The sequence below is a fragment of the Pseudoalteromonas luteoviolacea S2607 genome (assembly GCF_001625575.1).
Classification (GTDB): Bacteria; Pseudomonadota; Gammaproteobacteria; order Enterobacterales; family Alteromonadaceae; genus Pseudoalteromonas; species Pseudoalteromonas luteoviolacea_E.
This window is the reverse complement of the sequence record NZ_AUXV01000030.1, coordinates 1-57,671: the sequence shown is the minus strand read 5'-3', so window position 1 is coordinate 57,671 and position 57,671 is coordinate 1. Positions and strand designations below refer to the sequence as shown.

The following is a 57,671-nucleotide window of genomic DNA, read 5'->3' as shown; positions in this document are numbered from 1 at the left end:
ACGTATCGTGCCTTCAATTCCAAAAATACCGGAAGAGTGGCTGAGTTGGTAAGTTGAATGCCCTGAATAAATGAAAGAGAACTTTGCGGTATTTGGCCTTTGCTTGTTTAACATCATTGGCAACTTGTGAGATGGCAGTGCTGAAAAGTTAGGCCTATTTAATTGCTTTTGAATAATTTAAAAAATAAAAAAGAGGTATTTAAATGAAATCCATGACCCTTGGTCATATCCTGTTGACGAGGTTTTCGTACAGGCAGAACCCTGAGGACCATGCTAAACAGACCGCGGATGTGTTTTTACGGCAAGATCCTCTCAATCCAGATGCGCTTGAGTTTCGATTTGCACTGTTTGAATGTGCATGTTTACCCAATGTCTTGGCACAGTCTAACCAAGACTTTGATTGGGTGTTGATCATAGACCCTGATCTGCCTAAAAAGTATCGAGATAGGTTAGAGGCCCTGATTGCTCAGCGAGAAAGGACATATTTACATGAGTTTGCCCGAGAGGATTTGGGGTGTCTCGAATGGTTGGAGAAATACCTGCCAAGTGACGTAGACTTAGCCTTGACGACGAATTTAGATGATGACGATATCATTACTGTAGATTATATAGAAAGACTTCAAACGCATGTTTATGGGCTTGGAGACGCAGTGCCGTCACTCAAATTCTTTGGCATAAAGTCGACTTACCAATGGGACCTTTTCTCATCAACCAAGCACCCTTTCGGCACTGTTGCACCTTGGCATCGGACCAATTATTTCAAGTCAACAGGGTTGTCTATGCTATGTAAGGTTGCTGCACATAAGCTAACCGTGTATTCACTGCCACATCACCATGGAGATATTTGGTACGCGCAAGGTACGGAGCAACAAATAGAAGAGAGGGCCAGAAAAGAATGGAGCTTATCAGCAAATGAGCCGTGTCGGCTGTTCCATGTCACACTTTCAAATTTTCAGGATAAATTGGACAATACACCGATTGCTGATGGGCATGATTGGAAAACTTTACCAGCTTCAAAGCTACATTATGACTTCAGTAAAGAAGGCGTATTCGCAGTCCATTTAAATCACTTTTCAAATGACCAAGCAACGCGCTTGTTTGAATACAAAAAGGGGACTGCTTCCGTCAATGAGACTCGGTTTTTCCCAGGGGATGTTCGTATCGATTGGGGCGTTTTTCAAAAACACCGAAACTTGTTTGAGGTATCCTCTGAGCGCTACAAGAAGTTCTTGTTGGAAATCAGCTCTTACTCTAAGAAGTTAAATTTAAATTGGTGGCAAAATATCTTACTAATTGTCGGAATGAGAACGAAGCTCGCATGGTGGTTCTTTCGGAATTAAACAAAGAACTCGCGACTAATAGCCCAACATTCAGGACTGAACACTAACACATCATAATAACTATAAGTGAAAACAAAGGATACCCAATGGAAAAATGGAGAGAATTAAATATTGAACCAATAGAGCGTGTTGAATTAAGTCGAATCGACTTTTTGGAGCGATATCGCTTTAATAAGCCCGTTATTGCTAAGGCTGATACGAGCCGTAATCCCGGTTTTAAAAACTGGTCTCTGGAATACCTTGAAGAGAAGATTGGTGACGCGACAATAAAAGTCAGTGAGTACAGCGAGGAATCCAATAAACATCAAGATGCTCGTCCTAAACAGATGTCTTTTAGAGAGTTCTCTCAGAAGTTCAGAGATAAAGACATTGGTGCAAACTGGTATTGGTTCAATGTATCTGAAAGTGGAAACTTTTGGACTAATGAAAAGTTCAAAGAGAAGTTTAATGAAGAAATCAGTATTCTAGCTGAAGATTATGAAGCGCCGGCTTTTTTGCGCCAATCTGAGCTTATCAATGCACAAATAATTTTAGGCTCGGAAAGCAACGCAACACCTATGCATTACGACTATGCTGGTGAAGCTAAATCTCTGACGCAGGTTAAAGGCCGTAAGCATTGTCTGTTAGTTGCGCCGGATCAAGCGCACCTATTGAACCTGAATTCTATGTATGATTTCCAGGGGAGACCGAATTACTCTACTGTAGACATTCGTAACTTAGATCCAGAAAAGCATCCAGAGTTGCGCGAACTTCGTTTGTATGAAGCCGTTTTAGAAGAGGGGGAGGCATTATACTGGCCGAACTTTTGGCTACATGATATCAAAAATCTAGATAAGTTTACTCTTGCAATTTCCAGTTCCCTTGACGAACTACCTGGGAATGCGTTGATGCGTCGGTACTCTGCGGCGGCGACACTGTCTGGGCTTGTCAATCAGATGATTGAACAACAAGAAGGGATCAGCATGCAAGATTTGGTGCCCATTCTAATGGCTGCAAAAGGGCTTGAGGCGCGCCTGCTTAAACCTTTACCGAACGACAAAAGCAGCTTCTGGGATTGGAGGCCTGAGCTATCACAAAAAGTTGAACAGCTCCTTATTGCAGGCTAATGGTAGCTAATAGCAGTCAAGAACCATCAAGCAGTTGGTAACTTGCTTGATGGTTTAATCATTTAAGCAGTGCCAGAATACACCGTGAAGTGATGGGGAGAATGAACCATCCGAAAAACATCACTGCGATACGCTGCGTGGTTTGTCAGTTAAGCGCTCGAAACGACAAATTCCGATAACGGACGGTGATATTCCGATATCGGTTCTTTATCGCTATGTTGCGATTTGACGGATGAGTTATGGGTGTGTGGAAAAATAGCCTTGAGTGCAACTCACACGTAATTACACATTAATTAAAAATAATTAAAATAAAATAAAAACAATAGGTTAACTAGTTTTGTCCAAAGTAATTTCTTACCCTAATCACGGAGCATGAAAGCAGTATTATTCGATTATTTAAAGTTGGTATGATACTGGCTTAATAACCGTAAATTGATGGTAGGACTCGACTAAGCGACAACGCAGCAACAGGAAAATAGTATGAACCAAATCAGTTATCAACTTAAACAGGCCTGGGCAGGTTTATGTGTCAAAAAAGGCTTTCTTGTGACCATTGTCACAACTTTAGGTATTACCCTAGGAGCCTTATTGTGCATTCTGACTTTGGCTTATGTCATGATTCTCAAACCTTTACCTTACCCCGAACAAGAGGATTTATATCAAGTAAACTCTGCGGTTATTGATTCTGAGAGAGGACGATTAGGGGCCGCATTTGAGTATCCAATCTTAATTAAACTGTTTGATGATCAAACGGTGTTTTCCCAGTCTGCTTTGGTGCGCTATGAGAGTGGGGTGGTGAGCTCCTTACCTTCACAGCCGACAGTTAAAAGCACCTTTGTCACCCCAGGTTGGTTTGAGCTGTTAGATATAAATATGGCTATGGGGCGTACTTTTGAAGAAACAGAAAATAAAGATACTCATAACCCTGTTGCTATTCTGAGTTATCACAGTTGGCAGAATGACTTTGGTGGTGACAGCTCAATTTTAGAGCAAACACTGACACTGGGTGGCACGAACTTTCGTATTGTTGGTGTTGTGGCTGACTCTTTCATTGAGCCTGAATTAAATGGTAGTGGTGTAAAAACAGACATCTTTTTACCTTGGGACTTTAATGCATACGGTATGAACCCCAGAAGTAGAGAAGGTTATGGTAACTTTAGCTTTGATCAACGGTTTATTGGAAAACTTGACTCTACACTCAGCATTCCGCAAGTTGAAGAGACATTAACAACGCCACTTAACCTGCTTTGGAGAGAGAATGTTCACACTTTTGATGGCTTTGAAAACTGGACAATTCGTATGGAGTTGCAGCCATTTAAAGAGACCGTGTTGGGTGATAGTCAAAATACAGTTCTACTATTGCTTGCAGGTGTAGTTGGACTAATTCTGATCGCGTGTACAAACATTACTAACCTATTTATGTCGCGCACAGCTGATCAGCAAAGAGAGCTGGCCATTCAAGCAGCTGTAGGGGCAAATAAGCGCCATATATTTAGAACGCTTTTCGCACAATCAGGTTTAGTGGTATCTATGTCAATGGCTGTTGCATTGATTATTTCGACCGTCGGATTTTGGATCTTACAACAGTATCTCGCCTTGCGACTGCCGCGTGTCGAAGAGCTTGCAATTAATGGTGTGACATTGGGCGCAGCTTTGTTTATTACATTACTACTGGGCTTTACTTTTGCGCGCATCAGCGCAAGTATGATTAATTACCGTGCTTTGAACTCAACTTTACAATCTAGTGGTAAAGGGACTGGCATTCAGGTGTCACCCACCGTTAGACGATGGTTAATTATCTCGCAAGTATCGATTGTTACCATCCTAGTATTTGTAAATATTGGCTTGTTAAAAGATTCACTGAAGATAATCAATCAGCCTATAGGCTTTGAGACTGATAATCTTTCGGCTCTGACTTTAGAAATAAACTCTGCAGATAGCTTATCTGAAGAAGAGACCAAACAATTATTACGTGAGCTGCAAAATAAGTTAATTGCACTCCCTCAAGTAGAAGATGTGACACGTGGTACGGCACCGTTGGATACGGGAATTGCAATAATTCAGGGACCTGAGGCGACCCAAGAGCGTTCAAGCTTACCAACTCGGTTTGTTGATGAGAAATATTTCCAAGTGCTTGGTCAGCCGTTACTCGAAGGGGATTCTTTTAGTGAAGCAGATGTCAATGATCAGAATAACTTAATGATAGTCAATGACGTATATGCTGAAAGTTTAGTAACCCATGGCGGTATCGAAGAAGGGAGTGTCATTGGTACTACAATGCTCGTAGCGAGTAATCCGTATACAATCATCGGCATTGTGCAAGGCGTTAAAAAGCCAACAGAAAAAGAAGTACCGATGAAAGCGTATTTAATTGCTGAAGCCAACGATACTCAATTTGTCATTAAGTTAAAGCCAAATCAAACGTTAGATCGTGATTTGACGGTATCTATCGCTCAAGAAGTGAGCCGACAGTTTTTTGTATCTAAGTTAGAAACGTTGAATGATCAAAGTGATGAGTTGTTGTTTACTCAATATACAACCGCAATTACCAGTGCTGTATTGGCATTGCTGACCTTCTTCCTTGCTGCTATTGGTCTGTACGGTATTCTCAGTTATGCGACACAAATGCGCCGATTTGAATTGGGTACACGTTTAGCAATTGGTGCGAAGCGTTTTGACGTGGTTCGCCTGATTGTTAAAGATAATGCGATCTCCGTTGGTATCGGCTTTGTTATCAGTATCATCGCGCTATTAGGGTTGTTTATTGGCTACTCTGAGGCTCTGAATGATTATATTAACTCGCAACTTATCCCTGTGTTCTTCGTTACGCTTGCCCTGATCAGTGTTATGGTTTTATTTGCATGTTACTGGCCTGTGAGACCAATTATAAACTCTTCACCAATTCGTTCTCTAAGAAATAGTGATTAATCTATCGGTATATCCAGATACTTATTTTTAAAGCAGAGAGAGGAGTTTTATTGTGGATGTGGTTAAAAGTAAATCACATGACAAAATGTTGAAAAGTAAGTACCGTGTAGCTGCCATTTTGGCAGCTCTGGTAATCACTTTGATTATTTGGTCGTGGCAAAAAGCATCTTCGGTATCCGTTTTCCGTAACGACATATTGGTCGAGCGAGTTGAACAGGGGGACTTGGAAGTCATCACTGAGGGGTTTGGTGTTTTAAACTCAAATAAGCAGCAACTTTTAACAACCTTAACGCGCGCAACTGTTAAGGAAATCGTACTGAAACCAGGGGCTAATGTGACAGCGGAGAGTGTGATTGTTCGATTAGATAACCCTGAGCTTGTCCAAGAAGTTGAAAGTGCGGAACAAGAGCTAGTTCAGATCAAGGCGAATTTACGCCAACTAAAGCTGAATAATCAGCGTGAGATCCTAAATGAAACGGCTAACCTAGCGGAAATGACTGCACGCTATGAATCAGCAGTGCTTAACCGTGAAGCCGAGGAGAAGTTGATTGAAAAAGGGATTGTTTCGCAATTGACCTACAAAGAGTCGTTATTAGAAGAAGAGCAGCTGTCAAAACGTATTGACATACTTAAGCAACGAATAGCGCAATTAAAGTTGGTGCACAATGAATCTGTGAACATTCAGCAAGAGCGTTTAAAGCAGCAGCAAGGCCAATTAAATATTAGCCAAGCGCGATTAGACAGCCTAGAAGTCAAAGCTGGGTTTTCTGGAGTTTTACAACGACTGTCTGTGGAGTTGGGGCAGAGTCTCGCGCCGGGTCAAGAGATTGCGCTGATTGGCAGTGTTACGGATTTAATAGCATTAATACGTGTACCACAAAGCCAAGTTCAACAGGTTAGTGTGGGCCAACGTGCCATAATAAACACTCGCCGAGACAAAATTTCGGGTAAGGTAACTCGAATTGATCCGATAGTTCAGGACAACACAGTCGAAGTTGAAATTGCTTTACCAAAGGCTTTACCAGCCAGTGCTCGACCTCAATTAAATGTGGACGCAAGCATCATCGCAGATACATTGCAAAAGGTTTACTACATTAAACGACCAGCGAATGTAAAGCCTTATAGTGAAATAACGTTGTACCGCTTAGAGCCCGATTCATCGGCTGCGCATTTACGTACGTTGAAGTTGGGGCAACAAGCTGGCCGTTACATTGAAATTATTTCAGGCGCTGAACCAAACGATGCCTTTATCATTTCAGATTTATCCAATCTTAAAACGACTTCATCAGAACTGATAATTAAATCTTAAATTACATAACAAATTAGCAGCAGGAATACTGACATGAGCAAAATTAAAATTCAAATGAAAAACATCACTAAAGTTTTTGAAACTGAAGATATGGAAACCCATGCGTTAAAAAACGTGAACTTAACCATTTCGAGCGGAGACTATGTTTCAATATCTGGCCCATCTGGTTGTGGTAAATCAACACTATTGTCCCTTATGGGATTGCTAGATATGCCTAGTAGTGGGGAATATATAATTGAAGGTGTAGATGTTGCGAACCTCTCTTTAGATGAAGCTGCTGAGGTGAGAAATAGTAAGATCGGTTTTATTTTCCAGTCATTTAACCTGATTGATGAGATTTCTGTATTTGACAACGTGGCATTGCCATTGCGTTACAATAAAGAAGATGTGAGTGCATCTGAAATAGAAAGGCGTGTGAATAAGTGCCTTGAAATGGTAAGTATGACACACCGTAGTCAGCATAAACCGAATCAATTATCGGGTGGACAGCAGCAGAGAATCGCAATTGCTCGCGCGCTGGTATCTGAGCCGGCAATTCTGCTAGTTGATGAGGCGACGGGTAACCTAGACTCAAATACTGGTGACCAAATTATGGATATGTTGGATAAGTTGAATCAAAATGGTACAACCATTTGTATGGTGACACATGAGTCTCGCTATGCGGATAGGGCAACGACGCAGTTGAGGTTATTAGATGGTGAAATTTTAACCGTGCCACCTTCGAAACAATCGAGCAAAGCCCAAGAAGAAGCCGCAGTTAACTAGTAATGTCTATCTGGTGAAATACGTAGCTTGATTTGGATCACTATGTATTTTTATCTGGAGTTGCTTGTAGATGTTAGGGTAGTTTAAAAGGAGTGGAGATATTGAAACAGGTTGTCTTTTAGGGTACACAGCAACCTAGTTACGGTAAGCTCCACATTTTCATGCACTGTTAAACGGTTTTCTTTGTTTAGTCGGTATATCACTCCTCGTCCTCTAAGGCTATGATGGATAGTATTAGTACATGAGAATCGTTGCAGTCTCTCTACTAAGTATTCAGCTTGACTCAACAATTATACCTTGAAGTTCTGTCTTAAAGTGGTTTAGGACCTTGTCTCGCTCGATGTAGATCCCATCTGTTACATCCGCACGCCCCAAGCCGTAGCCTTTCTCAAACGCCCACAATATCAACTGTAAATTTTCAATATCATTGACCTGTTCATATTTCATAGACCATATCCTTGTGTTTTTTATTATTGGATAAACTGCATCTTAGCTTAGCTGTTATGAAATTATCAACATGATATTTATTATAGGATCATTGATATTGAAATAGAGATAAAAAAATGTATTAAAAATACAATTTTGGTTTCCAAACTCTTAATTATGTTTTTTCACATACAAAACAGATGGTTGTTTAAAAAGACACTGCAATAGCATAAGTAATATGTAGATTTTGTCATTCACTTTACTTTTAATACGATCACAACCGCGATATCTCAATAAGAAGTAGTGTTAAATATAGTTATGGTAATCATTAGGTTACACGGATAAATCTGTATCCGATAAGGGTTTTGTCACCTTCCCGTTAGAAATGGAACCATCGCAAATAGGTGAGAAAAGTGCTTGCCATTTTGTAGGTATACCTAATCAACGCAGACTGCCGGTTGCAAGGGCAGTGCAATCGTTACGGTCACGCCGCGCACTTCATTATTAACAAGCGAAATACTGCCTTGGTGTTGTTCAATAATATTTCTGCAAAAACTTAACCCTATGCCTTGGCCATCGTTCTTTGTGGTGAATAAGGGAACGAATAAATTATCGATATTGGTAAACCCGTGGCCAGTATCTGTGACTCTCAATACTGTCTTGTCTCCTTTTTTATCAATGCCTAAGGTTATGAGATCGGCGTCAGCTTCATGCGCATTCTTAATCAAATTAATCAATACTTGCTCTAAAAGAGCTTGATCTGCCCAAACCCATTGGGTTGTTACCGTTGTTTTAAGTCCGATATTGGGGAAAAGCTGCTGAAACCTCTCAGCCAAAAGGTTTGCAGAAATACTCTGATAATTTAGGCTGTTCTGCTTAGATAGCGAAGCGTATCGATTAATAAAATCCTGCAAATGTAGGCAGCGATCAGAGATCAATGCCAACGCCTGCTTATCTCTTTCAGAGTTGGCCCGCTCTCCCAGGTTTTCGGCTATGGTGGAAACCGGTGTTAATGAGTTACGGATCTCATGCCCCATTACGCTGATTATCTGCTTCCAGGCGTTAATTTGGCTACTACGGATAGCAGCTTTTATATCGGTGAAGACCAATAATTGGTGGGTAACATTGGCGTCGATAAAGCTACTTTGACTGATCTGCCATTGCCGTTCATCTTGTTGTAACTCCCAGCCGGTGTCACTTCCTATCAAACCCAGCAGTTGCGGTGAAGCATACTTGTATCTTTGCCAGGATTGGCCATCATAAAGCTCATTAAAGGCGCCATTTGCATAGGTTAATTGATTCTTGTGGTTAAACACCAACACAGGGGTATCTAATTGATCAATTAGGCGATAAACCAAAAAAGCATGCTGATCATAGCGCTGTTTTTTACTTGCGAGATCTTCACTGAACTCTCGCAACTGCTGATGAAATTTACCCACTACCCCCAAAGGAAATGTGGGTTTAGCATATTGCTTATAATCTTCCATTCGGACGGCATCTACATGTAACAAAGCACGGTTAAAGCTAGAAGTGATTTTATTTCTAAAAGCGATGACAGCCATGAAACAAGGTAGGGCAACCAGAGCGGCAACCAAAGCAATCTTTCCCTTTGATAAATTTAATTGCCATAGCAACAAAGACTGCATAAACAGCAATAAGATGACTGCGATGGAAAGCCAAAAGGTGATAAACCCTTCTATGGTATTACTTTTGAATATCTTCATACTTTTCTAAACGTCGGTATAAAGAAGACTTGGTTAGCCCTAATAGCTTTGCCGCTTGAGACATGTTGCTTGAAGTTCTTTCTAATGCCTGCTTAATAAGTTTTCTCTCTGCTTGCTCCAAAGTCATCATGGGCACATCACCATTTGAAGCCTGTGGCTGAAGTGGCAAGTCATGCTCTGTCAGTTCTGTGCTTTTCGCCAATAACACCGCGCGTTCCATAAGGTGGCTGAGTTCACGAATATTACCTGGCCAATGATATGTAGACAGTTTGTCTTGTGCTAGCGCACTGAGTGTAATGGGCGGTTTTTGGTATTTTTTAATAAACTTGTTAATAAAGAATTCTGCAAGCGGTATGATATCTAACTGTCGTTCGCGTAAGGAGGGGACTCGAAACTCAAGCGTGTTCAATCGATAGAATAAGTCTTCTCGAAATTTTTCTTCAGCAATTAACTTGGCCAAATTCCCATTGGTTGCGCAGATCACTCGTGTATTCATTTTTAAAGTCTGGCTCGAGCCAAGTACTTCAAACTCACCTGACTCTAAAACCCGTAGTAACTTAACTTGTTGTGATAAAGGCGTATTCGCTATTTCATCGAGAAATAAAGTGCCGCCATTTGCCAACTCAAGCCGACCAATTCGGTTACTTTTCGCATCAGTGAAAGCCCCTTTTTTATGGCCAAACATTTCGCTTTCAAATAAGTTTTCAGCTACTGCCCCCATGTTTACCGAAATTAAAGGCCCCGAATGATTACTAGACAAAGAGTGGATTTTTTCGGCGAGTAAGCTTTTGCCTGTGCCGTTTTCTCCTGTTAGTAGGATGTTTACGTCGGCTTTGGCAACATTCTCGATGTGCTCTAATAGCTCCAGCATACAAGAAGAGCGCCATTCGTAGCCGTGTTTAACTTCTCGTTCTAGCCTTTGTTGTAATTTCTGATTTTGAACTTGTAAGTTGGACAGCGCGAGTTGCTGTTTTATGATTTGTAGTAGCCGTTGGTTTTTCCAAGGTTTTTCTATAAATTCTGCCGCACCAAGCTGCATCGCTTTGACTGCCAGCGAGACATTAGCCCAAGCGGTCATTGCAACGACGGGAATATGAAACTCTGAGTCAGATAGCCAAGCCAAAAAGGCGATTCCCTCTTCACCGGATGTAATGTCCAGTGAGTAATTCATGTCCAATAAAATTACATCAATGTTTTGCTGTTTTATAATGTCTTTTGCTTGCTCTGGACTATTTGCTTCGACAGGAAAATAACCGTTATCTTCAAGTACAAAGCTGGTGCTTAGAAAAATATCATGCCTATCATCAACGATGAGGATATGGGGCTTGCTCATAGCGACTCTTATTATTTATCATGTTGACATACCACAAGCCACAGTACATCCAGTAAACTAAATTCCCATATTTTTGACTGAATGTAAATTGTAAAGATTCTGAAGCTTGATATAAGCAAAATGATACACGTGTTAAGTAAAGCGTCAAGGCGATTTTTAACCACCTGATTTTTTAGGAGGCAGCAATCAAACAGCCATAGATTACACTATCATTTTAGCAACAGGTGTTTAATGAACATGCGATGTGATTATTTAAATGCTTTTTGACTAGAAACTGTGCGATTAAGGCTCGTGGGCTAAAGCTCCAAACAATGTACAATTAAATGTATCGTAATCTAGCTCAGAAAGGTTGCACTTGGAAAACAACAATATATCATCGATAAACCACAAAGATAGTAAAGAAAAGTTGTTGGTTTAACTGAATTACGGATTTTGTTACAATGGCTTTTGCTTTTGAATTGTTAAAGTTATATTAATGAATAAAGTTAAATATGAGCAATTGCTGTTAAGTAGCTTAAATAATGAAGATGAATTGCATTCAGAATCATTTGAGTATCAATCTATTTTCTTAAGCTCTGTTCAACCTGATCCTACGAACGGTAGGTTCTTACCTTCAATATTAATTGACGACGAGCACGCTAAACTCTTTTGCGCACGTAAACTTACAAAGCATCAGTTAGTCCAGATCTACCATGGAGAAAATCATGTCTTGATTGGCAAGTCATGTATCGTTAACTGTTTGAAGTACGGCACTGAGCAGTGGAAAAAAGCAAACCAAACAATCGAGTCCATCATAGAGCTCGGGGATAATATTTCCGTTGCTGAGATGATACAGGCGCCGACAATTTACCCTGTTGAAAACAATAAGTATCAACTTTTAACCGGTCACAGACGTTTTTTCGCGCTAGTGTATGCTAATGGTTATGGTTCAACGGCACAATTTAAACTGTATGAAAGAAAGCCTTTGCTTTCGAAAGTTAAGCAGTTTCAAGAAAATGCCAGTAGAGAAGAGTTACCTCAGTACGGTAAGTTACAAGCTTTTTTGAATGCTCTGTCTGAGATAGAAGCTTTAAACGGCGCAAAACTAAGCTTAGGCCTCAAAAAGCTGACTGTAAAAGAGACAGCCACAGTACTTGGTATATCGATGGGAGCGTATGATAACTACAATGTACTGACTCGTTACCCTAGCGTATTGGAAGCCTACGAATCGGGGTTAAGCCTGCCCTTTTTACGTGTTAAGAAAATTGTCTTATCTACGGAAGTTGAGTACAAAAATAAAAATAATAAAACCGTACTCAATGTGACAGATAAAAAGGCGATTTCAGAGCTTATTTATTTACAGCTGACTGACAAAAAAGCTCAGGCTAAAAAAGTGCATATGGCACGCCCCATTAAGATTAAGCCGATCAATTCGCTTTCATCGTTGCGAGTATTGCTAACGAGTAACATAACTGAACTGGATACTGATGTAGATTGGACGCGAGTCGATTGGAATGATCAGGACTGCGTTTCAGATGCTTTAGCAAAGACGATTGACTTTTTAAACCATAAAGACAGTGATTAAAGCGCGACTTCGGGCGCGCAACACCTCGGTTTTTCGCCTGGTGTAGTTAACAGATAAGCCAATCTAAGAACACATCATACATAGTTGAATATGTAAGATAGATCCGTAGCACTTACTGTAAGTATATAAGTTGAAAATATTCAATAGATAGTCGTTCTTCCAAATACCATTTAATAATTTTGTGTGACGCTCAATGGTAAACAATTTAACTTTTTCAATATATCCGATAAGTTTTCTTCCGGGTCCAGTAGGTATTCAAATAACATGTCATAGTCATCAACAGCAAGCTCATTTTTGAGATACTCAAGCTTTGCCAACGTTTTTTTGTGTAAGGTAATTGTTGTCAGTTGGCCCAGCTGTCGTTGTTTATATTTTCTAAATCGTGCATCTAAACGAGTCCATCCATTAGCCGTTAATAAGTTCTTTAACAGTGCTTTTGACTCTTGAAAGCTCATACCTTGCAAATTAGGGAGCTCCCCTGTTTCCACCATAAAATCGCTAGGCCGCACCTTATCTAGAAACCCAGCACTCACATATGTTTGCCAGATTGAGTTTCTTATTTCTTCACCATCTCGTGACATGTCACACCTGCTTTGTATTTATTTATACTAGGCATTGTATTCGACCACCAGTAATGTGACAAGTCACAAAAGTGACTCTTTGCATATATTTTTCTACTTATTAAAATGCTACTTTGAAAAAGTAGAGATAAACAGCTAAAATTTTAATGTTTACCGCTGAAGACCCCTCTTTGGAATTTAAAAGTTTCTCAACGCGTATCAAAACGGCAAGGGCGTAGAGTAACGGTTAGTGCACTTGCGTTTTTATGAAAAAATAGAGGTTGTATATGAGAGGCCAATTAACCACCACAAAACATATTACGCGACAAGAAAAGGTGCGCAATAATCCTGCTATGCTGTATCTTTTGCACTTAGATTCAGAACGCAGTAGAAAAAGTATGAAATCGCTCTTAAAAAAAGTTGCAAATATGGTCGGACATAACGATATCGTTCAATGCCCCTGGCAAGAGCTCAGAAGAACACATATTCTCGCCATTAAAGAGCAATTAGTGCACTCAGGATTGGCACCCGCAACAGTTAATACTTACTTGTGTGCGCTAAGAGGAACCGCCAAAGAAGCATGGATCGCTGGATTAATGTCGTCAGACGATTATATGAAGATAAAGGATGTTAAATCAGTTCGTGGGTCACGCTTGGGCAAAGGCCGAGCATTAAATAAAGAAGAAGTCGTATCATTGCTCAGAGTGTGCCAACAGCAACACAATAATAAAGGCATGCGAGATCTCGCTATCATCAGCTTATTATACGGCTGTGGCTTGCGACGGGCAGAAGTCGTCTCCATCGAGATTCAAAACATTAACTGGCATGAACAGACGATAAAAATAACAGGAAAAGGTAATGTTGAAAGACTGACATACCTACCAGAAAGTACTTTATGCTATATAAAAAATTGGGTTGATTTGGTACGTAAAGATGACTCCGGACCGCTATTTACGAGAATAAGACGCTGGGATCATGTAACCAAAGAACGTCTTTCAGATCAGGCTATTTATGATATTTTACACAATAGACAAAACGAGGCAGGCATACAAAAATGCTCGCCACATGATATGCGAAGAACCTTTGGAACAAGCTTACTCGAGAAAGGTGTCGATATCATTACCGTTCGAGATGCGATGGGCCATGTCAGTGTAACGACAACACAGAAGTATGATAAACGCGGTAACCTTCGGTTGAGAAAAGCAAGCCAGCTGATGAATGACTAATAACCCCCATAAATTAGATAGGCAATTCTGGTTGTCACACTATTTCCTGAGCACTTTGCCACCTCATGTATGATGTGTTCTAAATGTAAACAGTCATTTGGGATCTACCCTACCTTTTCAGGAAGATGCTCGAGGTGCTTACGTAGGGCATTTCTTCGATATATCGGCATTAAGTTCAATACTTTAAGGATCCAAGTTGGTACTTTTGAAGCTTATCTACATTAAATATAATCTTTCGGCACAAACGTTCCTCACTTAACTCTAAAATAAACACGTTATTGTGGCAGCAATGAGATTTGATATTTCCCTAAACACAGGTTTGGTGCTCCTATTCAATCAGCCTCATGCCGATTTAGATAGCAAACACCTTAACAGCAGCTATACCTAATAAACCACGAATTGATACATGACTTAAAGTAGTAAGTTCAAGTCACAATCTCAGTATCGATTGCAAGGCATTGTTTTAAGCTTATTCACCTTTGCAAGTTTGAGTGATGCGCATATATCGACATCACTCTACACTAGCTGTGATTTTCAGAGATTCAGCATCTCAAAAAACTCTCTCCCTTCCCCTTATTCATATTTTTTGACCAATAGTGAATATGGTTGCAGTTTAAAAAGCAGCACTAACCGAGCATTTTTTCAACTTTTACAAACAGCTCTTTAAAAGAGTCTTCAGTCAGCTCTTCAAACGTATCAAAAGCTAAAGTGACTTTACCCTTTGCATTTCGAGTCACCGTACAAGTCGTTCGCTCTCCCACATTAATGGCCTCTTTTAATGGTGAAGAGTCAACTTGCGTTGAACGTTTAACACATTCGATCAAGTCATTTAGCAACTCTATAGGTGTAAATTGACTCAGGCCTCCCTTCACATTTTGCAGCCTTTTATGGATGACTTTTCGCTCACTAGGGTTAGTAAGGAGGTCAACTAACTTATTTACTTTTGACACCGGCAGCTCAGTTGGATCCGGAAAGGCTTCGGCCATAATCGGCTCATCAAAAAGTGAGGACGCTTTCAGGTATTTAGATAAAGTTCCTTTAGGTAAATTTAACAACTTAGCTAAATTTTCCATAGTCGAAAAAATGCCTGATTGATTCAATTTTTTATAACTGAGGGCTTTTTCCATTGGAGTGATATCCGCTCGGTGTTCATTTTCAATATGCATAAATATGGCAGCCTGCATATCATCACACTCAATGATCTTAAGTTTTAAAGGAATGTTTAGCTGATCACAGGCAAAACGTCTGCGCATCCCATAAATCAGTTCATATTTATATCCGTCTTCATCATTGAGCTTTCGAGCTAATGCAGGCTCTAGCTGTCCTTCAGACTTAATAGACTGAATTAGATCCGCACACCGCTCAGCATTGTACCAATGTGCATTTCTATTGTGTAAGGACCACCCTCGACACTCGTTTGCGGCGACTTCAATAATTGCAACTCGACTCGTTTTTACTAAGCCTGTAGAACCACTACCTAGCGCAAGTTCAGCAACAGGGACTTTACTATTTGTTTGTTTCCTCTGTGCTTGGCTGTCCGTATTTGACTTAGCCTGAGCCATGACACTCATTAAATTTGGTTTTTTCTTTGCCATTTCATTCACTTTAACTCTAGTTTACCCTCCTATAGCCCTTATATAATAGGGGGTAAGCAAGGTTTCCAATAGAAACTTTCGCTATGATTAAATCATTATAATGTAATTTAGTCTTTGTAGTGACTGTTAAAAATGCCACTAACCAAAGAAAAAAAACCCCATTAATTTCAACACTTTATAAAGGTTTCCAATGGAAACTTTCTTAAATTAATACACCTAACTCAATTAACTTGTCTTCTTTTGATGGCCAGGTCTTGAGGATCTCTAGTTCAACTTCCTTAAAAGCCAATGCCATATTGTCGATAATACGTCGATTGGGTTTACTTTGCTCATAAGGTGTTTCAAAGCGCGCTGCGGATTTAGCAATTTCGCTAGAACTTAAAAATGGTGTAGTCAACATTCGATCGCCAAAGCTCCCCTTTAATACTTCTAAAAAGTCTTTTTGATTATGTTCTCTTCTATCATACTGAGACGCAACCACCTTGATAAACTTGTAGGCTTTATCAGGATCTAGTTTAGAAATGTAATCTTTGACCATGCGAAAGAACTGTGTCGTGCTGGAGAAGTCATACATTTTACAAGCACAAGGAACAAGCAATGCATCAGCTGCCAAAAGTACATTAACAGAGATAATACCGAGTGAAGGTGGAGAGTCGACTAGAATAACATCGTAGTTATCTCTAATTGAATCGATACCATAACGAAGTGTTTTAAAGAAATCGATTCTTTCTTCAACCGATGCCATTTCAGAGATATGGGATGCGGCACCGAGCTCAGCGTGATAAAGTTCTAAGCAGGCTGGAATGATATGCACGTTAGGAATATGAGTTGTGTGTACAGCATAATCCAGAGCATCCTTTTCACCATTAAAATAAGGTAATACGGTATTATCAGCATTAAAATCCATATCAGGTATAAAGCCAAACATGGACGTTAATGTTGCTTGCGAGTCCATATCCACGACCAGTACTTTGTATCCCTCTAACGCTAAATATTGAGATAAATTGACTGTCGACGTAGTTTTTGCGCATCCCCCTTTAAAGTTCGCAATTGCGAGTACCAACGCTTCATCCCCTTCCTCTCTGCCTGGTAACGTTGAGAAATGATCCCGTAATGTATTAATTTGCTCTAAACTGTACCCGACTCTATGATTCGAATTCGGCTCTCTTGCAGGAGCTGAAATTACCCCATCATTTTCAGCTCGTTGAATTGTAGTCCGACTCTTATTCACCATTTTTTCTGTTTCAGCGGTACTAAATAGTCTTAATTTTTTAAACTCTTCAGGCTTATGTGATTCAGTGTGAGTAAGCCGAATAAACTCCTCTGAAATACTTATCAGATCGTCAAGTTGTTCTATAGCATTGTTTGTCATAAAGCAGCCTTTAAACTAAAGATTTATGATTGGATTTGCGTTACCTATAAGCTATCATAGAATAGAACGAGTTTTAATGGCTTTTAATCAAAAAGTCGTTCATGTTTTGGATAAACAATAAAAATCGAAAAGGCGCTACTTATGAATTCAGAACCCGCTCGACCTATGTTGGATTGGCTCACATCACATCCTGTATGGCAGTCGTTTAGTGAAAACTACGAACAAGAAATCAAACTAAATGAATTACAGGCAGAGCGTATCAGCACTTTCATTCGAAAGCTTGAGAGTGCAAATATAGAACAAGCTACTATTTTAGCAGGCTTGCCACAGTATTATAAAAACACATTAGAAATTACTGAGCCTTCCGAAAAGGTAACCCCAATCACAGAGCAGGCAGTGGAAACTGGAGTCGATAAGCACCAGACAATTCAATTTATTTATTCCCCATTGGCACAAATGTTTTTACCTCACTCAGAAACGGGTGAACTACTGTTCAGTCGCAGTAATGGTATGGCAGAAATTCACTGGGTATCAAAAAATGGGATCCCATATGGCGTCGCGCCTCGTTTACTATTTTTCTATATATTCTCAATGGCTAAAAAATATAAAATCAAAGAAGTGCCTTTGGGTAAATCAATGTCAGCATTAATGCGAGATATTGGCGTTACGCCGGTATCTGGAAAAAAAGGGAATGTCGCCCGTTACACGGAGCAACTAAAACGCTTAAGCACGAGTTTTATTACTTTGGAATATCAACAAAGCGCTGACAATGATATGCAGCACTTAAAGATACAGAATTGTAAAATTTTCAAGGAAACAAACCTTTGGTTTGACCCAGAGTACAAAAAAAGTGCCAGCGCTTCCGTTATCCTAGATGACGAGTTTTACGAATCATTGATGAAAAGCGCCGTCCCTTTAGAGTTAAATGCAATTAGAGCATTGAAGGATTCTGCCTTGGCCTTAGATATATATACATTTCTTACCTACCGCTCAAATAAGTCGACACGACGTCCAATCCCTTGGCAAGGCCTCGCCGACCAATTCGGTTCAGGGTATGACAACTTAAAAAACTTTAAGCTCAAGTTTAATAAACAACTCGAACTAGTAAAAAAAGTGTGGCCTGAATGCAAAGCAGAAACGTCCAGCGCAGGCTTACATATGAAAGACACCAAACCTCATATTGAAAGTACACTCCGATAAGATTGGGAAAAAAGGCTACCAATGTAGCCTTTTTTTGCTTCCAGCCTCAAAAAAAAAACGATTTTTTTAAAACTGCAAGTTAAAAAGTCTGGATTCATAGGAAAAGATTACTTCCATCACATAAAAAAATAAAAAAATAGGGACATTGATAGAATATTTATCATTTTTTTAGCACTTATCCACAGAGGAACACTATATCGGTAGCCAAAAGGGCTATATCAGTAACCAAACGCGCTATATCGGTAAACTAACAGGCTATAAAGGTAGCATAATACGCTATATCGGTAGTCGAAGAGGGCTATATCGGATCTTCAGATCTCTTTGAAGGCCTTATTTTTAAAGGACTTGATTAAATCACCAAATAGATCACGTAGATCTCAAATAGATCTCAAATAAATATAAAATAAAAAATAGTTAATTAAAGCTTCATTTTTTGTGGATATCGGGGAAAAGTTCAATAACTAGCGATACTTCTCGTTATAAACTCTGCCAAAAACAAAGTTTACCTTCACACTTATCTGTTTCTTTAAGTGATGTTCAAAGTAGTTCTATACTTAATCACCTCTTAGCTAAATGCCCATCAATACTTTGATAAACGATCACCTCTCTGATTTAACAACAATATTATTGACTATCTACCACATAGAGGTTAGCTTAATGGCAGAGTTCTATATGATGTTAGTTTATTGCATTGATCCGAACTTTAACTTCACATAAACTGAAGTTTACAAAGGCATACCATCAGTCAGAGTAGTAAGTTTATACAAAAACTTTGCTAAATAAATTTTTGGTGAGAAAAAACCACGCTGTTTATAAGGCATCTCATGCGTGAGATAATTTATAAAGAAGCTCACTCACGAGCTAGTAAAAAAATATTCACCAAAGCTGACAATTTAGTTAAATAACAACAAGGAAGCGAAAAGTATTAAGTATCATAGCTTGATGCAATATCAGTGTAAGCTTATTCACTTACACTCCGTAATAAATGGTGACTTAATAAAATCAGCTCACTTTACTGTGATAAAAACATAACTGAGTTGTCAGTTCAATTGGATGCAGATGTGAGCAAAGTAGCGTTAGGCGAATTAGCTCAGAACTAGGTTTCCCTCATTCTGCTTGACCTCAGTAAATTCAAAAATGGTAGATTTACAATGATGAATTCGAACTTTAAGCAAGTTCAAGAAGAAATAACTTATAGCTATGAAAACACTGTTTTTTTCAGAAAGCACATGGAGCAGGCCGGACTTGTTCCTGAGGATATTATTGAACCAAATGATTTTTTACGTATTCCACCAACAGTAAAAAAGAACTATCGACAAAACTTTCCAGCTGGAGTTATTGCATCGGGATATAATCTTAAAAGTCCTCATGTAATGCGATTTCAAAGTTCTGGTACAGAAGGTGATCGACTAGTCAGTGTAGTTCTGTCATATGATCTTGCTCGCAGACAGGCAAGCTGCATATCAGTCAATCCTAAGTTTTCTTCACTTTGGAAGCCAGGTTTAAAACTCCGTACTTGCCGATTTGCAGCACCTAATTGTTCAGATGTAGAGTGTGCAAACCCAAATAGTACAATGGACAGCAGGATGCTCCCTGATGGTACTTTAGTACTTCCGGTTTATCATGATCTACTTACCACCCCAGATCGCATGATAAACATGGCATTAGATGAAATTGAAGAATACGACCCCCATTTACTGTTTGTCGATCCAACCCACTTTGCATTTTTGATCCGGGCGATGAAGAAGCTAGGGCGTGTTCCGCACAAAAAATCTGGATTTTGTATCATGTCTGGATATACCTTATGCACTCAGGTCGCAAGACGCCAAATTAAAGAGTGCTTTGGTGAAGAAGTAGCATTTGCTGATATGTTAGGAATGTCTGAACTCGGCTATCTTGGTTTTGAGTGTCCACACGGTAAGCAGCATATGAACACCGAAGACTACCATCTTGAATTTATTCATAATGGACGAGCAGCAAAACCTGGTGAGTTAGCTGAACTACTGATCACTACTCTGGATGATAAACTATCTCCACACATTCGATATGCAACGGGAGATATGTTCCGCCTGAGTGATGAACCTTGTTCCTGTGGCGATCCTACACCAATCGTACGAGCTGAAGGTAGGGTAAAAAATGCGCTTTGGCGCCTTGATAATACTGTTGTAACACCGAAAGAGTTAGATGAATTAATTGGCCCAGCCCCTTGGATCGACATGTATCAAATGAATCAAACTGACGATGATCAATTTAACTTTCAGTATTTAAAAAATGAAAATTGGACACAGCAAGCTGAAGATGATCTTTTGGCGCGTTTAAGAGATACATTGAGAAGTAATAATGTGAGTTGTTCCCCAACAGAATATTTCCCAGCGGATCGTGGTGGTAAATTTATTTCTTGTGTGTCCAGTGTTGCAATGAGAGAAGAAAAAAGGAGGTTATTGTCATGGGTATAGAGAATAGTCGAGTAGACTTTCCAGTATTAGAACGACTAATTGATGGACAAAGCATCACTTATTTAGATAGTGCAGCAACCGCATTAAAGCCGCGTTCAGTCATAGATGCAATGTCAGATTACTACTCACAAAGTGGAGTTAACATTCATCGTGGAAAGTACTATCTATCGGAGGAGGCGTCAGACGCTTATGAGCGAGTTCGTTACTCTATTGCTCAGTACTTAGGTGCATATGGTAACGAGATCGTTTTTACTAAAGGAACTACCGAAGCACTTAACCTAGTGGCATATGGTTTAGATCTGAAAGAAGATGACGTTGTTGTTGGCTTTCTTGATTCTCATCATGCACAGTTGCTACCTTGGAGAAGATACGCTAACTTGCAATTGGTTGGCCTCAATAGCGAAGGGGGTATCGATCTCGACCACTATCGTGAATTACTAAAATTGAAACCAAAAGTAGTCGTATTAACGCACTGTTCAAATGTAAGTGGTACGATTGCACCGATTGAACAGATGGCTGAAGAAGCTAAAAAGGCATGTGATGCAATTGTTGTTGTCGATGCTGCACAATCAATTCCACATCCTCACTTGCGTATCGATGTGTCAAAAACTCCTGTAGATTTTGTCGCTTTTTCAGGTCATAAAATGCTTGGCCCAACAGGAGTCGGCTGCTTGTATGGTAAAAGCGCAGTACTAAATACATTACGGCCGCTGATGCTTGGCGGTGGCATGGTTGACTGGGTTGATGCCGATGGTTCACAAGAGCGTAAGATCCCACACCGTTTTGAAGCTGGAACGCCGCCCATTGCATCCACCCTAGGCTTAGGTGCAGCACTAACCTACTTAAAGCAGTTCAGTGTTCAAGAGTCACTAGAACATACTGAAACTTTGACGAAAGCAATAATTGATGGCGCACTTAAGCGAGATTATTTGGAGTTACTGGGGACTAAAAGTGTTAAAAACCGCTGTGCAATTGGCAGTTTAAGAATTCATGGTTGCGATGACTTATCTGATATTGCACGGTCTTTAAGTGATTCGTATGGGATAATGTGCCGAACCGGCCATATGTGTGCCCAGCCTGTCGTTGATGACCAAATGGGTGGGGAGATATTGAGGATATCTGCGTATATTTACAATACAACAGAAGAAATCGAAAGGTTCTACCTAGCTCTGGATGAGCTCGTTTCCTTTCTTGGGCTTTGAGTTGGACACTGAAATTTATGTGAAAGACTAAGTCAATCGAAAATCTATAAGAATAATATCTGTATCAGAAACAGAACACAAAAAAGGAAAAAGCGAAATGTTGATGCGTTCTCATCCCATTTTATCTCGTTTCATTATTTGGATAGTCCTGCCCATAATCATAGTGTTGTGTGCAGGTTATGCATTTCTTTATCAAAGTCTGCCTCAGAAAGCAGGTACAATACACTTAAAGGGGTTGAGTGCCACTGTGAAAGTGACCCGTGACGAACACTCAATTCCACATATTTCTGCAACGACAGATCACGATGCTTTTTTTGCCTTGGGATATATCCATGCTCAAGAACGTTTGTGGCAGATGACCCACAAGCGACGGTTAGCTGAAGGCCGCTTAAGCGAAGTGATGGGGATTGATGCATTGCCTATGGATCAGTATATGCGAGCGTACACTCTAGTCCCGGCTGCGCAATCTGCCATGAAGCACCTAGATGAAACCGCGCTTGAAGTATTGAGGGTGTATGCAGCTGGCGTTAATGCATGGATCAGTGAGGGTAATACATTACCTGCCGAGTTCTATATTTTGGATACTGAACCTGAACCTTGGAAGCCAGTTGACTCAATTTTGATGATGAAACTAATGTCATTGAACCTTGGTCCCAATCACTCTGCTGAAACAGAGTTTGACCTATTAGTAAAAGAAGTTGGTTTGGCAAAAGCAAATGACATCATTCCTAATGAAAACAAAAATAACCCCGCGGCTACAGATTACTATGAGGGAGAGTTGGCAGACAGCGAGGTTGAAGCGCGTCTGATTGGGTTGAACGATCGCCTTCAAGACGAATTTAAATCCGGTGGTGAAATTGCCGTGGGGAGCAATGCATGGGCGGTTTCTGGAAAGTACACAGAAAGTAACTTTCCTCTGTTGGCCGGAGATCCTCACCTTTTGACTGAAATGCCGTCGGTTTGGTATTTAGCTAATATCAAAGGGGATAGAATAAACGTCACTGGCGCCACGTTTGCAGGCGTACCGCTCGTCTTTATGGGACGAAATGAGTCAGTCTCTTGGGGGGTGACAAATATGTTCCCTGATGCACTAGACCTATATGTCGAACGTACTAACCCATTAAATCCTAATCAATATGAAGTAGATGGTGAATGGGTAGATATGGAAATAGAAGAACAAACGATTCATATCAAGTCGGCATCTCCTGCATTCTTAAATAAACCAGTGCCATCAGTACAATGGCAAGTAAGAAGAACACGCAATGGTCCATTGATTAGTGATGCTATTGGACAGGTTGACTCTCCTTTGGCGATTCGGTGGACTCCCTTAGATGAAGTTGATAAATCATTTGAAAGCTTTTTGGGAATGAATTATGCGGACAACTTAGAGAGTTTCGAGTCAGCACTGAGGGAGTATAAAGCGCCCGCGGTGAATATTATATATGCGGATGTTGAGAACAACATTGCACAGTTTGCTGCGGGAAAAATTCCGGTAAGAAAAAAGGGGAATGGCAGGCGGCCAGTCCCTGGATGGAATTCAAATTATCAGTGGGAAAGGTATCTTTCGTTTGATGAAATGCCACACAAAATTAACCCTGAAGAAGGTTATGTTATTAATGCCAACAATAAAAACCACCCTGATGACTATCCTCATATTATTCTAAATTTGGAGTCACCACCTTATCGTGCTGACCGCATTGAAGACGTAGTTCAAGAATTTATTGCATCCGGAAAGAAAATTTCGGTGCAGGACTTTATCGATTTACAAGGAGACAGTGAGAGTCTTCAGGTAAAAGAACTGCTTCCTCATATTTTAAGTCTACCCGTCAAAAATGCTAAGCACAAAGCAGCAATAGAAAAGTTAAAAGCCTGGGATCATGTCATTGCTGGTGATAGTGAAGCAAGTGCACTTTACCAAGTATGGATGAAGCACTTTAATCAGTTATTGATCTCCGATGACCTAAAGGGGAGTGCGCTACATGAGCGACGCGGCAACGCAATTCAAACGGTGCCACCAAGATTAAGGCCATTATTGATAAAACAAGTATTTCTAAAGAGCCCTGATTTAAATAATGATTGGTGTGATCAAGTTAATACAGATGTCCACGAAACGTGTGATGACTTAGGTTTAATTGCACTAGATGCGACACTTGAAGAGCTGGATAGACTCATTGGAATGACGCATGATTGGGAAGATATCAACGAGCTTTACTTACCCCACCTAGCATTTAGAGATATTCCGTTGTTGGATAGCATTTTCTCTCGCACTATCGAAGGAAACAGCGACCGATTTAGTGTCAACCGCGCTGACTGGAGATACTCTGAAGCTGTAGGCTATAGGGTGATCTCTACAGCAGGCTATCGTCAAGTAATTGACCTAAGTCCTGAAAATAATAGTGGCTATATCAACAGTTCTGGTCAAAGCGAGCACTTGTTGAGCGATCATTATGACGACAACATCACTCCTTTTAAAGACTTGCAATTGAGACCTTTGAGATTAGGCGCACCGAGCAGATCGCAAGCAGAATTGATACTGCATTTAGAGCCCGTCAAATGAGCCTCTCAAGGGAATTTAGGAATTGAAAATGAATAAAAATAAGCAGGAAAATTCTTCGATAAATTTATTTGGGTTATTAACAGCAACGGCCCCCAATAAAGTTTTTTCGTCTATCGTATTAGGAGCTCTGGGTGGCGCGGCATATTCGTTGTTAGTGCCATTACTGCTGTTGTCTTTACAGCCGCCACTTAGCCGACTAATGCAACCTGAGTTTGAAACTTCTTACTGGCTATTAGGTATGTTTGAAGTTTCTGATCCTCAACAAGCACTGTTCTTTTTCTCTGTGTGTTTGCTGATCCTTTTGTGTCGAGGGTTTTCTGGTACATTTATGCTTCAGGTAAGCGTCGATGCAACCGTTAATTTGCGTAAAAGAATGTATGGCAGAATTGCAAAGCTGCCTATCCAAAAATTGGACCAAATTGGGCCGTCCCGTTTATTGACAGCAATTAATAAAGATGTGGAGCTAATTTCCTATGGCGCTTCGACCATACCCAGTATTTTAGTGGCGGTTACCACCTTATTTGGTATGCTCGGCTTTTTGTTGTACCTGAGAGTAGAAACCTTCCTCTTTGTGGTTGGACTTATCGTATTCGGTTTTATCACCTACCAAATCCCTATTCGCTTTGGTGGTAAACACATGATGAAAGGTCGAAACAGCTTTGATGGGATCCAAGAGGGGATTAGAGGTTTAATCTATGGTGCAAAAGAGCTCAAGCTCAACAAGCATAAACAGCAAGAGTTTTTACAAGAGGAGCTTTATAATGCTGAGGATAACTACAAGCGTGCGACTAAGATGGGAGAGACGTTCGTTGTTTTTGCTAACAACTATAGTAATCTGATCAGCTTCTTTACGATGGGCGCTGTTGCGTATGTGATGGCCAATTATTTTACGCTTTCCAGAGATGATATTCTGGGCTCCATCATGATTCTCCTATATATCATGGGACCTATCACGGTTCTAGTTGGTGCTATGTCGAGCCTCGTTTCTGCAAAAGTTGCGGCGAAAAAATTAAATCAATTGTTTGATGAAATGACAATTGAACCGAGTTCATCCAACATGTCAGGCAAAATATGTCATCCAGAGCAGCTTAAGCTAGAGGATATTGAATACATGTATCCCGCACTACAGAATGAAGAGTCCGGGTTTCATATCGGACCTATTAATTTAACATTTAACCCTGGGGAGATTACATATCTTGTTGGTGGTAACGGCTCTGGCAAAACCTCTTTAGGTAAATTGATTTCTCTGCATCATATCCCCAATAAAGGCCGAATTTATTTTGATAATCAAGTTGTTTTAGATAGTAATAGAGATGATTTTCGTCAGAGTATTTCGGCTATTTATTCAGACTTTTACTTATTTACAAAACTATTTGGGTTGGTAGAGAAGAATGGGCTAGACGGTCGGGCTAGTGAGTTGTTAAAACGTTTGGGTTTAGAAGAGAAAGTGACGATTGAAAATGGGCAGTTCTCTAGTACAAGATTATCCGATGGACAGAAAAAACGCTTAGCATTGCTTGTTAGCTATTTGGAAGACAGACCCATCTATATTTTTGATGAATGGGCTGCGGATCAAGATCCTGAGTTCAAGGAAATTTTTTATCATCATATTCTACCTGACTTGAAGAAGCTCAATAAAATAGTTGTGGTGATCACTCATGATGACCGTTATTTCCATCTTGCTGATAAATTAGTAAGGATGGAGACAGGGCAAGTGTTAGAAGAAGTGAAGACTGAGGATTCAGAAAGTAATAAGCCTAGCAAGCAATTGTCGGAGGTAGAAAATGTCATCTAGCTTGGAAAATCTAGATGATAAGCAGATGGCCAAATTCTTCAGAGGCTTTGAGCTAATCACAGAGTTTAGAGAGATCATGTATACAGAGAGATCGTTAACTCGTCATTTGCCAAAGCTTATCAATGGAGCAATTGAATACCAGTTTCTTCCTTATTATTTTTCAGATGTACCAAATTGGAGGTTGGCACTTCGTAAGCTAATGGCAAAAGAGCGCATAGCCCCAGACTATGTAATGACTGGACCTGGAAAAAGTGGGTCCAGTGATTTGGTGAGCCATCTACTTTTTCATCCGAATGTGCTGCCCCCATTGGCGAAAGAACCCAAAATGTACAAAGTAAAAAATTGGCACATGGGCTACCCAACGGTAAAAGAAAAGCAACAAGCAGAAGAAAAGGTGGGGGGGCCAGTTAGGTGTGGCTATCTGGATCCTGAAATGCACCGCCTAGATGTGATGGACAAACTTTATGAGTTAAATCCTAATTGCAAAGTGATTATAGTGCTGAGAGATCCTGTTGCTAGAGCATATTCATACTGGAAGTGGGAGCTCTTTATGGGCTCGCGAATGCTTAAAGGTAATAAAAAACTCGGGTTTTTTAATGACTTTGACACATACATTGAGCGCGCAATTGATTTATTTCCCAGCATTCCAATGGAAACTTTTTGTGGGCATCAGGTACTGGCGGACGGAATTTACTTTAAGGCAGTTGAGCGGTGGATCAACCGGTTCGGCAGGGACAATGTCATGGTGTCCGACGTTGCCGAGTATTTCAAAGATCGAAAGCCAATACTTGGAAGAATTCAAAAGTTTCTAGATTTGCCTTTGGTCAATATTCCGGAATACAGCAAAAAAGCCAACGAAAATCCGATAAAGCTGCCCCCTGCGGACAAAAAAACAAAAGAAGCTCTGGCCAGTTTTTATCGACCTTATAACGAGAAACTGTTTGAGTTGTTGGGGTGCGAGTTTCAATGGCAATAGCGCTCGACTTGAATAACGAGCCGTTCGTTTAATAGATTATTAAGAGTTATAACTATGGACAATAAATTACTTTATCTAAGAGAAGATACTTACTTTGAACCGTTGATCAATCACTGGTATGCATGGCCCTATCTACTACCTCCTGTGACGGCTTCAAGATATATCGTCAATACGCACCGTCGTATTATGCAGTCTTTCGTGAAAAACTATAAACTGCACATTCTTGCCTCCAAAGAAAAGGTGTTAACGGGTGGTGAGTTTTTAAATTGTACAGAAGAGCAAGTTGAAGATATCCAAGCGTTAATTACTGAGTTAGACGAAAATTGTGGCGATTTAATTGAATTGTCTGATGCGGTTAAGCATTTAGATGAACTGCTATTTAATCATACCAGTGGTGAAACGATTGAGGGCCTTTACGATAAGATCCCTGGACCGTTAAAAGGGTGTGTTGAGTTGTTTTTAGATATGGAGCACCGTCCTTCATACCGCCTTATTGAGCCACTACTATACAGAAGTGCATATTATAAGCCTGGGTTGCAAAGTCTATCATTTGGCTTGCTCTCTAAGGTCGAGGAGCGGCCGTTTGTGCTGAGTACGCCTCGATTACCCGACGACAGTCATATGCAAGTCGACGCAGATTTTAATGCCCCGCTCATTGATGAAATCTTTAAGGCGCGAGAAGTCCCTATTTCAGCTGAGCGCGTGGATGAACTGTTTCAAGATTATTCGCAATCAGGAGGCTTGTCATACCGCGACTTCTTTACCACCGAAAAGCCGACACTGGTCCATGAACCCGTTGAGGAAGGCGTGCGATTGAGATACACCGGCCATGCTGGATTTATGGTAGAAACGAAGGATATTTGTATATTAGTTGACCCAATCATTGCTTCAAGAGATGCAAACAAGGCGGACGAAATGATTGGTCATAGTGAATTGCCTGCGAGTATCGATTACATCTTATTGACGCACACCCACATGGACCATGCGAATATTGAAACGCTATTACAACTGCGCTACAAAACTAAAAAGGTTGTAGTGCCCAAAAACAATGGCGGGACCTTGGTTGATCCGTCTCTGAGGCTGATGCTAAAGCAATTGAACTTTGATGTGATTGAAGTCGATGACTTGGATGAGATCAGCATACCTGATGGTCGTATCGTCAGCATTCCATTTTTAGGCGAGCATGGCGATTTAAACATTCGTTCCAAAACAGCTTGGTATGTTGAAGCACATGGCAAAAAGTGCTTCTTCGGTGCAGACTCTTCCAACCCAGATCGTAATCTTTATCAACAATTGGGTAAACTCTTTACTGATTTGGATGTTCTGGCGATTGGCATGGAGTGCGTTGGGGCGCCATACACATGGGCGTATGGTGCTTTGCACACCAAAAAGGTGCCGAAGAATATTAAAAACTCAAGGCGCTTAGATGGTTCTGACTGTGATCAGGCGTTGCCTATGGTTAAAGAATTTAATGCCAAACAGGTGTGCGTTTATGCCATCGGTCTTGAGCCATGCTTCAAATACTTCAACGGTCTAGAACATGAGGAAGACTCGAGGCAGGTACTTGAATCAAACAAGTTCTTGTCTGCATGTCAGGATATTAATGTTCCTGCAGAGATCATGTTCTGTAAAAAAACCATCAATCTTAAATAAATAACGACTAATAAGAATTATAAAAGCTAAGGTGCTTGTATGGAAACTATCTACGACTTTCTCGCAGTTCATGCGCAATCAAAAACGAATGAAGAGGCTTTTACCTTTATTGAAGATAACGGTGAAACCTTTCAGATAAGCTTCAGTGAACTGCATCAAAAGGCCCTATCAATCGCGCAATATCTCAAAACTCAATGTGATCCTGGGTCTCGAGTTGTTTTATTGTTTCCTCCCGGTCTTGAATATATTCAGTCGTTCTTAGGGTGTTTGTATGCGGGGGTTGTGGCGGTCCCTCTTTATCCGCCGCAAAGTAAGAAGCATGCGGGACGCGTGTTAACCGTCATAGACGATTGTAAAGCGAATCTAGTATTGACCAATGGGATGTTAAAATCTCAAATTGAAGGTGAACTTGCGCCTTTATCAGTACTTGGATTTGAGCAGCTGTGTGGAGAAGGCGCGGAGAGTCTGGTTGCTTTGCCTAAAGCAGATGACGTCGCGTTTCTACAATATACTTCGGGATCTACAGGCACTCCAAAAGGGGTTGTGATAAGTCATGGCAATATCATTGCGAATTTAAAAACCTTACAACAGGCGACACATTGCGGTGAAGACGATGTGTTTTGTAACTGGTTGCCGCTATTTCATGATTTAGGTTTGGTCAATACGCTGTTATTGCCTATTTTCTTGGGTGCGCACTCGGTGTTGATGTCTCCGATACGCTTTATCAAAAATCCGATCACCTGGCTGTCAGCCATTACCGAATATAAAGGTACTATTGGTGGGGCGCCTAATTTTGCATTTGACCATTGCTTAGAGCGTATCAAACCACATCAAATGGCTGGATTGGATCTTTCCAGCTGGCGTATCGCTTTTAATGCGGCAGAGCCGCTTGATGCGGACACGCTAATGCGTTTTTGTGAGCGCTTTTCTCGCGTTGGTTTCAAAGAGTCTGCGATTTTCCCAGCGTACGGAATGGCAGAGGCAACAGTGTTTATCTGTGGGGGGACGCATGCCTCACCTTATCTAGCCAATGCCTTTGCGAGTGACGATCTTCAGCAAGGCAGGGCAAAACTTTGTCCGATTGACCAAAAGCAACAGGTTCTGATTGGGCATGGACATGTGCAACCAGAGCATCATTTGAAAATTGTATCACCGCACACGTTGACGGAGTTATCAGAGGGTGAAGTCGGTGAAATTTGGTTCGCTGGCCCAAGCTTAGCGCAAGGCTATTGGAATGATGAGGAAAAAACGAATGCCAGCTTCGGAGCAAAATTAGCGCATGATGATGCCTGCTATTTGCGCACGGGCGATCTCGGTTTTATACATCAAGGTGAGTTATATATTTCTGGCCGTATCAAAGATGTCATGATCATTAAAGGCCGTAACTACTACCCTCAAGATTTTGAAAAACTGGCATATCAGGTCTTTCCGGGCCTTAATCAAAATGGGGCTGCGGCTTTTGAGTACAATGGGAATGCCGTCTTGCTGGTTGAAATTAATCGTCACGAAATGAAAGCGTTTGACTACAAGCTGGCAAGTGAAACAATTAAAAGTGCTATTTTTGAGCAGTTTGAAGTTGTACTGGCTGATGTGGTGTTTTTGAAGGCCGGTCGTATTAATCGAACATCAAGTGGCAAGATTCAACGCTCATTATCTAAAAAGCGTTATTTGGCACAAGATCTCGATGCTTTGTACCGAGCAATAGATGGTAAAATGACAGGTGAGGCTTCTGACTCTGACGTTAAGTTAGGTACAGTGACCACGCTGGAAGCTGAATTATGTGAACTATGGCAAGAGGTATTTGGGATTGATCGCATTGACGTGGAGGACAACTTCCTCAGTTTAGGCGGGCATTCACTACTGGCGACAAACTTAATCTCACAGATCCAAAAAAAGTGGCATGTTGACATCACCATGCGAGACTTTTTCACTAATCATACAATCCGTAAACTGGCGAAGGTCATTGAGGCGGCACAGACGTCAGAAGTGTCTACGATTATGCCACAAGCAGCACAAAGTGCGATACCAGTATCGTTTGCGCAAGAACGTATGTGGTTGGTAAATCAAATCGAGTCTGAGCAAGCCCAATATAACTTACCGTTCTCATTTAAACTGTATGGTGAGTTAAACACGGCCTTTTTACAACAAGCCTTTTCATCAATTATCGAGCGACATCAGGCCTTAAGAACAACTTACTTTGAAAGTGAAGGTGAACTTTATCAACAGGTACAAGGGGCGACGACATTTGACTTACCAGTCATAGATCTCACAGAGCTAGCACCTGAACAGCAAGAGCAGCGTGTGGCCAAATTACGACTTGCTGAAGCCAATACTGTATTTAACCTTGCACAAGATACCATGCTTCGCGCCGCCCTGATAAAGCTCAACTCACAGACTCATGTGTTACTGATCACAACACACCATATTGCGACTGATGGTTGGTCGTTAGGTGTACTCACTCAGGAGCTCAATGCACTGTATGGGGCGTATGTGCAGGGGGGTGACAACCCGTTGTCACCATTGGCAATTCAATACGGTGATTATGCCCATTGGCAACGCACACAGCTTAAAGATGATGCCTTGGACAAGCATCTTGACTATTGGACGGAGCACCTTGCTGAGTTACCTGTGGTTCATAGTCTTGCGTTAGACAAACCGAGACCTGCAGTACAAAGTTTTAAGGGCGCGAGTGTATTCCAACGCTTGTCGCCAGTATTACAAGATACGCTACATCAATTGGCTCAAAAACATGATGCGACGCTCTTTATGCTGATGAATGCCGCATTTGCAAGCTTCTTGGGTCGCTACTCCGGTGAAACAGATATTGTCATTGGCTCGCCAGTGGCGAATCGAGAGCAATCTGAGTTGACGCCACTGATTGGCTTATTTATGAATAACCTTGTGTTTCGTTCAGACTTGTCAGCGGATCCTACTTTTGTTGAATTACTTGCGCAAAGCAAAGAGCGTACACTGCGCGCACAAGCGCACCAACAGGCACCTTTTGCCAAGCTGGTTGATGCACTGCAACCCGAACGCGATTTAAGCCACAGTCCGCTGTTTCAAGTGATGTTGATCCTGAACAACCAGCATGTTGAACCTCTAAAACTCGCCGGCGTGGATGCGAAGCAAATTCACAGTGCAACGTCATTTGCCCAGTATGATCTTACGTTGGTGCTGCACGAGCGGGAAGATGGTTTAGACATAGAGTGGCAGTATGCCAGTGAACTGTTTGTGCATGAAACTATTGAGCGCATGGCGCATCACTTCGAAGTCATTCTGACATCTATTGTTCAGGCGCCAGATACTCAGATCAGTCAGTTGCCTTTATTAAATGCCGATGATGCCATGAAAGTGACTCGCGAATGGAATGCCACCCAGTTAGAATTTGCAAATGACAGTTGTTTGCATCACATGTTTGAGCAGCAGGTGATAGCGACTCCACACGCCATTGCGGCTACTTATCAAGGTGAGCAGCTATCTTACGAGCAGTTGAACCTGCGTGCTAACCAATTGGCACATTATCTCGTCCAGCAAGGCGTGACGCCAGACTCGATCGTGGGTGTGTGTGTTGATCGTTCATTGGAGATGTTGATTGCGACTTTGGCAATCATGAAATCTGGTGGTGCTTACTTACCAATGGATCCCACTTACCCTACTGCTCGATTGGCTCACATGGTAGCTGACTCGGGGGTGAAGTATGTGATCACCACCACTGCCTATCAGCAAACACTCTCGGTAGAGCACCTCCTATGCATTGATAGTGCGTCATTGCAAAGCGTGTTAGCGCAGCAAGCGTGCTCGGATCTACCCACTGAACAGCTGGGGCTTACAGCAAGTAATCTTGCTTACGTTATTTATACATCGGGTTCGACAGGTAAACCTAAAGGGGTGATGGTTGAGCATCGTAATGCGGTGAACTTTATCAGTTCGATGCAAAAAGCACCTAGTTGTAGCGCAGAAGATACATTATTGGCCGTCACGTCACTATCTTTTGATATTCATGTTTTGGAATTATACCTTCCGTTAGCATGTGGTGGTGAAGTGGTCATTGCTCCAACAGAAGCGCTTGCTTCACCGGACGAGTTAGCGACCTTATTGGAAACGCATGAAGTCACCACAATGCAGGCCACGCCTGCAACCTGGAAAATGCTTGTGCAGAACGGGTGGCAACCTTTACGGCCTCTAAAGGCACTTTGTGGAGGGGAGGCTTTAAGTGTTGAATTGAAAGATGCGTTGGTATCCATGTCACACATTATGCTGTGGAACATGTACGGCCCAACAGAAACCACGGTTTGGTCAACAACCGGTGAGGTAAATGACTCAATTTCCTTGGGTACGCCGATAGCGAATACTCAATGTTACGTGCTCGACAGGCATTTACAGCCTGTTCCGGTCGGGTGTTTTGGCGAGTTGTATATAGGTGGCGAAGGTGTTTCCAGAGGATACCTGAATCAAGCTGAGTTGACGGCTGAACGATTCGTGGTGGATCCATTTTCTAGCAAACCGGATGGCAGGTTATATAAGACAGGCGACCTTGTGCGTTGGTTAGCGGATGGCACGCTTGAGTATATGCGACGGGCGGATCTTCAGGTAAAAGTACGTGGTCACCGGATTGAACTTGAGGAAATCGAGTCGGTATTAAAGCAGCATCCTAACGTGGTCGACGCGATTGCACACGTGTTCTTTGTGGGTGACTCAACACACTTAGTTGCTTATGTTATTCCTAAAACGGTAGACGGGCATGGTGATGTCTCGCAAGACCTCAGCTCATACCTGGAAGAGTGTTTACCCAGTTATATGGTACCGGCTGCAATTGTTGAGCTCAGTGAGCTTCCATTGACACCCAATGGCAAAGTGGATCGACAGGCATTGCCTGCGCCACAGTTTAGTGATCCGGAGGTGTATGTCGCACCGCAATCAGACACAGAGCAACAATTGAGTCTTATGTGGCAAGCATTGTTGGATATCGATGCACAGGATATCAGTGTGACAAGTAGCTTTTTCCACTTGGGTGGGCACTCACTACTTGCTGCACGTTTGGTTGCGCTGATCCGCAATCAGTGGAACGTCGAAATCTCAATTAGAACACTATTTACCGAGCAAACTATTCGCGGATTGGCGAATGTCATTGATACATCGGCGGCGAGCCACATACCAAAAATAGTTCAGCAGTCGAGCGATGAGCCAATGGTGATTTCGTTTGATCAGCAGCGCTTGTGGCTCTTGGATCAAATTGAGCAAGGTAGTACACAGTACAACTTGTGTCGCGGCTTTGAGTTATCAGGCAAGCTAGACATCGATGCATTGAATCATGCTTTCCAGAGCATCGTATCACGTCATCATGTACTGAGAACCACTTTTCAAACGACAGTATCTGGCGATGCAAGACAAACGATCTCAGAAGACTTTGAGGTGGCGTTACCGGTCGTTGAGATCCCAGGCTTGAGTGCTGAGCAGCAAAAGCAGGCGACTTTGCAGCATATGCAAACAGAAACCGATAAGGTCTTTGACCTAAGTCGTGACCTCATGCTTCGAGTTAAACTGTTGAAATTCAGTGATGATGCACACGCACTGCTTGTTACGATGCATCATATTGCGGTGGATGGTTGGTCTGAAGGCATTATCATTAAAGAGTTTACCGCCTTGTATCAAGCTTACGTCGACAAGCAACCAAATCCACTCGCTGAGTTAGAAATTCAGTATACAGACTATGCTTGGTGGCAAAATAACTGGCTCAAAGGCGATGTGTTAGAGCATAACTATCAGTTTTGGCGTGCGCAGTTAAAAGATATTCCAGAAGTACATAATTTACCGCTTGACCATGCTAGGCCTGCGGTCCAGAATTTTGCTGGACAAACCCATCGTCAATTTATCAGTAAAGAGCTCCAGCAAGGGTTGCATGAGTTAGCACGAAAATATGATGTTACGCTGTTTATGGTGCTCAATGCTGCCTATGCTGTTTTGTTAGGTCGCTATTCTAACGAAGACGATATCGTGGTCGGAACGCCGGTTGCCAATCGCGATCAAGCTGAATTGGCTCCATTAGTCGGCTTCTTCGTTAATACGTTGGTGTTGCGTACTGATCTATCAGATAACCCAACGTTTGATACATTATTACAGCGCAGCAAAGATTACCTACTGGGCGCCTATGAGCATCAACAACTGCCCTTTGAACGTCTGGTTGATGAATTACAGTTAGACCGTAGTTTAAGTTACTCACCATTGGTGCAAGTTAAACTCGCATTACAAAACAATGAGGTAGGTAAATTTGAGTTGCCAGAACTGGCAATTAACTCGATTGAACAAGAACAAGCGGTGTCAAAGCTAGATTTGAGCTTAGATATTTTTGAAATAGAAGAAACTGAAGAGCAGGGCATGTTGTTTGTGTGGGAGTATGCCACATCATTGTTTGACACTGCCACGATAGAACAGTTAGGGCAGCATTTCGAAGTGTTGCTCAAAGGAATTGTTGCAACACCGCAAGCAACCATTGGACAGTTGCCTATTTTAACTGCACAAGAGTCGCAGGTTATGCTTGGTAGCGAGCATAATTTAGGTGAGCAGAGTGCCGAGAATACTTGTATTCATGAGCTCATTGAAGTGCAAGCTGCGCGTTCACCGAATGATATCGCTGTCTCCTTCAGCACGGGACGCAGTGCAGTTGAACAAACGTTGACCTATGCAGAGTTGAATGCGGCGGCAAACCAAGTTGCGCACTATCTGCTTGAACAGGGCGTGAAGCCAGACACGTTAGTGGGGATCTGTGTCGAACGTTCATTAGAGATGATGATTGGGCAGCTCGGTATTCTAAAAGCGGGAGGTGCTTATGTGCCAATCGACCCAAGTTACCCACAAGATCGCATTGAATACATTCTAGAAGACTCCAAGGTTGAGATCTTACTAACCGAAAGTGAGTTGCTCTCAGAGCTCCCTTTAGACGACCAACAAGTTTTGCCATTAGACGAGGAGATGCGTGAAGCGTTACTAGGCGATTATTCTGAAGAAAATATCGACAAAGCATTGCACCCCAGTGGAACCCCCTTGACCGCTGAGAATTTAGCGTATGTTATCTATACATCTGGATCGACAGGTAAGCCAAAAGGCGTGCTTATCGAACACACTGGAATAGTTAATCTTGCCCAAGATATGCAATCGCGCTTTGGGTACGATAAGGATACTTGCATCTTGCAATATTACTCGTTTGCATTTGACGCCGGGGCCGAGGATTGGATAGGGGCATTGACATCAGGTGGTACGCTGAGGCTGATAAGTGCAGATGATTTACTGGACTTAGATACCCTCACAGACGTTGTGAATAAGTCCCAAGTAACGCACTTACATGTACCGCCTTCTGTGCTCGCATTGTTAGACCCAACAGTGATGCCAAGTATTAAAACGGTTGAAGCAGGTGGCGAAAAGTACAGTCAAGAACTGGTGGATAAGTGGGGCGCGCATGCGCAGTTTTTCAATGTATATGGCCCTACTGAAACCAGTATTTCAAGTAGCTTTAAGCAGTGCCATATCAATGATACGGTGATGTCGATTGGACAAGCCATTCCTAATGTTCAGTATTATGTTTTAGACAAGCATTTCGCGCCTTGTCCAGTGGGCGTTGCTGGCGAATTGTTTATCGCTGGTGCAGGACTCGGAAGGGGCTATATAAATCAACCAGAGTTGACTGCCGAGAAGTTTATTACCAACCCATTTGTTGATGGTGCGTCAGGTCGTGATCGCCTCTATCGCACCGGTGATTTGGTGCGCTGGATCCCCGGCACACAAACTGAGCATTCATGCGGTGAATTAGAGTTCCTAGGGCGTATTGACCAACAGGTGAAGATCCGTGGTTTCCGTGTTGAGTTAAGCGAAATCGAGTCGGTATTATTACAACACGAACAGCTCAATGAAGTGGCAATTATTGACCGAGACACCCCTAAAAAGTTAGTGGCATTTTTCACTTTATCTGGCAGTGAACAGGCGCACCCTACACAGAGTGCAGAGCAAGTGATTGTATCATTGAGAGAGTATCTGAAGCAGTCGTTGCCAGATTATATGGTACCGTCGGCATTTGTTAGGTTAGATCAGCTGCCCTTGACATCTAATGGTAAAGTGGACCGCAAAGCGCTGTTAGATATTGATGTGTCTGCTCAACTGGTCACACAAAAATATGTTGCGCCGACCACTGAAGCAGAAAATAAACTGTGTGAAATTTGGCAAGCGCTACTTAAAATTGAACAAGTGGGCATCACAGATAATTTCTTTGCGCTAGGTGGTGACTCTATTTTGGCAATTCAGGCTGTTAACCGTGCAACCCAAGCAGGCTTTGGATTAACGACCCGACAGTTATTTGAAAGCCAGACGATAGAAAAGCTGGCAGCAGAGGTTAATACGCAAACCAGTCATGATGCGAATAGTGACATCGCCGATGCAGATCTATTGTTACAATCTGATTTGGCACCGCAGTTGCGAGAAAAAATTGCGACGTGGCAAGCGGCTTACCCATTGCTTACTAAAGTGTATGCGACCACCGGGATGCAGCAAGGGATGTTATTTCATAGCAGTTTGGATGCGTCCGCATACGTTTCACAATTGTCAGTCACGCTAACAGGGCTGTTGAATATTGGTGCTCTGAAACGGGCTTTGAGCAGCACTATCGCGCGTCATGATGTTTATCGCACGGTATTTACGGAAGACTTTACGCACCAATTGGTGTTGTCAGAGGCTGAATTACCTTTTGAAGAATTAGACCTGTCATTGCTAGATAATGCTGAGCAAACGGCACAGCTCGATGCTTTGGTGAAGCAGGATAAAGCGCAAGGGTTTGATGTCACACACGCGCCCATGATGCGCATCAAACTAGTAAAACTGTCTGAATCGAAACAGTGCTTGGTGTGGTCAAATCACCATGCGTTAACCGATGGTTGGTCACTGCCACTGGTGTTCAAAGAAGTCATGGCGTTATATGTTGAGGCGTGTGAGCAAATGACAGCTTCAGAGGACAATGACGGTAAGCTGCTGTCGCCATCATTACCAACGGTACAGCCATATGGCAGCTATATTTCTTGGCTGGCGCAACAGAACCATGCGCACGCTCGGGACTGGTGGAAAAATACTTTGAGTAGCGCTGTTGGTGCTACGCATGTTGACATTGAAGAGCAAGCCGAGCCTCAGAACTGCGGGGCAAGAAAGCAAACGATTACGCTTGCACCGCAAGCTTACACCGAACTGCAACGTGTTGCTAAGCAACATCAAGTAACGATGAATACCGTGGTACAGGCAGCTTGGGCGTATTTACTGCACCGTTATAGTGGTGAAGACCAAGTCATATTTGGTGAAACGATCTCGGGGCGCCCCGCCGAAATTGTGGGTGTTGAGCAGATGGTGGGGCTATTTATTAATAGTTTACCAGTGTTGGTCAACATTGACCGCAATGCGTCTATTGGGGAGTGGTTAAGGGCGTTGAATCAGAACAGCGTAGAACGAGCTGAACATGGCTTCTTACCGCTCTCTGAAATTCAGACTCTGAGCCCATTGAGTAAACTTTCGGAAAGACAAAGAAACCTATTTGATACGTTGGTGGTATTTGAAAACTACCCTGTTGATCAGGAAATTGAAAAAGTCATCGCTGACTCACAGCTACAAGTTGCTGATATTCAGAACGATGAACAAACTAACTATGGTTTAACACTGACGGTACTACCGGAAAATAATGGACAGCAAAGTCAATTGTCCTTTGAGTTAGCTTACCGCGCTGAGCGCTATGGTGATGCGGCCATAAACAGATTGTTGACGTATTTTGGCGAGATCTTATCGACCATCTCTGGCGCGCAGTGTCAGACGTTGCAAGATCTGACTGAGACCGTGTCTTACCAAGACACATTGCGATTAGTTAAAAGCTCTAAAGTCGCCAGCGAATTCCCTCACAATCAGTGTATTCATGAGTTATTTGAAGCTCAAGTAGCCGCTCAGCCAGAGGCAACTGCATTAATATTCGAAAATGTGTGCTTGACTTATAGTGCGCTAAATCAACGTGCTAACCAACTTGCTCGCCATCTTGTCAAGCAGGGGGTCACACCTGATTCTGTGGTGGGTGTATGTGTTGACCGTTCACCAGAAATGTTGGTGAGTGTATTGGCCGTGATGAAAGCTGGCGGTGCCTATCTGCCGCTTGATCCTGCCTACCCCAGAGCGAGATTGGCACATATGGTGGCCGACTCTGGTGTACGTTGGGTTATTACACAAAAGAGTGTGGCTGAGAAACTGACAGTGGACTTATTTTCAGGTGGTTTATTCTCGGCTGAATTGGCTCAGCAACAAACCTCTGCCATTGATCAAGTCTTCTGTATTGATGATGAGGCCTTTGCTGCACAGTTATCGACATTAGACACCGCTAATATTGCGACCCAAGAGTTAGGGCTATCGGCCAACAACCTTGCCTATGTGATTTACACGTCAGGATCGACAGGGAAGCCAAAAGGTGTCATGTTGACGCATCGCAATGCGACTAACTTCCTGACGTCCATGCAGGTTAAACCCGGCTTAACTAAGCAGGATAAGTTACTGGCCGTTACATCGCTATCTTTTGATATTCATGTGTTGGAGTGTTATTTACCGTTAATTACAGGCGCTCAAGTCGTCATTGCTTCGTCAGATGATGTCGGCGATCCAGAGCAGCTCGCCACATTGATTGGTGAGCATAATATTACAACGATGCAGGCAACGCCGGCGACGTGGAAAATGCTCTTAAATAATGGCTGGGATCCTAAGCAGAAATTTAAAGCGCTGTGCGGCGGAGAGTCACTTAGTTGTGCGCTCAAAGACGCATTACTCGCATGCCAAAACATTGAGCTTTGGAACATGTATGGCCCGACAGAAACTGCGGTCTGGTCTGCGACTTGTAAAATCGAGGAGCGTGTTTCACTGGGCAATGCGATAGCAAATACACACTTGTATGTATTGGATAAAGACAAGACACCTGTGCCGATGGGCGTGGCTGGGGAGTTATACATCGGTGGTGAAGGGGTCGCCAGAGGCTATTTAAATCAACCTGAATTAACAGCGACGCGCTTTGTGGATGACCCGTTCAACGACAATCGTGGTGCGCGTATGTATCGAACCGGTGATCTTGTTAGGTGGGTCTCTAGCGATGACGGCTTGTCTCAGCAATTGAGCTACATTGCCCGAGCGGATCAACAGGTTAAATTGCGCGGTTACCGGATTGAGCCAGGAGAGATTGAGACTCGCTTGAACTATCACCCTGAGATTAAAGAAAGCGTGGTTGTAGCGCGAGGCGATGAAGGTAGTAAGTATTTGGTGGCGTTCTACTTGGCCAAATCGACCACAGCCGAGCAGCTCGTTGAGTTAGATACACAGGCGCTCAAGTCCTCTCTAAGGCTGGACTTACCTGAATATATGGTGCCTGCAGCGTACATCAGCCTATCTGAAATTCCGTTGACCGCAAATGGCAAAGTGAACCGCCAGGCGTTAGAGTCTATGGACTTGAACTTGACGTCTGAGCAAAGTTATCAGGCACCTCGCAATGAGACTGAAACGGCCTTAGTGGCCATTTGGGGTGAAGTGCTCGACATAGAAGTAGAAAAAATTGGTGTCGATGACAGTTTCTTTGAGTTGGGCGGGCACTCGCTATTAGCAACGCAAGTGATCTCTAAAATCCGCAGTCAGTTTGCAATAGAGTTACCTTTGAAAACTTTGTTTGAGCAGGAAACTATTGCTGGGCTTGGCGCCATAATATTGGCTTCAGAAAAGAGTGCCGTTCCACAGATCACCGCGATAGATAGGGAGACTTTGAACGGCACGTTACCGCTGAGTTATGTGCAGGAACGCCTCTGGTTTATTGATCAGTTAGACCCAGATAGTGCCGGTTACAACATCCCAGGTGCGGTCACGATTAAAAGTGATGCTGCTCAAACACTCGATGTGCAACAAGTTGAGCAAGCGCTAAATATCATTATTGCGCGTCATGAAAACTTGCGGACATTGTACCCGAGTGTGGATGGTAAGGTGCAGCAGGTGATTTTAGCGCAGTTCAACCTTACGCTGGCCAGCATCGACTTAAGTCACATTGCCGATCGGGATATGCGTTTACAAGAGGCTCAAAAACTTTGTCAACAAGAGGCATCAACACCGTTCGATCTGGGCAAAGGCCCGCTTATAAGAGGTGGGCTCATTAAGCTGAGTGACGTCGAGCATATACTCGTCATGAATATGCATCACATTATCAGTGATGGCTGGTCAATGAGTGTGATCATCAAGGAGTTCCGTCAAATTATGGCAGCACTTGAGCAAGGTCAAAAGCCTGAGCTGCCGACGTTACCTGTCCAATACCTAGACTACAGTGTTTGGCAAAGACAGTATATGGAAGAGAATGGATTGCTAGACAAGCAGTTGGACTATTGGCGTGAAAAGCTGTCTGGAGTACCTGAGCGCCTTAATCTGGCTACGGATTATCCAAGACCGAAAGCGCCTAATTTTGATGGGGCAACGGAAACTTTCCATATTGATGCGCAATTGACGAAGGCATTAAATCAACTGACAGAAGCCCATAGTACGACACTTTATATGACGCTCCAAGCTGCCTTCAAAGCTTTGCTATACCGCTATACCGGTCAGGAAGATATTTGTTTCGGTGGCTCAATTGCGAATCGTCAGCATGAAGAAACGGAAGGCTTAATTGGTATGTTTGCCAACACATTGGTGTACCGAGATCAGGTGGCGGGTGATGCATCTTTCGCCGCTTTACTGGCGCAAGTAAAGACAACGTGCCTTGAAGCTTATGCGCATCAAGATACGCCATTTGAGAAAATTGTAGATTTGGTGCAGCCGGACAGAACCATTGGTATTAGCCCACTGTTCCAAGTGATGTTTGTACTACACAATGTGGCCATGGAATTGTCTGACAATGACATTCAAGACTTCCCGTTGGAATTAAATTTCAGTCGCTTTGATTTGATTGTTCATTTCACCGAGACCGCCGATGGTCTGGATGGTATGATTGTATACAAGGCAGCCTTGTTCAAACAGCAAACTATAGCGCGTTTAGTCGAGCACTTTACGGCTTTGTGCCGTGCCATCGTATCTGAACCGGATGCTGACATAGCGCAGCTACGCTATGTCAGTGACGCAGAGCAGCAAGCGCTACTGATTGAAAACAACAGCAATCCTTTGGATTATCCAAAAGACAAATGTATTCATCAGTTATTTGCTGAGCAGGCCGCGATGAATCCGGGTAAGGTTGCGGTTACCGAAGTGTCTGAAAGTGGCACTAAAGCACTGACCTTTAGCGAACTTCACGCTCAAAGTTTGGCTCTGGCTGGTTATTTACAATTGCAAGGTGTCAAACCTGACAGTTTAGTGGGATTGTGTGTTGAAAGATCACTTGCTACTATGGTTGGGTTATTGGGTATCTTACAAGCTGGCGGTGCATATGTACCGATGGATCCTAGTTACCCGACTGAGCGACTAACGTATATGCTTGAGGACAGCGAAACTCAAGTTGTCATCACTCAGCAACAGTTTAAAGATAAAGTACAGTCATTGGTTGGTGCAGATGTTCAGGTGATCGTTTTAGACGAACACGGTGGACTACCTGCTGAAATCATCGCGCACAGTACAACGCAGTGTTTGGATGAACAGGTAAAACCTGATAACCTCGCATACGTGATTTATACTTCCGGTTCTACGGGACAGCCCAAAGGTGTCATGATAGAACATGGTATGGTGGTGGATTACTGCTATTCTGTGGTTGAAAGTATGGACTTACAGCGTTGTGATACGTTTGGTGCGGTATCTACTTTTGCATCGGATCTTGGTAACATTGCGCTATATGTACCTATGTTGTTCAGCAAAACATTAACGTTGTTTGCGGATGATTATGTTAATAATCCTATTGAACTGCATAGCTATATGCAGAATCATCCGATAGACTGTATGAAGATAACGCCATCTCACTTTGAAATGTTTAAAGTGTCAGACACTCAGATTTTAAAAGTAGAGAAAGTACTTATTTTCGCAGGCGAGGCATTAACTAAACCAATGGTTGATCTGGTTAATTCATTGAATCCAGATTGCGCAGTATTTAATAATTACGGGCCGACTGAAACGACGATTTCAAAAATATCGTCAGATGTTTTAACTGCGGAGAATACCCACAATACAACGAGTATTGCACTGGGTAAGCCGCTCCATAATACGAGAGTGTATATTCTCGACAGTGAGGGGAGCCCTGCACCTATTGGTGTACCTGGTGAGTTACATATAGCAGGCGATGGTGTTGCGCGTGGGTATCTGAATCGCCCAGAGTTAACACAGGAAAAGTTTGTTGTTGATCCATTTGCTGAGCAGGGTCGTATGTACAAAACTGGCGACTTAGCTCGCTGGTTGGATAATGGCGACATTGAGTATTTAGGGCGTATTGACACACAAGTTAAGATCCGCGGTTTCCGAATAGAGGTTGACGAAATTGAGTCTGTACTTGGTCAGCATGAAGCCGTCGCCAATTCGGTGGTGGTGGTCCAGAGCCAAGAAAATGAAGATGGATTGGTCAATAAACAGCTGATTGCTTTTTATGTACCGAATGCGCCTCAGAGCACACTGGACAGTGAAGAGCTTAAAGCCCATTTATTACAGACGCTTCCTGAGTACATGGTGCCGATGGCATTTGTTGCTCTTGACAGTGTCCCTTTACTGGCAAATGGTAAAGTGGATAGGCAGTCGCTAGCGAATATGAACATTAACTTGGCTTCCGGGCAGGTCTATGTCGCGCCACGTAATAAACTAGATGAGAAGTTGATCTCCATTTGGGCTGGAATATTACAAATTGAACCTGACACCATTGGCATTAACGATGACTTTTTCAGTCTAGGTGGCCATTCCTTATTAGCAGTGTTACTTGTTTCTAAGGTGAAAAAGCAGTTACAGGTTCAGTTGCCACTGCAAGCGCTTTTCAATCTGAAAACCATCAGTGGTACGGCAGATTACATTATGGAAAATACAACGTTAGAACAGCAGGCTGATTTCCTAGAGCAAGGAGTTGCCGAAGAAGACTTTGTGGAGGGTGCTATTTAAATTGAGAAACCGACAGTAAGTCTTAATAACTTAAAAAATCGTCTTCAAGGCAGTACTCAGAAGAACCATTAACTAAACCTAAAATCGGTTTGATGGGCTCTGCCTTGCGAAGCAATACTAACTTAAAAAAAGAATGAAGGTAATTATGAAACTAGATTATGTAATTGTAGGGGCGGGCCCAGCAGGTTTGCAGTTAGCGTACTATTTAGAAAAACAACAAAAAAGTTACACTATCGTCGAAGCTGCTGAAAACGTCGGGGAGTTCTTCCGTCATTACCCTCGTCACAGAACGCTTATCTCCATCAATAAAGTACATACCGGTTTTGAAGATAGAGAAATGAACTTACGCTGGGATTGGAACTCTTTACTTAATGACAAAGTGTTTTTCCCAGAATATAGCCAAGAATACTTCTCTTCAGCAGATAAATTGACAGAATATTTAGAAGACTTTACAGCTGCGCATGACTTAAAAATTAAGTTTGGTTTCAATGTTGAGAATATTAGCAAGCAAGCGGGCGAATTTACTGTAAAAAGCGTGGATGGAGAGCTTGTTCAAGCGAAAAACCTCATTGTTGCGACAGGTTTCTCGAAAGAGAAAGTACCTAATTTCCCTGGATCTGAGTTGGCAGAGATGTACAGCGAGCACTCGACAGATCCAATGAAGTACAAGAATAAACGTGTGCTTATTCTTGGTAAAGGGAACTCGGCGTTCGAAACAGCTGAAAATTTGATAGAAACAACCGCGGTCGTCGCGCTATGTAGTCCTAATCCAATTAAGCTCGCGTGGAATACACACTATGTTGGGAATGTACGTGCGGTGAATAACAACTTCCTTGATACCTACCAATTGAAGTCGCAAAATATTGTTCTGGATGCAGACATCGTTTCTTTGGAGCGCACTGAAGATGGCAAAATCATGGCTAATATCCACTACACGCATGCGAAAGACGAATTACGTTCAATTCCATTTGACCACGTAATTATGGCGACAGGCTTTAAATTCGATAACTCTATTTTCGATGAGAGCTGTACGCCAGCACTGAGCCACGAAGGTAAGTTTCCTAAGATGACCAGTTCTTGGGAGTCTACAAACGTTTCTAACATGTATTTTGCCGGTGTACTGATGCACCAACGCGACTTTAAAAAGACCATGTCGGGTTTCATTCATGGTTTCAGATACAACATTCAAGCGTTAGCCAATGTACTTAACAAGAAAAACCATGATGTGGCGTGGCCTTCAGAAAAGCTAGCAAGAGACCCTAAAGCCATTGCAGATCATGTGTTGAAGCAACTTACTTATTCATCAGCTATGTTCTTACAGCCCGGCTTTATCGGAGATGTCTTGCTGCTTGATAAGTCGGAAGAACTTACTTACCTGAAAGATGTGCCGTTTGAATATATGGCAGACAGTGAACTGTCGTCCCAAGAGTCTTACTGCACGATTTCTTTAGAATATGGTGATTTCAGTAAGATCACGGACCCATTCAACATTGAGCGCGACCCGTCTCCTGAAAAGGCAGATCAGGTTGAGTACTTACACCCAATCATTCGTTTCTACAGCAAAGGTAAAATGGCGTATGAGCGTCATATATTAGAAGATTTAGAAAACGACTACGAAAGAGATTGTTTCCGCGAAGTGACTGAAACTATCTTTAAAGAAGCACTTATGGATGAAGAAGCTGTTTCTAATGTGGCACTAAACATCTTTAAAGAGGCGATGAGTAACAATATGGCTATGGATCAAGACATGGCTTACTCAATGGAAACAGAAAAATAACGACTGACAAGTCGCTAGTTAGCAATCCTGGATGAGCCGTTCGGCTCTCCATTATTCAGAGCATGATTAAATGACCATAGAAACAAAAGTATTCAACGAGCAGGCAGGTTCGCCATTTATCATTGAGGCCAATGGCCCATCCAGCGATTTTAGGTTATCCGAATTACAAGAATGGAAAGATGCGAATAAAGCGTTAATAAACGAAAAATTATTGACTCACGGGGCTATCTTGTTCCGTAACTTTGGTGTAAATTCAGTGGAAGGTTTTGATGAATTTTTAACACAGTTCAAAACGTCTAACTTGCTGGATTATACAGGAGGTAATTCTCCTAGAACGAAATTATTGCAGGGGATTTATACATCGACTGAATACCCTGCTGAGCATTTCATTTCCTTGCACAATGAGTTTTCGTATAGCGATCAGTGGCCTGCACACCTATTTTTTTGTTGTGTGACCGCTCCAGAAAAAGATGGTAATACTTTAATTGCAGATGGCAGGAAAGTGTTGCAACTTTTAGATCCGGAAGTCATCGATAAGTTTGAACAGCGTAAAGTCACCTACATCAGAAATATGCACGATGGCAGTGGTATTTTCGGGCCGTCATGGCAAGACACATTTGAGACCCAAGATAAAGATCAGGTGAGTGAATTTTGTAAACAGTCTAATATCGATTTTGTGTGGAAAAAAGATGGTGGATTGAGAACCTTGCAACAAGGGTTAGGTGTGGCAGTGCACCCCATTAGCCAAGAAAAAGTTTGGTTTAATCAGGCGGATCAATTTCATGCATCTAATCACCCTCGGGACTATTATGAAGCGATGGTTGAGATGTGCAATGGTAAACTGGATGAATTACCGCAACATGCTTGTTTCGGCGACGGCAGTGAAATACCAGATGACGCTTTAGCAAGCGTTAGAAATGCGTTTAAACAGCTTACCGTTTATTTCCCTTGGCAGCAGGGAGACGCGTTATTGATTGATAATGTACTCATGGCGCATGGACGAGCACCATTTTCTGGGCCTAGAAAGATATTGGTGGCCATGTCATAAGAGACTTACTGCCAGTGTCATCAATGTCTTGAAAAAGAAATCATCAAAACCAGTGTAAATCGAAAAATAATAATTAAAACAGAACTACACCGTGATTTCACTCACCCTACACCATGGATCACGGCGTAACTGCAGTATCAGACGTAGGAATTTAAGGACTAGACTTATGGCGACAGAGGCATTTCTAAAAAAAATAAACACGCTAGGCATCAAACTATGGTTGGAAGGTTCGCAACTTAAATTCAAAGCGCCTAAAGGCACTTGGAACAATGAGATCCGTGACGAACTTGTGGCAAATAAGGCACAGGTTATTGCACACCTCCAGGCACAGCTAGCAAATCAACAAAACACCGATGTGCCCCCGATTACGCCTGTCGCTAGAGCTGCCTCTGATGGAACTGTTTCGGTTGACTTTCCTTTGAGTTTTTCCCAAGAAAGGCTTTGGTTTATTGATCAATTGGAGTCGGGGAGTGCCAACTACAGTATCCCCATCGCGGTAACGATCCGCAGTGCGCCAGACAAGCCTTTTAACATCGGCCTCATCGAGCAAGCTTTTAACCTGATTATTGATCGTCATGAAAACCTTCGCTCTATTTTCCCAAGTCGTGATGGTAAAGCGCATCAGCAAGTCTTAGCGCATATGCCGTTTAAGCTAGAAAGCATCTCGCTCACTGAGTTTGCGTCGGAAGAAGCGCGATGGCAACATGTGCAAAGTTTATGTCAAACCCTTGCTAAAGTTCCCTTTGACCTAGCTCATGGCCCACTAATTAAAGCAAAAATTTTTGAGTTGTCACCGCACAAGCATGTACTTGTTTTAAATATGCATCATATCATCAGTGATGGTTGGTCGATGGGGGTATTGGTAAAAGAGTTTGCATGCATTATGGATGCTCTGCAGGTAGGGCGTACACCGATTTTACCGCCATTGGCTTTCCAATATCTTGATTATAGTGTTTGGCAGAGACAGTGGCTGGAGGATAAGGCAACGTCGGGCGATGAACAAAGCATGTTGCAAAAGCAGCTTAGTTACTGGAAAAACAAGCTGGCTGGCGTACCGGAGAGTTTAAATCTGCCGACGGATTTCCCCAGAGTGAACAATCAAAGCGTTTCAGGTCGCAGAGAGTGTTTCTCGATAGATAAGGTACTCACTCAACAGTTAAAATCGTTTGCTGACAAACAGGGGTGTACTTTGTACATGCTCTTGTTGGCTATTTTTAAAGTCCTGCTTTATCGCTATAGCCATCAAGAGGATATATGTATTGGCACGCCCGTTGCCAATCGCCATTATGAAGGCACTGAAAGCTTAATTGGTCTATTTATAAATACCTTGGTACTCAGAGATAAACTTGAGGGAGCACAACCTTTTACTGCGTTGTTAGCACAGGTGAAGCAAACGTGTTTGGAGGCGTTTGAGCATCAAGACACGCCTTTTGAGAAAATTGTAGATATGGTCCAACCGCAAAGAAATGCGTCGGTTAGCCCACTATTTCAGGTGATGTTTGTGTTGCAGAATACCCCTAATATCCCCCTGAGCGAAGGGATGGAAGCGTACCCTATTGAAGCGGATATCAGCAAGTTTGATATTACTCTTGAGTTTAATGAAGGGGAAGAAGGCTTAGGCGGATCCATAGAATATCGAGATACCTTGTTTTCAGCGCAGACGATTGTGCGGTTGTCCAAACATTTTGTAACCCTGTGTCAGACGGTTATAAATAAACCTGCAACAGCGCTGAATGAATTGGAGCTTATGGAAAGTGCAGAGCAGGAGCAGCTGCTCACTGACTTTAACAATACGCACACCGTTCACGCTAAGGACAAATGTATTCACGAGCTTTTTGCTGCCCAGGTTGCCAGACACCCAGAGAAAACCGCAGTGGTATTCGAGGGGAAGGCATTGAGCTATCAAGCGCTTTATGACCGTAGTCATACGCTGGCTATCTACCTTCAATCGTTGGGTGTGCAGCAAGATAGCTTGGTTGGTCTGTGCATGGGGCGGTCGTTAGACATGATCGTTGGGATGATGGGGATACTCCTTGCTGGCGGTGCATATGTGCCTATGGACCCCGATTACCCTCAAGAAAGGTTGGCGCATATGCTCCAAGATAGCCAAGCCAAAATATTACTCAGTGAAGAAAAGTTAGTTAGCAAACTGCGAGGTTTTACCGCACAAAGCACCCAAGTGGTGAGCATAGATAAACAGTGGCCAGAAATTAGCGACTTTGTTGCTGCACTGCAGGCCAGTCATGTGAAATTAGCGAAAGCGGCGACGTCTAAAGACTTGGCTTACGTCATTTACACATCGGGGTCAACAGGCAAAGCAAAAGGGGTTGCCATAGAGCACTTTAGTACCGTTGCGCTGATAAATTGGGCGCAACGAGTATACAGTGCCGAGGAGTTGAGTGCGGTTTTGGCGTCGACATCTATCAGTTTTGACCTATCTGTGTTTGAAATTTTCCTAACGCTTGCAAGTGGTGGGAAAGTTGTGCTGGTGTCGAATATTTTGGCGTTGATAGAGGATGTGCACCAATATCCAGTATCGCTAATCAATACCGTTCCTTCTGCGGCGGAGGAGTTGATTAAGTCAAACGCATTACCAAGCACGGTGCACACCATTAACTTAGCTGGTGAGCCGCTTACGCCAACTCTAGTGGATAATCTATACGCCAATAGTGCCGTTAAAAAAGTATATGATTTATATGGTCCGTCTGAAGATACGACGTATTCTACATTTGCCCTAAGAGCCCCCGGTGCTCCTCAGACCATCGGTTGCCCAATCGACAATACGCAAATGTATGTTCTCGACCAACACGATAACTTGGTGCCAGTGGGCATACCTGGGGAATTACACATTGCAGGCCATGGTTTAGCACGAGGTTACCTCAATAGGGCTGAACTAACCCTGGAAAAGTTCGTGCCTAACCCATTTCAACCAGAGCAGCGCATGTATAAAACGGGCGATCTAGTGCGTTGGATGCCTGATGGTAACATTGAATACCTCGGGCGAATTGATACACAAGTTAAGATCAGGGGGTTTCGAATTGAAATCGGGGAAATTGAGGCGCGATTGAATGAACACTCAGAAGTCACTGAAAGCATTGTTGTAGCCCAAGGTGAAGGAAGTGAGCAGCAGTTGATTGCCTACTACGTCGCAAAAGAAGACCAAGATGGACATTTAAAAGAACCGAGCAGCGCTGCGTTAAAGAGGCATATTCAGACGACCTTACCGGATTATATGCTGCCAGCGGCTTTTGTAAGCCTTGAAGCCATTCCGTTGATGCCAAACGGTAAAGTTAATCGTCGAGCGCTGGAGGAGCGGCGTGTTAGTCTAACGTCAAACCAAGTCTATATTGGCCCGCGCAATGAAGTTGAAGAGCAACTGACGGTGGTTTGGGCTGAAGTCTTAGGGTTGGAGCCGGAAAAAATAGGGATCAACGATAACTTTTTTGAGCTAGGTGGACACTCTTTGTTGTCTACTCAAGTTATCTCCAAGATCAGTGACTCGTTAAACGTCAAAGTACCGTTAAAGGCACTATTCAGTGCAACCACCTTAGTGGACGTGGCTGAGGTTTGCCAGGCAATTCGGACTCAAAGCGAAAAGCCAGCAGTGAGTGATGTGCTTAATGAAGTAGAGTTTGAGGAGATGTCACTATGACCATATACGCTTTGATTAATGATTTGCATGCACGTGGGATCGAACTGTCACAGAGTCATGGGCAACTGAATATCAAAGCCCCAAAAGGGGCGGTTACTGCGGACATTCGTACCCAACTGGTTAACCACAAAGCTGACATCATTGCATTTTTACAAGACGTATCTGCATCACATGCACTCCCGCCCATCACACGAGGGCAAAGGACAGCACCTTGTGCAGCAGAGAGGACATTACTGCCATTAAGTTACTCTCAGGAAAGGTTGTGGTTTATCGATAATTTGCAAGAAAGAACACCAGAGTACAATATGCCGATGGCTTTTGAAGTCAATGGCGAATTAGATCTCAGCACTGTCAAAGCGGTATTTAACACGATTATCGAACGCCACGAGGTGCTCAGAACGGTGTATATTAGCGAGCAAGGTGAAACCTCGCAATGTATTAGAACGCTGTCCGATTGCGATTTTGATATTCAACTCACCGATTTATCACATCTCACGGGTGAGACGTTAGCTGCTCACGTACATGAGTTGGTGCGTCGCGACATTACGACTCCATTTAACCTCGCAGAAGATTTAATGTTACGTGTGAGCTATATTAAGCAGCGTGATAACCAAGGTGTGATGATATTTAATATGCATCACATTGCGTCAGATGGCTGGTCTTTGGGGGTGCTGACAAAAGAGTTTTTTACGCTCTACAATGCATACAGTCAGCAAACACCGAACCCTCTCTCACCACTGGACATTCAATATGCTGATTTTGCGCATTGGCAGCGAACGCATTTGACCGATGAGACGCTTGAGTCACAGCTCGATTACTGGCAACAGCATTTGGCTGACTTACCTGCATTACATGGCCTACCACTCGATCACATGCGTCCAGATGTCAAACAACATCAAGGGGCAGTAGTGACAGGGCAGTTATCCGGTATGATTGCACAGCGGTTACTCACTCTTGCAAAGCAGCATCAGTTGACCCCCTTTATGCTACTGCATAGTGCGCTATCACTGTTACTATCCAGGCATAGCAACAGCCGCGATGTGGTGGTAGGTACACCAGTGGCAAACCGCTTACAGCCCGAGCTAGAACCACTGATCGGTTTTTTCGTCAATACTTTGGTGCTCAGAGTTGATACTCAGCACAACACGCTGTCAGATTATTTTGCTCATATCAGACAGGTGAATTTAGATGCACAAGCAAATCAGAATGTACCATTTGAACAGCTGGTAGAGCGCTTAAAGGTGCCAAGAAGCAACGCGCACAGCCCATTGTTTCAGATTATGCTGACCTCTCAGGGGAGTAATGGCAACGATAAAGATGCACAAGCGATACCATTTCAGTTGCCGAATGTGGAAATTCTCCCGTATCAAAGCGATCTGATTCAATCTAAGTTTGATTTATCCATTGATTTGCATATCAGTGAACAGGGAGTGGGGCTTCATTGGAATTATGATGTGAGCCTATTTAATCAAACCCACATTGAACAACTGAATACGCACTTATGCCGCTTGCTTGAAGGCATGAGTTTGGCAGATCCTGCTCAATCGCCGCATTCACTCCCCTTGTTGTCCAGTGTCGAAACGCAACATTTGATTTATGACTTGAACGACATTGAACTGGCGTATGAAAAGGAACACTGTGTCCATGAACTGTTTGAGCAGCAAGCGGCTATGTACCCTGATAATATTGCTGTGGTGTTCGAAGAGACGCCATTGACGTATCAACAATTGAATGACAGAGCCAATCAATTAGCGCACTACTTAAAAGAGACGTATGCCATTACCCCAGATACTCTGATAGGACTATGCGTTGAACGTTCACTTGAAATGGTGATTGGCATTTTAGGAATACTAAAGGCTGGCGGCGCGTATGTCCCACTGGATCCGACCTATCCTTCTGAGCGCTTGGATTATATGCGCAAAGATGCAGATTTAAAGGTGGTATTGAGCCTGTCACATGTACAGCATACATTTACGGATTTCGAGGGCGGCATCGTTACACTAGATGGCTTGGCAAATAGTGAGCATTATATCTGCCAAGACTATCCCACCCATAACCTTTGCAAAGCACAATCTGGGCTGAGTGCGTCGAATTTGGCTTATGTAATTTACACCTCGGGATCTACAGGTCAACCCAAGGGGGTATTGCAGTCCCATCACAATGTGAATCGATTATTCAAAGCCACAGAGCAGGGGTTCTCATTCACGTCTAACGACTGTTGGTGCTTATTCCATTCCGTGTCTTTTGATTTTAGTGTCTGGGAGCTGTGGGGCGCACTATTTTACGGCGGTAAAGTCATCATTTTAACTAAAGAAGAAACCGTTGATACCTATCAATTGATTGAAGTATTGAAAAATCATGGCCTCACCGTGTTAAATCAGACTCCGAGTGCGTTTAGAAACCTCGTGAATCTGTTGGTAGAGAAAGACGATGCCATTGACAGCTTACGCTATGTAGTGTTTGGTGGCGAGGCCTTATCAACACAGCATGTGAGTAAATGGTTTCAAGATTATGCCTATAGAGGACAAGCCAAACTCATTAATATGTATGGCATTACCGAGACGACAGTCCATGTAACCTATGCTGAAATCAATGAGTCCAACTTTGAAAACATCCATATCGGTAAAGCGTTGGCTGATCAAGCTATCTTTATCTTAGATGAAAACCAAAACCTAGTACCATTCGGTTGTGTTGGCGAAGCTTATGTGGCGGGGAACGGACTCGCTTTGGGATATTTGAATCGCACGGAATTAACGGCAGAACGTTTTATTGACAATCCATTTTTTGATGAGAGGCAAGCGAACGGTTCAACGCGCCTATATCGCACTGGTGATTTAGTGCGCTATTTACCCAGTGGGGATCTCGCGTATGCAGGCCGAACGGATGATCAGGTTAAAATTCGCGGCTTTAGAATTGAGTTGGGGGAGATAGAGCATCAATTGGCGTTGCTTAACGGCGTTGATTCTGCACAGATCTTAGTGAAAGATTTGACAGGCAGTAAGCAGTTGGTGGGCTATGTTAAACCCAGCTCTTCGATGTTGCCTTCTGAGGAAGGTGATTTTATCGCAGATCTTAAAGAGGCATTGGCTCAGCATTTACCGGAGCATATGGTCCCGAGTTTTTTAATAGTTATCAATACTTGGCCTTTAACCGCAAATGGCAAAATCGACAGAAAGGCGCTGCCGGATCCGGATGGTAGTGCACTTCAAGGGCAAGTTATACTACCGACTACACGTACCGAACAGGGGCTGGCTAATATTTGGGCGCAATTGCTACATCTTGACGCTAAGCGCATTAGCATTGATGCCAACTTCTTTGATTTAGGCGGGCATTCTCTGTTGTCCATTCGCTTGGTATCTGATATTCGTACACAATTTGAAGTAGAAGTGTCGGTTCAAAGCATTTTTGAAACTGCGTCGCTTCAAGCCTTGGCGCATCACATTGACCAAAGTTCAAATGCCATTGTGCGACCCCCGTTGTTGGCAATTCCGCGAGAGACTAATATGCTCCCAGTTTCTTTTGCACAACAAAGACTGTGGTTCATTGATAATCTGCAAGGGCAATCACCTGAATATAATATGCCTATGGTGTTTAAGGTGAAAGGCACACTTAACATAGATACGGTTAAAGCCGCCATCAATACCATTTTGGCCCGTCATGAAGTGCTGAGAACGGTATATGTCACTGAAAAAGGAATAACATTACAACATATTCGTGATCTGTCTGAGTGTGACTTTGATATTCAGGTAACGGATTTAACACATCTCACGGGTGAGATGCTACAAACGCAAGTTAAAACCTTGGTTGAGAGGGAGCTATCAACGTCATTTAACCTAGCTGAAGATGTGATGTTAAGAGGCAGTTTTGTTAAAACTGGGCAGCGCAGCGGCGTAATGATAATGAACATGCACCACATTGCATCCGATGGCTGGTCCTTAGAGGTATTGTGTAATGAGTTTGTCACTTTGTATGAAGCCTACAGTCATGGTGAGTCAGATCCTTTACCTGAATTAGCCGTTCAGTATGCGGATTATGCACGCTGGCAGCGTGATTATTTGGTTGGGGATGTGCTTGAGTCACAACTGAGTTACTGGGAACAGCAGCTAGCTGAATTACCGGTATTACACGGCTTACCGCTTGATTATGTGCGCCCAGCGGTAAAGCAGCACCGCGGTGCGGTGATCTCTGGACATGTCTCTTCCACCACCGCCAAAAAATTGCTCACTGTGGCACGGCAACATCAGCTAACGCCGTTTATGTTTTTGCATGGCGTTCTGTCATTGTTGCTCTCAAGACACAGTAACAACACCGACATTGTGGTTGGCACGCCTGTTGCGAATCGACTACAGAGCGCACTTGAGCCACTCATTGGTTTTTTTGTGAATACTCTAGTACTAAGAACGAATACTCAGCATGCTTCATTGGCAGATTACTTCGCTCATGTTCGTCAAGTCAATTTAGACGCACAGTCAAACCAAGATGTACCTTTTGAGCAATTGGTCGAACGATTAAAAATATCCAGAAGTACCGCACATAGTCCGCTATTTCAAATTATGTTGACGACAAATACAGATTACGGACTCCGAGAAGGTACTAATACTGCTGCGTTTACGCTGCCTGAGGTCAGTATTGAAAGATATCAATCAGACCTTATCCAAGCCAAGTTTGATCTGCAAATCAGTGCAGACTTCAATGAAGACGGGGTCGATTTACAATGGACTTATGATGTAAGTTTATTCAGTGAGGCGCATGTTGCACAATTAAATGACCACCTGTGTCGTTTGTTGGAAGCGGTGAGTGAAGCTCAGTTTACACAGATGCCTCAGGCGCTACCCCTGTTATCGGCACAAGAAGTACACCACTTGCTGTATGACCTGAATGATACCGCTGCGGATTATCCAAAAGATCAGTGCATTCATGGCTTATTTGAAGCTCAAGTAGTAAAGCACCCTAACGAAGTGGCCGTATTGTTCGAAGGTGACTCACTGACATATCGACAGCTGAATGACAAGGCAAATCAGCTGGCTCATTATTTAAGGGCCGTGCATCACATTGCGCCAGGTTCTTTGGTTGGTGTGTGTGTGGGGCGCTCGATAGATATGGTCATTGGTATTTTAGGGGTACTAAAAGCAGGAGGAGCTTATGTACCATTGGATCCAAATTACCCACGTGACCGCTTGAGCCACATGATTGAGGATGCGTCATTAACAGTGATCTTGAGCCAACGCTTTGTACAGGATATCTTGACTGATTTTGATGGCGCGATAGTGGCGCTAGATGGACTTGCTGACAGTGAACAGCATCTTTGTGCTGATTATGGGAAGGAGAATCCAAGTGTTACGGAAGTTGGGTTAAAGCCATCGGATCTTGCCTATGTCATTTATACATCAGGGTCTACTGGTTTACCAAAAGGGGTTCAAGTTGAACATGCGAATACGGTTGCCATGCTCAATTGGGGCCTCACAGAATATACTCAAGCAGAGCGTGAAGTCGTATTGGCATCGACCTCACTGAACTTTGATTTATCCATTTATGAATTATTCTTGCCTTTAAGTGCAGGCACTAAGCTCAGGGTAGTTAAAAATGTACTTGATCTTGCCTCGTGTCGTCACACCGATGACATCACACTGATAAACACTGTACCGTCTGCCATGGATACACTACTCACTCAGGGGGGGGCTAAACCGCACCTCAAGGTGATAAACCTTGCCGGTGAAGCATTAAAAACCAATTTAGTGAATAAACTCTTGGCCGCGTATCCGGGTATATCTGTGTGTAATTTATACGGCCCTTCTGAAGACACCACATATTCGACCAGTGCGCGTTTCCACAGTCCTTTAAATAGTGCGCCGCATATTGGCCAAGTCATTACAAATAGTATTGGTTTGATACTCGATGGTGAGCAAAATCTCGTGCCTTACGGCGCAGTCGGAGAATTGTATTTAGGTGGGGATGGCTTAACACGAGGGTATTTAAATCGCCCAGAATTAACGAAAGAACGTTTTATCGACAACCCATTTTTTGATGAGCAAGCTGTGAATAGTGCAAAGCGCTTGTATAAGACCGGTGATCTCGTAAGGTATTCAAAAGCGGGTGACTTAGAGTTTTTAGGACGTGCGGATGATCAGGTTAAGATCCGAGGTTTTAGAATTGAGGTAGGTGAGGTTGAAACGCAGCTTTCATTACTTGAACCAGTAGAATCAGCGCTGGTAATGGCTAAAGAAGTGGCGGGTAGCTTGCAGTTAGTGGGCTATGTGAAGTCTGCCGCTCCCGTTTCTGAACGTGATAAAGCGGAGTATGTTACAGCATTAAAAGCGTTACTGGGCAGACAATTACCTGAATACATGATACCAAGTGTGATGCTCGTGGTTGAGCAGTGGCCGCTTACGCCGAATGGCAAAATTGACAGAAAAATGTTGCCAGCACCAAATAGTGTCGCGTTACAAAGTGCGTATGTCGCACCAATGACCGACATCGAACATACTTTGGTGGAGATCTGGGCCGAATTACTAAACATGCCGCCTGAGTCAATCAGTATCAAAGCCAACTTCTTCGAATTAGGGGGGCATTCTCTGCTGATCCTGAAATTGCTCAACAGCATTGAGTTGGCGCTCGAATTGACATTGGATGTACAGGGAATATATCAGGTTAAAGATATCCAAGAGTTGGCGCACCTGTGTGATTCGATTTTAACGCAAATACAGCTCAAAGAGAGATTAAATGAAAGGTTAGATACCGAGCTTGAAGAGGTAGAATTCTAAAGTGAACGTTCAAGAAATAATTAGCAAGCTATCAAGTTATGAAATCGATTTATACCTTGATGCAGAGTCTAAATTAAAAGCAAAAGCGCCTAAAGGTGCGATTAATAATACACTCGCTAGTCTAATAAAAAACAATAAAAGCGAGTTAATTACATATTTAAAGCAACTTGATCGCCTGTCTATCGATAAAAATGCGATTTCGACAATCCAAGTGGTGTCAAGAGAGTGTGACCAGCTGCCTGTTTCATTTGCACAGCAAAGGCTG

Annotated in this window: 27 protein-coding genes (1 of these 27 running past the window's edge); 21 read left to right on the top strand and 6 right to left on the bottom strand. The window is 42.7% G+C overall.

The window, feature by feature from the left end:
• The 6 genes from N480_RS15010 to N480_RS14985 form a co-directional block, all read left to right on the top strand.
• A protein-coding gene (locus N480_RS15010; RefSeq protein WP_063373295.1) for an aspartyl/asparaginyl beta-hydroxylase domain-containing protein crosses the window boundary here: on the top strand, positions 1 to 52 show its end. Its footprint begins 932 nt before the window's first position; 52 of the gene's 984 nt are visible here — the last part of the coding sequence; its start codon lies off the left edge, out of view; the stop codon is at positions 50 to 52.
• A 151-nt stretch (positions 53 to 203) separates the two neighbouring features.
• Positions 204 to 1,340, top strand: coding sequence for a glycosyltransferase (locus tag N480_RS15005; protein WP_063373294.1), 1,137 nt, complete (start codon positions 204 to 206; stop codon positions 1,338 to 1,340).
• A gap of 86 nt (positions 1,341 to 1,426) precedes the next feature.
• Positions 1,427 to 2,446, top strand: a complete 1,020-nt coding sequence (locus N480_RS15000) for a cupin-like domain-containing protein (RefSeq protein WP_063373293.1) — start codon at positions 1,427 to 1,429, stop codon at positions 2,444 to 2,446.
• Between the two features lie 480 nt (positions 2,447 to 2,926).
• On the top strand, positions 2,927 to 5,374 hold the full coding sequence (locus tag N480_RS14995; protein ID WP_063373292.1) for an ABC transporter permease: 2,448 nt from the start codon (positions 2,927 to 2,929) through the stop codon (positions 5,372 to 5,374).
• Between the two features lie 52 nt (positions 5,375 to 5,426).
• Positions 5,427 to 6,683, top strand: a complete 1,257-nt coding sequence (locus tag N480_RS14990; protein ID WP_063373291.1) for an efflux RND transporter periplasmic adaptor subunit — start codon at positions 5,427 to 5,429, stop codon at positions 6,681 to 6,683.
• A 33-nt stretch (positions 6,684 to 6,716) separates the two neighbouring features.
• Positions 6,717 to 7,448: an ABC transporter ATP-binding protein gene (locus N480_RS14985; protein WP_063373290.1), complete on the top strand. Its 732-nt coding sequence runs from the start codon at positions 6,717 to 6,719 to the stop codon at positions 7,446 to 7,448.
• A gap of 273 nt (positions 7,449 to 7,721) precedes the next feature.
• Here the strand turns inward: N480_RS14985 and N480_RS25385 are convergent, their stop codons facing one another.
• The 3 genes from N480_RS25385 to N480_RS14975 form a co-directional block, all read right to left on the bottom strand.
• The gene (locus N480_RS25385) at positions 7,722 to 7,895 is read right to left on the bottom strand and encodes a hypothetical protein (RefSeq protein WP_155732861.1); all 174 of its coding nucleotides are present in this window, start codon (positions 7,893 to 7,895) and stop codon (positions 7,722 to 7,724) included.
• A gap of 416 nt (positions 7,896 to 8,311) precedes the next feature.
• The gene (locus tag N480_RS14980) at positions 8,312 to 9,598 is read right to left on the bottom strand and encodes a sensor histidine kinase (RefSeq protein ID WP_063373289.1); all 1,287 of its coding nucleotides are present in this window, start codon (positions 9,596 to 9,598) and stop codon (positions 8,312 to 8,314) included.
• Positions 9,579 to 10,931: a sigma-54-dependent transcriptional regulator gene (locus tag N480_RS14975; RefSeq protein ID WP_063373288.1), complete on the bottom strand. Its 1,353-nt coding sequence runs from the start codon at positions 10,929 to 10,931 to the stop codon at positions 9,579 to 9,581. The genes N480_RS14980 and N480_RS14975 overlap by 20 nt, the downstream gene beginning before the upstream one ends.
• 475 nt (positions 10,932 to 11,406) lie before the next feature.
• On the opposite strand from N480_RS14975, the gene N480_RS14970 reads away from it, so the two are divergent.
• A complete protein-coding gene (locus N480_RS14970) occupies positions 11,407 to 12,495 on the top strand; it encodes a hypothetical protein (protein WP_063373287.1) in 1,089 nt (362 codons plus the stop codon).
• Positions 12,496 to 12,665: 170 nt separating this feature from the next.
• Here the strand turns inward: N480_RS14970 and N480_RS14965 are convergent, their stop codons facing one another.
• The gene (locus N480_RS14965; protein WP_063373286.1) at positions 12,666 to 13,076 is read right to left on the bottom strand and encodes a hypothetical protein; all 411 of its coding nucleotides are present in this window, start codon (positions 13,074 to 13,076) and stop codon (positions 12,666 to 12,668) included.
• Between the two features lie 377 nt (positions 13,077 to 13,453).
• Between N480_RS14965 and N480_RS14960 the strand changes: the two genes are divergently transcribed.
• The gene (locus N480_RS14960) at positions 13,454 to 14,281 is read left to right on the top strand and encodes a tyrosine-type recombinase/integrase (protein ID WP_196761503.1); all 828 of its coding nucleotides are present in this window, start codon (positions 13,454 to 13,456) and stop codon (positions 14,279 to 14,281) included.
• 626 nt (positions 14,282 to 14,907) lie between these two features.
• Here N480_RS14960 and N480_RS14955 read toward each other — a convergent pair.
• Together N480_RS14955 and N480_RS14950 are read right to left on the bottom strand one after the other, a co-directional pair.
• Positions 14,908 to 15,876: a ParB/RepB/Spo0J family partition protein gene (locus N480_RS14955; protein WP_063373284.1), complete on the bottom strand. Its 969-nt coding sequence runs from the start codon at positions 15,874 to 15,876 to the stop codon at positions 14,908 to 14,910.
• 202 nt (positions 15,877 to 16,078) lie between these two features.
• On the bottom strand, positions 16,079 to 17,248 hold the full coding sequence (locus N480_RS14950; protein WP_063373283.1) for an AAA family ATPase: 1,170 nt from the start codon (positions 17,246 to 17,248) through the stop codon (positions 16,079 to 16,081).
• A 141-nt stretch (positions 17,249 to 17,389) separates the two neighbouring features.
• Here N480_RS14950 and N480_RS14945 point away from each other — a divergent pair, with 141 nt between their 5' ends.
• The 13 genes from N480_RS14945 to N480_RS14885 all read left to right on the top strand — a co-directional run.
• Entirely contained in the window at positions 17,390 to 18,448 is a 1,059-nt protein-coding gene (locus N480_RS14945) for a replication protein RepA (protein WP_063373282.1), read from the top strand.
• A gap of 1,151 nt (positions 18,449 to 19,599) precedes the next feature.
• Positions 19,600 to 20,904: a phenylacetate--CoA ligase family protein gene (locus N480_RS14940; protein WP_063373281.1), complete on the top strand. Its 1,305-nt coding sequence runs from the start codon at positions 19,600 to 19,602 to the stop codon at positions 20,902 to 20,904.
• Positions 20,895 to 22,106, top strand: a complete 1,212-nt coding sequence (locus tag N480_RS14935; protein WP_063373280.1) for an aminotransferase class V-fold PLP-dependent enzyme — start codon at positions 20,895 to 20,897, stop codon at positions 22,104 to 22,106. The genes N480_RS14940 and N480_RS14935 overlap by 10 nt, the downstream gene beginning before the upstream one ends.
• A gap of 247 nt (positions 22,107 to 22,353) precedes the next feature.
• The gene (locus N480_RS14930; protein WP_196761502.1) at positions 22,354 to 24,663 is read left to right on the top strand and encodes a penicillin acylase family protein; all 2,310 of its coding nucleotides are present in this window, start codon (positions 22,354 to 22,356) and stop codon (positions 24,661 to 24,663) included.
• A 28-nt stretch (positions 24,664 to 24,691) separates the two neighbouring features.
• On the top strand, positions 24,692 to 26,458 hold the full coding sequence (locus tag N480_RS14925; protein WP_081231887.1) for a cyclic peptide export ABC transporter: 1,767 nt from the start codon (positions 24,692 to 24,694) through the stop codon (positions 26,456 to 26,458).
• Positions 26,448 to 27,434: a sulfotransferase domain-containing protein gene (locus N480_RS14920; RefSeq protein WP_063373279.1), complete on the top strand. Its 987-nt coding sequence runs from the start codon at positions 26,448 to 26,450 to the stop codon at positions 27,432 to 27,434. The genes N480_RS14925 and N480_RS14920 overlap by 11 nt, the downstream gene beginning before the upstream one ends.
• A 54-nt stretch (positions 27,435 to 27,488) precedes the next feature.
• Entirely contained in the window at positions 27,489 to 29,087 is a 1,599-nt protein-coding gene (locus N480_RS14915) for an MBL fold metallo-hydrolase (RefSeq protein ID WP_063373278.1), read from the top strand.
• A gap of 39 nt (positions 29,088 to 29,126) precedes the next feature.
• On the top strand, positions 29,127 to 44,168 hold the full coding sequence (locus N480_RS14910; protein WP_063373277.1) for a non-ribosomal peptide synthetase: 15,042 nt from the start codon (positions 29,127 to 29,129) through the stop codon (positions 44,166 to 44,168).
• A 145-nt stretch (positions 44,169 to 44,313) separates the two neighbouring features.
• Entirely contained in the window at positions 44,314 to 45,945 is a 1,632-nt protein-coding gene (locus N480_RS14905; protein ID WP_063373276.1) for an NAD(P)-binding domain-containing protein, read from the top strand.
• A 70-nt stretch (positions 45,946 to 46,015) separates the two neighbouring features.
• Positions 46,016 to 46,993, top strand: coding sequence for a TauD/TfdA family dioxygenase (locus N480_RS14900; protein ID WP_063373275.1), 978 nt, complete (start codon positions 46,016 to 46,018; stop codon positions 46,991 to 46,993).
• 166 nt (positions 46,994 to 47,159) lie between these two features.
• A complete protein-coding gene (locus N480_RS14895; RefSeq protein ID WP_063373274.1) occupies positions 47,160 to 50,645 on the top strand; it encodes a non-ribosomal peptide synthetase in 3,486 nt (1,161 codons plus the stop codon).
• Positions 50,642 to 57,406, top strand: a complete 6,765-nt coding sequence (locus N480_RS14890) for a non-ribosomal peptide synthetase (RefSeq protein WP_063373273.1) — start codon at positions 50,642 to 50,644, stop codon at positions 57,404 to 57,406. Before N480_RS14895 ends, N480_RS14890 begins: the two co-directional genes overlap by 4 nt.
• A gap of 1 nt (position 57,407) precedes the next feature.
• Positions 57,408 to 57,671 (top strand): hypothetical protein (locus tag N480_RS14885; protein ID WP_155732860.1); only part of this gene is annotated, 264 nt, incomplete at its 3' end.

Coding starts and splice junctions, on each gene's coding strand:
- N480_RS15005 (WP_063373294.1), top strand. CDS start 204: ATGAAATCCATGACCCTTGGTCATATCCTGTTGACGAGGTTTTCGTAC.
- N480_RS15000 (WP_063373293.1), top strand. CDS start 1,427: ATGGAAAAATGGAGAGAATTAAATATTGAACCAATAGAGCGTGTTGAA.
- N480_RS14995 (WP_063373292.1), top strand. CDS start 2,927: ATGAACCAAATCAGTTATCAACTTAAACAGGCCTGGGCAGGTTTATGT.
- N480_RS14985 (WP_063373290.1), top strand. CDS start 6,717: ATGAGCAAAATTAAAATTCAAATGAAAAACATCACTAAAGTTTTTGAA.
- N480_RS25385 (WP_155732861.1), bottom strand. CDS start 7,895: ATGAAATATGAACAGGTCAATGATATTGAAAATTTACAGTTGATATTG.
- N480_RS14980 (WP_063373289.1), bottom strand. CDS start 9,598: ATGAAGATATTCAAAAGTAATACCATAGAAGGGTTTATCACCTTTTGG.
- N480_RS14975 (WP_063373288.1), bottom strand. CDS start 10,931: ATGAGCAAGCCCCATATCCTCATCGTTGATGATAGGCATGATATTTTT.
- N480_RS14970 (WP_063373287.1), top strand. CDS start 11,407: ATGAATAAAGTTAAATATGAGCAATTGCTGTTAAGTAGCTTAAATAAT.
- N480_RS14965 (WP_063373286.1), bottom strand. CDS start 13,076: ATGTCACGAGATGGTGAAGAAATAAGAAACTCAATCTGGCAAACATAT.
- N480_RS14960 (WP_196761503.1), top strand. CDS start 13,454: ATGAAATCGCTCTTAAAAAAAGTTGCAAATATGGTCGGACATAACGAT.
- N480_RS14955 (WP_063373284.1), bottom strand. CDS start 15,876: ATGGCAAAGAAAAAACCAAATTTAATGAGTGTCATGGCTCAGGCTAAG.
- N480_RS14950 (WP_063373283.1), bottom strand. CDS start 17,248: ATGACAAACAATGCTATAGAACAACTTGACGATCTGATAAGTATTTCA.
- N480_RS14945 (WP_063373282.1), top strand. CDS start 17,390: ATGAATTCAGAACCCGCTCGACCTATGTTGGATTGGCTCACATCACAT.
- N480_RS14940 (WP_063373281.1), top strand. CDS start 19,600: ATGATGAATTCGAACTTTAAGCAAGTTCAAGAAGAAATAACTTATAGC.
- N480_RS14935 (WP_063373280.1), top strand. CDS start 20,895: ATGGGTATAGAGAATAGTCGAGTAGACTTTCCAGTATTAGAACGACTA.
- N480_RS14925 (WP_081231887.1), top strand. CDS start 24,692: ATGAATAAAAATAAGCAGGAAAATTCTTCGATAAATTTATTTGGGTTA.
- N480_RS14920 (WP_063373279.1), top strand. CDS start 26,448: ATGTCATCTAGCTTGGAAAATCTAGATGATAAGCAGATGGCCAAATTC.
- N480_RS14915 (WP_063373278.1), top strand. CDS start 27,489: ATGGACAATAAATTACTTTATCTAAGAGAAGATACTTACTTTGAACCG.
- N480_RS14910 (WP_063373277.1), top strand. CDS start 29,127: ATGGAAACTATCTACGACTTTCTCGCAGTTCATGCGCAATCAAAAACG.
- N480_RS14905 (WP_063373276.1), top strand. CDS start 44,314: ATGAAACTAGATTATGTAATTGTAGGGGCGGGCCCAGCAGGTTTGCAG.
- N480_RS14900 (WP_063373275.1), top strand. CDS start 46,016: ATGACCATAGAAACAAAAGTATTCAACGAGCAGGCAGGTTCGCCATTT.
- N480_RS14895 (WP_063373274.1), top strand. CDS start 47,160: ATGGCGACAGAGGCATTTCTAAAAAAAATAAACACGCTAGGCATCAAA.
- N480_RS14890 (WP_063373273.1), top strand. CDS start 50,642: ATGACCATATACGCTTTGATTAATGATTTGCATGCACGTGGGATCGAA.